The sequence below is a fragment of the Clostridium sp. UBA7503 genome (assembly GCF_002477055.1).
In the GTDB taxonomy this organism is placed as follows: Bacteria; Bacillota; Clostridia; order Clostridiales; family Clostridiaceae; genus Clostridium_J; species Clostridium_J sulfidigenes.
In genome coordinates this window covers 57672-109056 of the sequence record NZ_DLNT01000009.1, presented here as the reverse complement: position 1 = coordinate 109056, position 51385 = coordinate 57672, and the positions used below count along the sequence as shown (strand labels likewise).

The following is a 51385-nucleotide window of genomic DNA, read 5'->3' as shown; positions in this document are numbered from 1 at the left end:
GTAGAAGTTTCCCATCTAGTGGCTCCACCAAGTCTACTTGCTGAATAAGTTTTATTCGTAGGTGGTTTAGGAGTTATGTTTCCTTCATTTTGAAGATACTCTATCCATTTACGGTCATTAGGACCATATGCCTCCGTAGTAGTTTTAAGGCTTCTTTCAACATGAGAATCATTTATAACTCCATAGCTTGAATAAGTAAGAATAGTAAATGTTCTTTCAATTACCATTTTTCCTGCAAATTCTTTAGACTCAACAACTCTCATGGAAAGCAACTTAACAAATGTATCATCTTTCAATCCAGAAGAATCAACTGGACTATCGTAATAATATATTTCATCCATTAGGTTCATATTATCATAGTTAGGTGATGTCCCTATGATAATATCAGCTGTAGGTTTTTTAGCCTTTTTCTTCATTTCTTCTAAAGATAAATTGTCTGGAATATTATCTACACATTTAATTTTACTTGTAATCCAGCCTGTACTAGTTTTTAGACCAACTCCCTGTGAATTAAAGCTAGAAGTAGCTGCATATGCTACGGTAGGATTCCCAATAAAATTATTTAATGTTTCTGCTATCCCAGTACCACCAATCCCTCCAATTAAAGTAACAGCTAAAGCTGTAGCAATCACTGTTTTTCCGTATTTTTTTCTTAACATAAAATTATCCCCCTTGTATAAAGTAATCACTAAATACTATATTAATTTTCTTTTATTTACATATCATTCCAAATTATATCATGTATTATTCCATATTTCAACAAAATATACTAATTTAATTGAATTAGTAACTTTTAACATTTTTTATATAGTTACCTTTATTTATATAGAAGTAAAATCTCTCCTTAATTCAAACTCATATAATAATTAAAAAATTATAAAAAACTACCTACTAGTAAAAATCTCTTCTACTAGCAGGTAGTTACTTTAATTATTATGCTGATTTTTTCTTTTTACTTATATATATGCCTAATGCAATTGCCATAATTCCCATAGTTCCAAATGCATCTGGAGTTAATGGAGCACCGGTTTGAGGTAATTTGCTTTGATTACTTGAATTGCTTGGTTTACTTGGATTATTAGTATTTGGAGTTGATGGCTTATTTTCTTCTGGAACATTAGGTTCTGCTGGTTTTTCTTCTTCTGTAGGCTTATCTACAGTTGTATCTTCTCCCGCTACTAATGCATTAAAGTCTACTTTAGGGACACTATTTTTGTTCCAGTCTTTAGCCATTGCATCTCTCATAACTATATTTGTGTTGACGGCATTTATAGCATTAGAGAAGTCATATTTATCTCCACCTGTTAACATAAAGTCATTTATTGATATCGAATAGTATTTATCCATATCAATTTTAGTTCCATCATTTAATCTTATAGATAAAACTTTGCCATCTTCTGGATTATACCAAACTTTTATACCTGCATATTGACCCCATGCAAATCCCTCTGTATTAATTCCATGTTCTATAATGCCATATAGGTCTGAACCCTTAACATCAAGAGTTACTATAGTATTATCAAAAGGAAGAATTTCGTACATATCACCAATAGTGACATCTCCTTGTTCTAGACTTCTTCTAATTCCACCACCATTAGTTATAGCTATCTCAGTTCCTACTATTTTTCTCATAGTTTCTGCTACAGTTACACCAAGTGGAGTTACTGTAGTGTTTTTATCATCATGACTTAAACGCTCTTTAAGTGAAGTTACCTTTTGTCCTAATATTTCACTTAAACCTGAATTCATATCATTTACTCCCTTTAATACATTTTCATCTACTGGAAGGGTAGCCTCTTTACCTAAAAACACATCAACACTAGGCTCTACATCTATAAGCTTGTTACTATCATCAAAAGTAAATGTAAGCTTAGCTAAGGCTCTACCATTATATCCACCTTCTACTACTGGTACTGCATTTACCTCTCCTGAAACTACAGCATGGTTATGACCTGCAATTACAGCATCTACACCTGCAACTTTTGCTATATCAGCAGCTTCCCCAGTTATTTCTTTTGTATTACTATCTTGATACGCTCCGGCATGCGCTATAACTACTACAGCGTCAACATTTTTTGTTTCCCTAAGTACTTTGTTCCACTTAGCAACAGTATCTACTGGAGCTAAAAATTCTACATCTTTTACATTTTCAGCTAAAGTAGAAGTTGCTGTTTCTGGAGTAGAAATTCCTATTAACCCTATTTTTACTCCATTTCTCTCAACTACTTTATATGGCTGTGCATAGTTTACTTTTTCTTCAGTGCCTTTTTTAACTATATTTGCAGCTAAAAATGGGAATCCACCTTCCTTTGACCAAGCATTAATATTATCAACACCCCAGTCAAATTCATGATTACCTATAGCAGATGCTTCAAGTCCCATAGCTTTTAGCATAGCTGTTACTGGTTTACCAGTGGTAAGATTAGAAATTGCAGTCCCTTGATATAAATCTCCTGATGATACTGGTATAACACCATATTCAGTATTAGCTTTATCTTTATATTCATTTACAACTCCTACTAATTTTGCAGCTCCAATATTTTTACTAGACTCTAATACATTGCCATGGAAATCATTAAAACTTATAATGTCAACTACCTTGTTAACCTTACTTAAATTAGTATCCTCTAGTAATTGTGTCTCTATACTGTTTTCGTCACTATCTACAGCTTGGCTATTATTTGTTTTATCATTATCTTCTGCATATACCTCAGTAATATTTATTGGCATTACTAAGGTTGCAAATAAAAATAATGACATTATAAACGCCGTAAGTCTTTTTTTCTCTTTCATACCCTTTCCCCCTAAATATAATTTAATAGGAATATAGTTAACTATATTCCTTATACCTTATATTGTATTACCCATTATTTTACTTTTCAATAGTTTTATTCCTTAATTGTAATTTATTCCACGGAAAAATAATTTAATTATAAATTTAAAATAAAATTCAATAGGATTTTAACTATAAACTATTTAAATATGAAGCTATAAAACTATGTTCCTATTTAAATATATACCTATAAACCTATTTAAATATTTACCTAGTTAACTAGTTGTTGTGCTCATGCGGGTTTCATGATATTAGGTTACTTAAACTATAAAATTAAATTTATATTTAAATTAATGTATATTTAAAGTTATATCGTGCTATATATGTTACAAAAATATAAAAACGTCTCTTAAAAAGAGACGTTTTTTAATAATATTTAACTACTTATTTCTTCATTATTTCTAAATTGACTATTATAAAGTTTCTCATAGAAACCACCATTTGCCATTAGTTCTTCATGATTTCCTTGCTCTATAATATTACCTTCATCTATAACTAAAATTAAATCCGCACTACGGATAGTGGAAAGTCTGTGGGCAATAACAAAGCTTGTTCTTCCCTTCATTATATTCTTCATAGCTTTTTGAAGTAATAGCTCTAGTCTAGTATCTACAGAGCTTGTTGCCTCATCTAATATCAATATGGCAGGATCTGATATTATAGCTCTAGCAATAGTTAACAACTGCTTTTCACCTTGAGATATATTAGATGCTTCTTCATTAAGAAACATGTTATACCCATCAGGTAGAGTCTTTATAAAGTGGTGTACATTAGCTATCTTAGCAGCTTCTATTATTTCCTCTTTTGTAGCATCAAATCTCCCATACTTTATATTATCGTAAATTGTACCATTATACAGCCATGTATCTTGAAGAACCATTCCAAATATTGACCGTAGCTCTTCCCTCTTCATGTCTCTAATGTCTACTCCATCTACCTTTATAGCTCCCTCTTTGACTTCATAAAATCTCATAAGTAAGTTTATAAGAGTAGTTTTACCTGCTCCTGTAGGACCTACAATGGCTACCATTTGCCCACTCTTTACCTCTGCGCTTAAGTCTTTTATTAATGGCTTGTCGTCACTATACCCAAACTTAACATGTTCAAAGGTAACATTACCACATGGATTTTCTAATTTTATTGAATCTTCTTTATCTGAAATTTCTTCCTCCTCATTTAATATTTCAAATGCACGATCAATTGCTGCAAAAGCTGATTGTATAGCTGAGGATAATTGAGTTACCTGAGAAAGAGGTTGATTTATCTGCCATATATAACGGATAAATGCTTGTAGATTTCCAACAGTAATGACTCCTGCTATGGCATTAATTGCACCTAATACTCCAATAGCTGCAATTCCTAAATAACTTACTAGAGAAACTAGGGGTGACATTATACTTGATATAAATTGTGCTTTAAATCCAGTACTACAAAGTTCTTGATTTATATTTCCAAATTCTCTTATAACATCATCTTGCTTTCCATATAGTTTTATCTCATTAAAGCCAGTATACATCTCCTGAACCTTACCATTTAAGTTTCCTAAAGCATTTTGTTGATTATAAAACAGTTTCTGTGATTTTCCAACTATAACTCTAGATATTATATAACTTATAGGTATTATAAGTATAGCTACTAATGCCATCTTCACATTTATTGTAAACATCATTATCAAGGCAAAAGTTAATGAAAGAACTGCATTAACTACTTGAACAAAACTTTGCTGTAATGCATTAGATATAGTATCTATATCATTGGTAATACGACTTAATACATCTCCATAGCTATTTTTATCAAAGTAACTCACTGGTAATTTTCTAATTTTATCTTGAACGGCATTTCTTAAATCCCTCATGGTATTTTGAATTGCATTAGTTAACATGAAGCTAGCTGCATATGTTGATGCTGTACCTCCTACATATACAAAGGCTAAAACTATTAAAATTTTTATTATATAATTAAAGTTTACTGAAGCTCCTGCTACTCCTTTCGCCATATCAAAGGCATCCTTGGTAAGCTGAGTTATAATTAATCCTTCTGTCATGGGAGCTAGAGCAGTAAATACCGCTGCTATAATTACAAATATTATGGCCCCTATAAAAGGCCATTTATAGGGTTTTACAAAGGGAGAAATTTTACTTACTGTATTTTTAATCTTCTTCATTATGCCAACTCCTCCTTTGTTAATTGTGATGATGCAATCTCTTTATATATATGGCAATTTTTCAGTAACTCTCTATGAGTTCCTATTCCAACTACTTCACCTTCATTTAATACTATAATTTTATCAGCATCCATAATAGAGCTTATTCTTTGAGCAACTATCAATACTACAGCCTCTTTAGTTTCATTTTTAAGCTTAGCTCTAAGGGTAGCATCTGTTTTAAAATCTAAGGCAGAAAAGCTATCATCAAAAATATATATTGCAGGCCTTCTTATTATAGCTCTAGCAATAGATATTCTTTGCTTTTGACCTCCAGATACATTACCTCCCCCTTCACTTATTAACTCCTCAAACTTCTTAGGTTTTTTAATTATAAAGTCATAGGCTTGGGCCACCTTTGAAGAATATTCAACCTCTTGTACAGTAGCTTTCTTTTTACCAAATCTAATATTTGTATCTATACTTCCTGTAAATAACCTAGTCTTTTGAGGTATAAATCCAATTTTTTTACGTAAAGTCTTTAAATCATATTCTCTAATATCTATCCCATCTATCTTTATACATCCTTCAGTAACATCATAAAATCTAGGAATCAGGTTTATTAGTGTACTCTTTCCACTACCAGTACTTCCTATAAACGCAATAGTTTCTCCCTTTTTAGCTGTAAAGGAAATATCTTTAAGCACAGGTACTTCTCCATCTGGATAAGTAAAGGTAACTTTATTAAATTCTACAGTTCCTTCATTATTACTCTTCTTGATTCCATTCTCAGGATTCTTGATAATAGGTTCAGCATCTAATAGCTCTTGTATTCTATTAGATGAAACTTGTGCTTTAGGATACATAACAAATACAGTTGAAAATAACATAAGCGAAAACATAGCATGGAATAAGTACTCTATAAAAGCAACTAATTGTCCTACTTGAAGAGTTCCCACATTTATCATGCTACTAGAAATCCAAAATATGGATATAATTGCTAAATTAAGCACTAAGAAAAAGCTTGGCTGAGATATAGACATAAGCTTAAAAATTTTCTTTGAAATCTCAGTATAGTCCTTATTAGTTTCAGCAAATCTTTCTCTTTCATGATCATCATTACCGAAAGCTCTTATTACCCTTATTCCTGTCAAGTTTTCTCTAGATATTCTGTTTAACTTATCTAAATTTTTCTGTTGAATCTCTGACCATGGATGGGAAATTTTAGCTATTATAAATACACCAACAATTATAAACGGTAATGTAACAGCTAATATACTTGATAATGATGAACTTGTTTTAAGTATCATCACTAGGCTTACTATAAACATTACTGGTGTAATCAACGCTAATCTTAGTAATATATTTATAAATTGCATTACTTGAAATGCATCGTTGGTAGTTCTAGTAATCATTGATGATATACCAAATCTATCATATTCACTATGAGAAAACTCCTGTGATTTTTTAAATATATCATTCCTTATATCTCTAGTTACATTTGTAGATATTTTAGATGAACAATATCCTAACAATATTGTCCCTAAAACCCCTATTATAGATATAACTACAATTATAAGTCCCATTGTTTTTATATATTCTATATCACCATTAGCTATTCCCTTGTCAATAACTTTAGCTATAATAGTTGGTATTCCAAGTTCAACTAAAGCAAAGCCAAATACTGATATCATATTAATCATAAGAAGCATTTTATACTTTTTTAAGTATTTTAAAATTAATTTCATTTTATAATTCCTCCTTTGTAAATATTTTTTATTAATACTAATAATATAAATTAATAATTTAATCATTTGTTCTATAATTAACTTTAATTATTTACCACTATTAGAATATAATACCCACAGCTTAACTATGAAGTCAATGGAATTTATAACCGTGAATACAATTACATAAAGAATTATTAATATTTATTATTTTATTTCCTCTATGTGTGTTGCAACTTTCCCTTTTTTAATATCTTCTAAAATTTTTCACCATTTAATACCACATCAAAACACATCTTCCTCATTCTCAATTTTAATTATTTCTGCATCTGTATTTTCTTCTATAAAATTTATTATATTTTCCATGGTAGAATCGACGAGAGCTGACGTTCCACAAACTCCTGCAATACCTATAACTAATGTTTGATGTATATCTTGTTCATCAACTTCGCCAACAGAAATATTAAACTTATTTCTTAGTCTTTGAATTAAACTTTTTATCACCATTCTCTTTTCTTTTAAAGAATGTACCCATGAGGCTCTTAGTGTAACACGCATTATTAATATTTTCATTGTATTATCACTCCATTAATTTAATATTTTATATTAACTTCTCTAGTTTCAATATTGTTATTTTCTTACATTGTAAACCATTGATATTACTATAATCAAGGCTCCTAGAGTAAATCTAATGAATTACCTCCAATGTGCCCTATTATTCTAATTTTATCACAACATTACTATATATATCCTTCATTGCTCTTCTTTTACATACATCCTATAATGATAATGGGATTTTTCATCTTAAGGTATATATAAACTTATTATTAAATTATAAATTTTAAATTAAAATCTATAATTATATCATTTGAGGAGGTAAACTATTATGAACTCTGAAACTATCACTAAAAGGGATAATAAGATTAAAGATAGTTCTATCACTGATATGACCATTGGAAACCCTTTTAAAATTTTATGGACTTTTTCTGTTCCCATGTTACTTAGTTCACTTTTTCAACAGCTTTATAATATTGTGGATAGTATTGTAGCGGGAAAATTTATAGGAGTAAATGCTTTAGCTGCTGTAGGCGCTTCTTATCCTATAACTGCACTATTCATAGCTGTGGCTGTAGGCTCTAGTATGGGATGTTCTGTAGTAGTTGCACAAATCTTTGGTTCAAAAAAATATACTACTATGAAATCTGCAATTTCAACAGCTATAATATCTCTAACTAGTCTTAGCATTATTTTAACTATCTTGGGTAGTGTTTTTTGTAAGCCTCTTATGAGACTTCTTCATACTCCAGAAAATATATTTTTTGATTCTTCCCTTTATTTACAAATATACATAAGCGGAATTATATTTTTATTTTTATATAATACTGCCACCGCCATATTTAATGGTTTGGGAGATTCCAAAACACCTTTATATCTTTTAATTTTCTCTTCTATATTTAATATTATTTTAGACCTAGTATTTGTTATAGTTTTTAAAATGGGTGTATCGGGAGTTGCCTGGGCTACTTTTATTGCTCAAGGTATTTCTTCTATCTTAGCTATAGTATGTCTTATTATGAGATTACGTAAGATTGAAGTCACTGAAAGATATCCGTACTTTAGTAGTTATATTTTGAAACGTATAAGTAGAATTGCTATACCAAGTATAATGCAACAATCCTTTATATCTGTAGGTCAAATTTGTGTACAAGGTCTAGTTAATAGTTACGGAGCCATAGTCGTAGCAGGATATTCTGCTGCCTTTAGAGTTCATACCATCGCTCTTACTTCTATGAGCACTATGTCTAGTGCACTTTCTAGCTTCACTGCACAAAACATTGGTGCAAAAAAAATTTCCCGGGTGAAAGAAGGATATAAAGCTGCAGTAGCTATAACCTTAAGTATATGTGGTGGAATTCTTATTTTATTTTTAATCTTTGCTCCAAAGTTAATTGGATTGTTTGTAGATTCTAGGGAGAGTATAAATGTAATTAATGTGGGTACTGAGTTTCTAAGAACCCTAGCACCTTTTTATTTAGTAGTAGGTCTTAAGATGGTATGTGATGGTGTTCTCCGTGGAGCTGGAGCTATGAAAGACTTTATGTTTGCCACCTTTTCTGATTTAATACTAAGAGTAGCCCTTTCCTTCATTTTGGCTTCAATAATAGGATATTCTGGTATCTGGTGGTCCTTCCCTCTTGGTTGGATAATAGGAACTGCTTTATCTGTATACTTTTATTATAAGGGTACTTGGAAACCTTCAATTAATTAAATATTAATTAAATAATAATATTTATTCCTACTATTAAATTGTTTTAGTTGTTATAATTTGAATAACTATGGTAAATCATGTAGAATAGTACTAAATATCTAAAATTCTATAATAAACTAAGGATTACAAGGAGGTATACTAATGTTAAGTGATAATTTATTAAAAAATCTTAATGACCAAGTAAACTTTGAATTTTATTCATCTTACACTTATTTAGCTATGTCAGCCTATGCTGAATCTGTTGATTTAAGTGGAATAGCTAATTTCTTTAGAGTTCAAGCTCAAGAGGAATTATTTCATGCAATGAAACTTTATGACTATATTTTTCAAAAAAATGGTGTTGTTGAATTAGATAAAATTGATAAACCAGAGGGCAAATATGAAAGTATAATAGACGTGTTTGAAACTGGTTATAAACATGAACAACTAGTTACAAGTAGAATTTATAAGTTAGCAGATATTGCTTCTGAAGAAAAAGAACATGCAACTATGAGCTTACTTAGATGGTTCATAGATGAACAGGTTGAAGAGGAAAATACCTTTAATACTCTTCTTAAAAAGATTAAAAGAGCTGAAGATAATCCAGCAGCCTTATACATGTTAGATGAAGAACTTGCTACAAGAGTTTTCACTCCACCAACTACTGCGTAATGTGAAACTCAATTACTCATTATAATATTTAGTGAGTATAATGACAATGCAAAAGACTTACTTAGTGATACAACATTAAGTAAGTCTTTTATAATATATATAAATTTTTTATAGGGTTGCAATTATACATTACTAGGAATTTAAAATATAAATTATTACTTTAATTTTACTAGTAATTGTCCTGTCTTTACTTGTTGTCCTTCTGATACAAGAATGGAGTCAATAATACCGTCCATAGAAGCTACTATATTAGTTTCCATTTTCATTGCTTCTATTGTCAGTAAGCTCTCTCCCTCTTTAACTTGTTGTCCTTTTTCTACTAAGACTTTAATTATAGTTCCAGGAATACTTGCTCCAATCTCTAGCTTATCCTCAGCATTAGCCATCTTTATAGAGTTATCACTACCACTACTCTTTAAAGCACTTGCTGTTTTATCTTTAATTTTAATTTCTCTTCTATTTCCATTAATTTCAAAGGCTAGAGTTCTATATCCTTCTGAATCTAATTTACCTATTTCTATAAATTGAACTATAAGAGTCTTTCCTTCTGCAACTTCAACTTCACAAGTTTCACCCTCTGCAAGTCCATGGAAGAATACATCACTACCCATACGACTTACATCACCATACTCTGAAACAAATTTTAAGAAATCTTCAAATACTTCAGGATATAAGGCATAACTTATAGCATCTTTTTTAGATGGATTATATTTATACTTATCCTTTAAGTATTCTTCAATTTTATTAAAGTCTTCAGATGGTAATAATTCTCCTGGTCTATCCGTTATAGCCTTTTCACCCTTTAAAACTATCTTTTGTAGTTCCTCTGGGAATCCACCTTCTGGTTGACCCATCATCCCTTTGAAATAAGATACTGCCGAATCTGGAAAAGCCATATTTCTTCCCTTTTCACAGATATTTTCAGAAGTTAATCCATTTTGAACCATGAAAATAGCCATGTCCCCTACCATTTTTGAAGAAGGTGTAACTTTTATTATATCCCCTACCATATTATTTACCTCTTTGTACATAGACTTAACTTCTTCAAATCTATGACCAAGTCCAAAACTTTCTACTTGAGGTTTTAAGTTTGAATATTGTCCCCCTGGAATCTCATATTTATAAATTTCTGCTCTACCTGACTTAAGTCCTGATTCAAACTGTTCATATACCGGTCTCACAGCATCCCAATAATTTGATAATTTTTGAATTTCACTTACATTTATACCAGTATCTCTGTCTGTATTTTCAAGAGCTGCTACTACAGAGTTTAGAGCTGGTTGGCTAGTTAAACCAGACATACTATTAAAAGTTGTATCTACAATATCTACTCCAGCATCTGCTGCCATAAGTACAGTTGCTACACCATTTCCAGTAGTGTCATGGGTATGTAAATGAATAGGTATTGAAATCTCATTTTTTAATGCTTTAATAAGTTTTTTAGCTGCATAAGGTTTAAGCAATGCAGACATATCCTTTATAGCAAGTATATGAGCTCCCATTTTTTCTATTTCTTTAGCCTTATTTATATAGTATTCAAGACTATATTTATCTCTAGTTACATCTAAAATATCTCCAGTATAGCATAGAGCAACTTCTGCTAACTTCCCACAGTTTAAAACTTCCTCAAGAGAAGTCTCTATACCCTTTAACCAGTTAAGTGAGTCAAAAATCCTAAATATGTCTATACCACTGTTCGAAGATTCTCTTATAAATTCTTTTATTACGTTATCTGGATAATTTTTGTATCCTACTCCATTAGCTCCTCTTATTAGCATCTGGAACATAACATTAGGAATTCTTTTTCTTAATTCTTCAAGTCTTTCCCATGGAGATTCTTTTAAGAATCTGTAAGCCGTATCAAAGGTAGCTCCACCCCACATCTCAAGAGAAAATAAATCTCTTCCATAGGCTGAAGTCGCCTTTGCAATGTTGAACATATCTCTACTTCTCACTCTTGTAGCCATTAAGGATTGCTGTGCATCCCTCATAGTAGTATCGGTAATTAATAGTTTTTTCTGATTCTTAATCCAATTTACAACACCCTCTGGACCTTGTTCATCTAATATTTTCTTTGTACCTTGTATGCCTTCTAAAGAGTCTACAACTGGAATAACTGGTACATCAAATTCTCTCTTATTTCCCTTAGTTTCATTTACTATTTTTTCTCCAATGATTTTTAAAACCTTATATTCTTCATCAGTTCTAGGTTTTATATCAAATAATTGAGGATTATCTGCTATGAAATTAGTATCACATTCTCCTCTTCTAAAGGTTTCATTATTTAATACGTTTATTAGAAAATCTATATTGGTCTTAACCCCAGTAATATTTAATTCTTTAATGGAACGTATGGATTTTCTAATTGTATCTTCAAAGGTTCTAGAATAAGCTGTTGTTTTTACAAGTAAACTATCGTAATAAGGACTAATTACAGCACCACTAAATCCATTTCCTCCATCTAGTCTTATCCCAAATCCTGAACCTGTTCTATAAACATCTATTTTTCCTGTATCTGGGGCAAAACTATTAGAAGGATCTTCTGTAGTTACCCTACATTGGATTGCAAAACCTCTTGGTTTTACATCCTCCTGTGAAAAAATTCCTATTTCCTTAGAATCTAAACTATATCCCTGCGCTATTAAAATTTGACTTTGGACGATATCTATTCCTGTAGTCATTTCGCTAACAGTATGTTCTACTTGTATTCTTGGATTCATCTCAATAAAATAGTGATTGCCATGTATATCTACTAAGAACTCTAAAGTTCCAGCACTTATGTATCCTACGGATTTTGCAATCTTTAAAGCATCCTCACAGATAACTTGTCTTTTTTCTTTACTTAGAGATACAGCTGGGCTAAATTCAATAACCTTTTGATGTCTTCTTTGTATTGAACAATCTCTTTCATAAAGATGAACTATATTACCATGCTTATCTCCAAGAACTTGAATCTCAATATGTTTAGGTCCTTCTAGATATTTTTCTATAAATATATCATCTATTCCGAAAGCCTTTTTTGCCTCATTTTTAGCACTTTTAAAAGACTCCAGAAGTTCTTCTTCTTTTCTTACTATCCTCATACCTCTTCCACCACCGCCGGCAGCAGCCTTTAGCATGATTGGATATCCACATTCTTTTGCAAACTTAATTGCTTCTGTCTCTGAAGTAATTGGCTTTTCAACTCCTGGTATTACAGGTACACCAACTTCTTTTGCTACAATTTTTGATTTTATTTTATCCCCTAATCTATCCATCATTTCTGCTCTAGGTCCTATAAATTCTATTCCTGCCTCTTTACACTTTCTAGCGAACTCAGGATTTTCAGATAGAAATCCATAACCTGGATGGATGGCATCTACACGCTTTTTTAATGCAAGATTAATTATTTCATCAATATTTAAATAAGCGTCAACAGGGCTTTTATTCTTTCCAATCTTATAGGCTTCATGGGCCTTTGTTCTGAAAAGAGAAAGCTTATCCTCCTCAGAATATATAGCAACAGTTCTTATTCCAAGCTCATGACAAGCTCTAAATATTCTTATTGCAATTTCTCCTCTATTTGCTACTAATACTCTTTTGAATTTTTTCTTAGTCATATAAAAAACACCACCATCTTTTATTATTTTCAACTAAAAACTTTATAAATTTATGCAATATATAATCTTTAGTTTATGCAAAATATATTTTTTTAACAAAAATAATTGGACTTCAATAACATGTTTTTAATTATATCACACACTTCCTATAAAGTATAGCATTTTTATAAAATTATTATGTACAACTGAAATTTATTATTTATGTACTTGCAAATATAATAATTTGAATAAAAAAACGATTTAAAATAATTCTATTTGAATTATTCTAAATCATCTTCAACTTCTTGTATTTAGCTATTTTGTTTAAAATTCATTGTATGTTATTATGTATTTTCAACTTTACAAGATAATATTTTATGAATTTATATTCTTTAAATATTTTATTTGTGTTAAATCAATTTATTGTATTTTCATTTAATATTAACTAATTTATTTTATAAATTACCTATAATATATTAATTAATTCCACTTTTGGTAATAAAACATATAAATATTTATGATACTAATTAACATTCATCATTTTATATAATTCATTTTCTTCCTTGGCAATTCTTGTCTCTATAGCTTTTAATATACACTGAGTTTCTTCAATGAATCCCATTAAATTAGCTTCAATTTTATTCTTAGTATTAAATTTTTTTTTATAACTAGTGAATACTTCTGAAATTTCACCCATTTCATTCATATATAAATTAGCCATTTTCTTAAGTGATAAATCTTTACCATTAATTAAGGTTGGATATAAAAACTTATCCTCTGATGTTAAGTGAATTTGTAATTTCCCTGCGAGTTTATTTATATGACTTGCTGCTTCCATTGCATTTAATACCATAACATTTTTATTTATCATTTCTTTTATTAACCTTATTTCATCTGATATATCTCTGTGTTGTCTCATTAAATTATTTAAATTCATGGTGATACCCCCTACTGATTTACTACCTTTATTATAAACAAAATATAGCATAAGTTATGTACCATTTGTTACAGCTTTTAGTATATATTCTATATTTTAATTAATATTAAAATAGGTCATATCAAAATAATCTATTAATCTTAAATTAATATATTTTGATATAACCTCTTATTTTCAATTTATAACTGTTTTTATATAATTTTTACAATGTTCTGCTACTCCATTTGCAGCTATCATTGCACTTTTTATTGCGCCTTGTATCCAACCATGTTCCTGCGAAATATGTTCACCAGCAAAATATACTCTATTGCCATATTCAGGTTGGCTAGAAACATAGGAAAATAGCCTTTTTTGGCCAGGCATATAATAGCAAACAGCTCCAAAAAATCCTTGTTCATTATTCCATTGTATGGTTTTATTATCCAATACTATATCATCAAGATATCCTTTTTTGAGTCCTTGGACATGCTCTACTTGGGTTTTTATCCATTCTAACCTAGTTATTGGTTCCAAATTACCAAGACGTACTGCATCTCTAGCTAAATTATAGGATGCCATAAGAACTCCAGCCCCTTCATAACTTTTATACTCTCTTCTCACAGAAGGTATTACCTGACTTTCCAGATCAGCAATATTGTACTCAATATTATAAGATGGGAACCATATACTTCCTACTGGCAGGTCTGTATAAGAGGCGCCACCTATTATTGCTTTACTAGGCCCCCCTTCTTCCCAAAATTTCTCATTACACATAAAAATAGTTTTTTGTCCTGCTATATAATTAACCTCTTTAATTGCTTGCATTTTACCTGTACTAAACATAGGGTATACAATTACATTTCGAAGACTAGAAAAAGGAATAGTACATACTACAAAATCAAAACTTTTACGACTAGTAGTCATTTCACCTTCACTACTATATTCTAAAATAACAGTATTGTCTTCATTATTTTTATATATCCCTTTTACTCTAGTTCCATTATTCCAAGTTATCTTACCTAACTGATTCTCTGAAATATTTTTGTATTCTTTTGGATTTAGTGACTTCAACGAGCGATACATAGCAAGGGGTAAATTAACCATTCCTCCATCTATTTGGTACCTAAAAGCATCATCTACAGCATACTGTTCTTGGAGACTTTCAATATAACTATTGTCATATAACCATCCCGAGAAAGTTGCAATGCATGATATTAATTCTATAGCACCTTCACTTAATCCCCGTTCTTCAAGCTCTCTTCTTATGCTTATACTATCAAAATAATCAATTTCTGGAGAGTAATTTTTTTTATTTTGCAACAACTCTCTTCTTATATCTGGACTGATTTGAAGTAAGCTAGCTCCTAAGCCATAACTTACAAGCTTTTGCCATGGCTCTTGTCTTTCCCATGGTGCTAAATTAAATTCAGGATATATTTTTTCCATAACACTTCTTCCATCCGGATCATTGATAGCTCTTTTATTTCTCACATAAATAAAGGCATTATCATTATTTTGAACAAAAGGTGTTGTTCTTAATTTAAATTGATTTATATACTTCCATGTAGCTTCATGACTTACTGGTATTCTCATAGCACCAAGCTCGCCATAATACCTTTTATTTTTATCAAAATAGTAAGTATAAATTCTTCCTCCTATACGTTCCTTTTGCTGCTCAAATATAGTTATGTCAAAACCCAATTTCCTAAGCTCAAAAGCAGCAGATAAACCTGCAATTCCTCCTCCTATTATACCTACATTAAGCCCCTTGCATTGACCTGGCGATAATATAGTTGTAATGTCCTTTGGTGGACTGAGTAGTTCAATTAAATTATAGTAATCTTCTATTCGACCTACTTCTTCTAAAGCAAGCTTTAGCATACTATGCCTTTCCTCATCTGTAGGATTACTTGGCTGTATAACTTTAATTTCCCTAGCCAAATAGTTTCAACTCCTTTTAGTTCTATAGTACTTATAATATTCTACTTTACTAAAAAGAGTTCTATTATTTAAATATATAATCAAACTAGAAATAACATATTACTGGTGTACCCTGAGTTATATATTCAAATATCTTACTAGCTACACTATATGGAGTATTTATACATCCATGTGATCCATCTTTTATATATATTTCTCCTCCAAATTTTGAACGCCAAGTAGCATCATGAATACCGATATCCCCATTGAAAGGCATCCAATAATTAACAGGCGCTGCATAATTTTCTCCTCTTAAGGTTGCATTTTTTTCTTTGTAAGTTAAACTGTAAATACCTGATGGTGTAGCATGTTTACTATCAGCATTGCCACTAACCATAGGACCTTCTGTAATTAAAACTCCATCATTGTAAAACCATATATGCTGGGTTGTTAAATTAATTTCTACATAGGTATTTCCGAAATCATTTGTACCATAAGCTACAGCTGTTTGAGCATATATAGGTTGTCTTTCTTCCTTTTTTCCATCTTTAATAGCATTAATTAAAGATTCAGTTTCTTCACTATAATTAATTAACCATCCATAGTCACCTCCGCTTACATTTACAGTAGTTCCAAGGGAGGTTTTAAAATTCCTTGTAGCCCCATAGGTATCATATTTAATGGACAGTGAATTTACATATTCTCTTGCCTTTTCTTCATCAATAGATACCTTAAAGTTTTTATCAATATGAAGCCAATTATGAATAGAATCTTCATTTAACACTTCTTTATTATCTCCAAAATTATGAGTAATTACTGAACTTATATACTTATCAAGAGTATTTTTAGCCTTTACTACTTCCTTTGAATTAACAGTATACTTTGGATCTTCATAGCACTTAGTTTCATCTAAATTTATTTCGTCTACTTTATTATTAAGTGCTTCCTTAACTTTTTTGTATAGTATATCTTTATTTACCATATTTCCTTGAATCTCTTCTTTAATTACGTATTCATTATTTTCATATTGAATTTTAGCATTCTCAGGTTTAATTATATTGTCATCCTTAAAACAATTTAAACTATGGAACTTCTTTTTTAACAATTCATCATTATAAGATACTTCTTTTTCTAACTTATAATCACTAGTATTAAAAATTCCATAAATCCATCCAAAAGCACTTTGATATTCCTTCAAATCTTCGATTTTATTTTCTAAACTATACCTATATTCAATATCTCTTCCATTTATATTTTCTTCAACATTATCTCTCTGCTCTAATTTTAATATATAAGCTTCACTTTCTGCTAATATATCAGCTTCTATATCTTCCGTGGTTTTTCCAGTAACACTAACTCCATTAATCTTAGTTCCAAAATAAAATCTCTTCACAAAATATAAAGATGTGCTTAAATATATAATTAGCAAAATACTAATGGAAATTATAATACCTATAAGTATCCTCTTCTTTATATTCACACTTTTTTCTACTTCTTGATCTTTAATCTCCATAGTAACCCCCTATATAACTAGTAATTGCAAATAAATTTACCCCGACTATTTACAATTAAATAATATTAAAAATACATTCTCATACTATATATACTAATCATACCACATTAAAAGTACAAAAATATAGGTTATACCCATTATTATTAAAGTACAACCTATAAGTTTTAATTTATATCTTTTTCAATCATTAATTTGTAGTTTCTGAAGCAAGAGTAGCTTTATTGAAAGTTTTATCCATATTATCATTACATAATGACTCTGCTTCCTCTCTTGAAATAACATTATTTCTTATCATAGACATTAATACAACTTCACTTCTTTTCTTTGCTCTTTCATAATTTTTAGATAATGCATAGTTTTCTGGTGATTGTGGTAGTCCTGCTAACAACAACGATTGAGATAAAGTTATTTTATTGGGTGATGTATTAAAATATCCTTTAGAGGCTTGTTTAATTCCAGAATAACCATCACCATAATATATTACATTTACATATAACTCTAATATTTCTTCCTTTGAGTAATTATTTTCTAGTTCTCTAACCACAAAAATTTCTGCAATTTTTCTTTCCAATCTTTGCTCATGGGTAAAAAATAAGTTTTTTGCTAATTGCTGTGTTATTGTACTTCCCCCCATAATTATTTTTCCAGCATCGATATTGCTAATAGCTGACCTTCCTATGGCTATTAAATCTATTCCATTATGATTATAAAATCTATGATCTTCTACGGATACAATGGCATCTAGAAAATCTTTAGAGATTCCATCTATAGTTATATAATCCTTATCACTTCTTATATCATTAATTTTTTCTTTTACCCCTATATCAGAGGTAGCAGCTCTATATAAAGAATATCCATCTTGCAAAACAAAAACTCCAAGTGCTGTCATGAAAACAATAATCCCTAAAGTAAGTTTAACTAATAACTTCTTCATTGCAACCCCTCCTTATAACTTTATTATACATCCTTTAGTTCCCATGTGTTATCGAAGTAACTTACACTTATCTTACATTTTTGTAATTTACAATTTTATAAGTTAATATAATAATTATTAATCACTAATATTAATTAATATTATAGTCAACTACTAGTGATTTAAAGAATACTTTAAAATAAAAATACTATCATCAAAGAATTCATAAGTATTCCTTAATGATAGTATTTTCCTATTTAATAAAGAGTCTATGGATTTTAAAACTTGATATTGCTCTATTATTTTTACAATTTAAATATTGTATTTCTTTTTAACTATTATATCTATACTTACTAACCTAGAATATAATTCCCCACATTATTGTAGAAACTAAAGTCATTGATAATCCTACTAAAGATTCATATGGTATTAATTTCAAACGCTGTCCTATGCTCATCCCTGTTGCTCCTGCTGTTGCATGGAAGAAAGAACCATGTGGTAGATGATCAAGAACTGTAGCTCCAGCATGAACCATCGCCGCTCCTCCTATAGGTGATATACCTACGCCCACTATGGCTTGTGAGAATGTAGCTGATGCTATAGTTGACCCTGAGGTTGTTGAAGCTGTAGCAGCACACATTAATATTCCAGAAATAGGTGCCAATACAAAGGCTGGCATATTTAGAGCATTAAGCACTCCTATAGTTGTAGCCTGTAATCCTGATGCCTTTATTATTCCTGCTACAGTACCTGTCCCTATTAAAAGTATTGCTACAGGCATCATTTTAGATAATCCAAAGGTTAGATATTCGTTAATATTTTTACCTTTGCCCATAACTAAAACTCCTATAATACCTCCAACTGGCAGTGCTATAAGTGGATCTATTGATATTCCTACTAATGGTCTAAGTGATAATAAAATTATAGTTACAATTGGACCAATTATTGCTGCAAAGAAAGATGGTAGTTCCACCTCTTCAACTTCTTCTATTTTTGTTTCATTTGCACTTTTATACTTTTTATTAAGTAAGGAAGCCAATATTACTGTAACTATAAGTCCTACTATGGCAGGAATTATATTAGCTACCATTAAAGATGATAATTCTACCCCAAAATTTTCTGCTGCTGCTATGGTATTAGGGTTTGGCGATATTATATTTCCTGCCTTACCTCCACCAATCATAGCTAAAAGTATAACCATAGGTGAATATCCTAATTTCTTCGCTATTGCAAGGGCTATAGGTGCTACTGTTATTACTGCTACATCTATAAATACTCCAACAGCTGTTAGTATCATGGTTGATAACGCTATGGCAAATAGCGCTCTTTTCTCACCTAAGCTTTTTACAATTTGGTCTGCAATTTTTGCTGATGCTCCTGTCTTAATAAGTACTCCTGCTAAAACTCCAGAGGTCACTATACGAAGAATTGCTGGCATAATATCTTTTGCTCCGCTTATCATTACACTTACAGTTCCTTCAATTCCTGCTCCTCCCACTAACCCTCCAACTACTGCACCTAATATTAAACTATATACAGGTTGTACTTTTTTAATGATTAATACTATGGCTACTACAAGTCCAAGTAAAGCTCCTAATGTTGTAATCTGCACTTCCATTATCGTCACCCCTATTTAAGATTTTATTCTTTCATTGTCTTTATAAGTCTAAAAATTTGTGTCATTGTTGATGTCATATTCTTTATAGCTGTATCTTTATTAACTGCTTCTTCTATAGTCATAGCTGAATTTATTATAGAAAAATAGGCATCTATTCCTTCTTCATTACACTTAACAGCATCTTCTGTAGTGCATCCTGCTACTGCTATTACCTTAACCTTATGTTTTTTAGCAAGCTTAGCAACTCCTATAGGCGCTTTTCCCATGGCAGTTTGATTATCTAATCTACCCTCGCCAGTAATAACTAAATCTGCATCCTTTATAGCTTCTTCTAACTTAATTTCTTCTAATATTATCTTAATTCCAGATTCTAGTTTTGAATTTAAGAATCCTAAAAATGCAAATCCAAGTCCACCTGCTGCTCCCACACCTTCTGTCTCAGCTATATCTTTTCCTAAGTCTTTTTTAACCACCTGCGCAAAATTTCTAAGGCCTCTATCTAATTCTTTCACCATCTCAAGAGTTGCACCCTTTTGTGGTCCATAAACATAGGCTGCTCCATTTTCTCCGTACAAAGGATTAGTTACATCACACGCTATTTTGAAGGTGCACTCATCTAGTTCCTTCAATTTATTATGTGTTTTTATAGTTTTTATCTTATTTAATACCTGTCCACCAAAACCAATAGGTTCATTATTTTCATCATAAAACTCATATCCTAAGGCCTGTAGCATTCCTACTCCTGCATCATTAGTAGCACTTCCACCTATTCCAACTATAAAGTTTCTACATCCCTCTTTTATGGCAGCTTTTATTATTTCTCCAACTCCATAGGTAGTAGTTTTTAAAGGATTTCTTAGTTCTGGTGGAACTAGTGAATAACCTGCCCCTTGAGCCATTTCTATTATTGCTGTATTGTTATTTTTTAATATCCCATACTTAGCCTCCACCTTTTCTTCCACTGGACCTGTAACAGATATAATTTTGCCTTCACCATTCATGCCTTCTACTAAGGCATCTACAGTTCCCTCTCCCCCATCTGCTAATGGCATTATTTTTATATCTGAATCACTATCTACATTCAATATTGCTGTTTTTATTGCATTAGCTGCTTCAATTGAAGTTAAACTTCCCTTTAAAGAATCTATAGAAATTACAATTTTCATTGCTACCTCCTCCTTTTATCAAATTATATCAAAGGATTTTTGTCACTTCTATGTTACATACAACAAAATAATACGTTTTCACACCTTAATTTTTGTCATATCTAATATTGAATTTTCAAATTTAAAATCCTTCATAAAAATATTTTTACTTATAAATAAAAATATCTCAAAATTGGTTATAATCAATCCTCATTTTATTTCATTGATACCTATTATTCTATATAGATACAATTTCAATAAAAACTTTAGATTTAATCAATTTTGAGATAATTCATTATTAAAAATTTCTTTTCATTTTGCCTTTTATGATAGTTTTATAGCTAAATAAAGTATTACAGATTCATTAAATTTTCTTGGATTAAATCCTGATTTTTCATATATTCTTTCTAACCTGTACTGAAGGGTATTTTTATGTATATATAGCTCTTCTGCAGTTTGTTTTAGAGACATATCATTTTTATAATAAACCTCCAATAAATTTATATCCTCTTCATCAAGAGATTTTAATACCTTATCCTTATACTGATTTTTCGTTTCATTATCTACGCTCTCTAAAATAAGCTCTAAATTCAAGCTATCAAGATAAGTTAAAATATCATGGTTTTCAGCAGAGTACTTAAGGGCAATTCTAGCTTCTTCATAAGATTTATACGCTTCATATAAACCCTTTAACCTCCCTACTCCCCCAGTTAAAATTCCATGATACTTACTTAATGTTTCCAAATGAGTATTTCTTAATTTATTATATCTTTCCTGGTTTACTAAAGCTATGAATTCATTAGGATAAATATATAGTTTGAATATATTACCAATATCATCTAATACACCCTTTATGTGATTCTCTATAGTCTCTAGCTCTCTTAGATTATGATACTTATTTATTTTTAAAATAACTATAGCAAACTGCTGATCTAACTCTATTCCAAATTCCTGAAGAATATTTTCAATTTCATTTTTATCTTCAACATTATTATATATCAACGACTTTACAACATAATTTATTCTCTGTTTATCTGCTTCATATTTATAATTTAGCTGCTGTTCTTTTATAAATATTTCTGTGATTTTAGTAACTAAAAATCCAAATTTACTAACTTCACTAGGCTCTCCAGTTATACCTATAGCACCTACTGCAATATTGTTTATTTTTATGGGATAGTTTATACCTTTTCTACTTCCTTTATATTCCTCATTATCTTCAACAGTTACATTACTCAAAGTTTTTATAGCATTATGTCCTGCTTGATGAAAGGTGTTAAGTCTAGATTTATCCGTACTACCTATAATTATCCCATCTATATCTATAAAATTTATATCTTTATCTACAACCTCTTTAACTGCATTTACTATTTCTTGAGCTAAGTTAAAATTGATTTTATTAATAATCATGATTTAAATCATCTCCTTGTGAAGCGCTATAGACAAACTTAAAGGAGGTTACATTGTAACAAATATTATAAACCACTAAATTAATTCATCCTGCTTTAGTAAATTAAACAATGTAGGATTCAAATTAAATTCATTCATTAAAGCATTAACCTCTGAAAGTGCCTTTTCCTTTTTTTCCTTAGTTATACTAGTCTTCGATGCCCTTATTAATATGTTTTTAGGAGAATGAGCTATATCTATAAATTCTAAAAGCTGAGTTTTATATCCTAAAGATTCTAAAAGATTTCCTCTTACTGCATCAGTCATAAGAGCTGCTACTCGTTCTTGAACTATGCCATACCTAGTAAGTATAGATAAGGATTCCGTGTTCATTTGCTTATTAAACTCATGCTGACAACAAGGTACAGAAAAAATCATTTTACTGTTCCATTTAATAGCATTATATAGTGCATAATCTGTAGCAGTATCACAGGCATGTAAGGTAATTACCATATCAACCTTATCATTATATTTAAAGCCATTTATATCACCTAACTCAAAGTGTAAGTTTTCATAATTATATCTTTTAGCGATATCATTACATTTCTCAATTACATCCTTTTTAAGATCTAGACCTATCATCTTAACATTAATTTTCTTAATCTCTACAAAATAGTAATATAGTACAAAGGTTAAATAAGATTTCCCACATCCAAAATCTAAAATTGTAAGCTCTTTATAATCATTCTTCTTAATTTCATCATCAATGACTTCAACAAATCTATTTATTTGTTTATACTTATCATACTTAGAATTTACCACCTTACCTTCTTTAGTGAAAATTCCTAAATCTATAAGAGGTTCAATTATCATTCCTTCTTTAAGGATATAATTCTTTTCTTTATTATGTTCTTTATTAATAAGACTTTCATTATTGCTTGTTTTCTTTCCTAAATGAACTTTACCTTTTTTAGATATTCTTAAATCAAAGGTAATATTACTTGCCCAAGCAGAAACTTGTTTATAATTATCCACTATATACTCTAAGACTTTTTCCTTTAATAAATCTAAATGAATATTTTCATGAAATACCTGCTTATCAGTATACTTTTCTATTTGATAATACTCCTTCGAGTTGTTTTCTTTTAATATAAATATTATTTTGTTATATTCTATATCTTTATTCATCTTATTACTAATAACTAATTTTATAATCTGTTCTTTTGTAATTTCATCAATTGCTTTTCTTAATTCTTCCATCTTTACACACCTTACTATTTATATTTGTATCTATTGTATCATATATTAAATTATTGTGTTCTAAAAGAAAAAGCGCATTCAAAATATTATATTATCCACATAGGGTATAGATAAATCTTTAATCTTCTATGAAATGATAATAGAAATATTGAATATATAGATTTAACTGTCAGTTATAAAAATAAATATTAAAAAGAGAGTCTATGACTCCCTTAAACTTTACAAATAAACTTAATATATACCTTACAATCTATCTAAATTGCCAATTATATATTTTCAGTTTTAAGTGCCTTCCACAATGAAACGCAACATAAAAGCATTACTATAATGAACGGAAATGCAGCAACTACCGATGCTGTCTGTAGTGATGCTAATCCACCTGATAACAATAATGTTGTTGCTAACAATGCTTGAAGTATACCCCATATTATTTTCTTTTTGTTAGATGGATTTAAATCTCCATTTGATGTTAACATACCTAACACAAAAGTTGCTGAATTAGCCGAAGTAATAAAGAAAGTACATAATAATATGATAGTAGCTACCGAAATTATACCGCCTAATGGATATTGGGTTATAACTTGAAAGAATGCAGTTTCTGGTGATGCAGCTAAGTTCTTTAACATATCCATTGCGAACTCACCAGTAATACCAAGATTTACTCCTAGAGTTCCAAAAACTGAGAACCAAATTATAGATACAATACCTGGTGCTACAATAACCCCAATGATAAATTCTCTAATAGTTCTTCCTTTTGATATTCTAGCAATAAACACGCCTACAAAAGGAGCCCAAGCAATCCACCATGCCCAGTAAAATATCCTCCAACTATTTACCCATTTATTACTTGCAAAGGGTTCAATATGCAAGCTACTCTCTATAAACTCCGTTAAGTAACCACCTGTACCATTTAAAAAAGTATTTATTATCTTTATGGTTGGCCCTATAAATAAAGATAAAATTAAGATTCCAAAGGCAATAACTAAGTTCATATTTGATATTGCACTAATACCTTTTTCAATTCCACTAACTGCAGTCCAGATAACTATTACTGTTATAACAAATATTATAATTAACTGAACTATTGGTGTTTCTGGAATCCCAAACATATAACTTAATCCACTATTAATTTGCAATGTTCCAAGTCCTAGGGATGTAGCAACTCCAGCTACTGTGGCGAATACTGCAAGTATGTCAATAGTTTTACCAATTGGACCCTTTACTCTTTCTTCTCCTAACAACGGAATAAATATACTACTAATTAGTCCGGGTTTATTTTTTCTAAATTGGAAATATGCTAAGGCAAGTCCTATAATGCTATAATTTGCCCAAGGGTGAAATCCCCAATGCATAAAGGAAGATTTAAAAGCAAAATTTGCAGCCTCAACAGACCCTGGAGCTATACCTTCCATTGGAGCTACAAAATGAGATATAGGCTCAGCAATTCCCCAAAATACTAGTCCTATCCCCATACCAGCTCCAAAAAGCATTGCAAACCAAGCAACTGTGCTATATTCTGGTTTTGAATCATCTGCACCAAGCTTTATTTTTCCAAATTTACTAAATGCTAATACCAGTGCGAATACTACAAATAGAAACATAGAAATCAGATATGCCCAACCAAATTTTTCAGTTAAAAAATTAAGAGCACTAGTTGACATTTTTTCAAAACCACTTTTATCTAAAATTCCCCAAAATACAATAATAAAAGTTATAGCTAATGAAATAATAAAAACTGAATTGTTCCCTTGCTTTTTTTTAGTCTTTACATTCAATACTATATTTGTATTAGTGTTATTATTCCCCATAACAATATCCTCCTTAAAATTAGAGTAGATAATTGTGCCTTAAGTTTTCTTTAAGGGGCTGTAAATTTACTTTCACAGCCCCTTAAAGATTAAAACTTAACTTTAAAAACAGTTTGTTCTTTTACATCTGTTGCTAAAGCATCTAATGCAACTCCAACTCTATGATAACGAAGTTTCCATTGTTCTTCTTTTGATGTTCCAGGATCTCCTAAAGGATATGGAATAGATATAGTAGGAATAATTTTATTTGCTCCTGCCGTTTTTGAAACTGGAATTAAGTTTGCCATCTGTACAATTGGCATACCTGATTTTTCAATTTCCTTAACCATAGTTGCACCGCAACGTGTACAAGTTCCTCACGTAGAAACCATTATAACTCCATCTACACCTTCATTTTTAAGATAAACTAAAATCTCCTGTGCCATTCTCTTCGCCTCAGCTTGAGTAGTTCCAGTACCAACTGTTGAATAAAAATACTCATGAAGCTTTTTAAATTTCCCTTCTTTTTCATATGCTCTTAATGCATCTATTGGAGCTATTACATTAGGATCTTCATCTGCTGCTGCAGGGTCAAAGCCGGCATGGATTGTTTTATAAACTCCACCTTTTAGAGCATCTACTCCAGAAATATTATATCTTCCCCACCTTGTTGCAGACGCTGATTGAATTCTATCTGGATTATCTACAGGTACTATACCTCCTGTATTTAAAAGTGCTATAGTTGCATCTTTAAGATCTTTAATTGGTTCTGCTATAGGTACTATATCCGTTTTAGGAATTGGAAGTTCAGTAATAAAGGGTTTTCCATTTAATTTCTCTATAAGCATTTCTACTGCCCTATCAGCACCCCACTTACCATCTTTTCGCCAGATTTGATGCCTTATTCCTCTTGGATAATATCCTTCTGCTTCAGCACCAAGGGTTTCTTCACCTTTTAAAAGCTTATTTCCGAAGGTTGCCATCGCTTTTATATCACTTCTCATTTTAGCTGCACTATGTCCTCCTACAAAAACATACATATCCCTTTTAAACATTTCTACTCCAGGGTTTTCTATGTGCATAGAAGTAATTACTGGAACATTAAATTCTTCTTTAACAGCATTACAGATTTCACCACATGCAACTCCATATCTTCCCGCTTGAAAAGCTGGTCCTGCAAAGAAAATATCAAATTCTATATTTTTAAGTTCAGCTATAATTCTTTTTATAGCTTCTTCTGTATTAGACCCCATAAAGTTATCCCCACAAATTATTGTATGAGTAACTTCTGCATCTAAGTTTTTATTTAACTCTATAGCTGGTCCTACTGTACCTTCCTTAACTATAGGCTCAAAATCTGCCTTATCTTCTCCACCTATTTGACCAAAGAATTGGTTTATATACATTACTACTTTTTTCATTTTATCCCCTCCTACTTACTAAAACTCTATCATTGTTTTTGGCGACCAACCGCAAACTCGATCTCCACAGAACATAGCATTATTCTCCATTATTACTGATCCATCTTCTCTTACTGAAGGTCCAAGTATCTCATCATTCTCCCATCCACCTGATACACCATCTCTACCTAGGGAATCCAATTCTCCTATAACAGTTTCCATTGGTGGAAGAGTTATTAATTCTGACACATTACCACAAGACACAATAGCATTAGCCTTTTCATCCATAGAAACTAGTGGCTGTGACTGTCCATCTCTTCCAGTACATTCATTGGTAAGTCCTACAACTTTTACTCCCGCATCTTCAAGTGCAACTATACATGCTGTGAAATCTGCATCTGGGTTACCATACCCCTCCTCTGCAACTATCGCACCATCAGCTCCAAGTGACTTTGCAATTTGAGCTACAAACAACGCAGCACGACTTTTTTGATCTAATGCTACATTAAGATTTGACATTACTATTCCTAAGAAGTTTATTGTCTTTCCATGTTCTTTATAAAGTCTTTTTATTGTTGGATTATTTTGAAATTCATAGGTTGACCATTTAGATGAGCAAGGCATGAAACTTCCTGATATCAAAGCTCCATCCAATACCTCATTAGGATGCATAAAGGTTGGTAGCATACGATTCATATCCCATCCATATAAAAATGTGTTATACCCCAACTCTTCCATTTGAGATTGAGGTTGCATAACAAATACCATGCTTGGAAGTTCATTTACATCTTTTTCACGTTTTATTACTGGTTTTAATTCATATTTTTCTATTTCTTCTGGTTCTAAGTCTTTAACAACACTACCTATAAATTCTGCAAGTTTATGTCCTGCTTCTCTTAACGCTTTATTTTTTTTCTGTTGTTCTCTTTTTTCAAATTCTTCATCCGTATCAGCAACTAGAACTATATTTTTAAGTTGAGAATAGTAGGTATATTTAGCACCTTCTCCACTCATATCAATAAGTCCATCTTGAAATCCACCCCAATGTTTTCCCACTACTAGTAAACTGCAATTCTTCAGTGCATGAGTTCTACCATCACCTGATTTAACTAAATCTCCTGTATAACCTGGAAATAATGGATCTCCATTTAATTTTACTCTTGGCTCTATAGCTTCTTTTACTGGCATAAGTCTTACATTATCGCCTGGCTTAACAATAAATAAATCTGCTTCAATTATGTGCTTGTCCTCTAAAACAAAATTTAATGCTTCTTTTTTATTAATAGTTAGTATCCCTTGAACAAATTCTGTTTTTTCCCCAAAAACTATGTCTTCGACATAAAAATTTCCAATTTCTAGTTTCATACTCCCACTCCCTTATTATTTTTGTAATTTTCTTAATATTTACAATATTATTTTATTCCTCTAATTACATTCTGTAAACATGTTTACGTTTTTTTGTTATTTAATTAACAAATTCTATGTATTTGAAAATCAAATAATTAACTTTTTATCATTATAAAATTTAAATCTTAATGTTATAATATTGATATATATTAATATTTAGTAAATTAAAGGGGTAATCTTATGACTAAGTCAGCCATAGAAAGAAAAGAAATGATAGTTTCTTTCATAAGTTCAGCTAATAAACTTATAGATGAAGAAGGTATAGAAAATGTTACAGCAAGAAAAATTGCTCATGCTACAGGATATAACGTTGCTACTGCGTATAAGTACTTTAAAAATTTAAATCACATTTTATTTTTTGCTTGTATGAAATATTATAATTTATATATTCAAGATCTTCCTAATTATATTAGTGAAGATAATTCATCTTTAGAGAATTATTTAGGTATCTGGAAGTGTTTCTCTATACACGCTTTTAACAACCCTAAAATTTTTAAATCAATATTTCTAGATCAAGGTCATCTTAGTGTTAAAGATACTATGAAGGAATATTATGAAATTTTTCCTAATGAATTAAAAAGTCTCCCAATATCTTTATCAACTATGCTAGATAAAGATTATATTAATGAACGTGATCTTGCTTTACTTGAAGTATGTATTAAAGATGGGTATATAAATCAAGAAGATGTTAAAGAATTAAGTGAAAATATTATTATATTTTTTGAGGGTTTATTGATGAAAGTTACAAACCATGTTGATGGCTATAGTAAAAAAAGAGCATTAGAAATTATTCTAAAATTTATTTATAACACCTTGAATTATTATAACTTAAAGTCTTCCAATGTTTTATCGCCTTTTTTAACTCTATAAAATGTCATTCATAAAGATGTATTTAAAATGAAGATTAATTTAAGATTCGCTTATTATTGTGTAATCACACTTCTAAATAATTTATAATTCTAAAATCTAAAAAACCCCTTAAATAGCATAACTATTTAAGGGGTAAATATTTACTAATTAAAAACTAGATAATAGTAATATTTTCTGCTTGTGGTCCTTTTGGTCCTTTAGCTACATCAAAAGAAACTTTTTGACCTTCTTCAAGTGATTTATAACCATCAGAATTTATTTGAGAAAAGTGTGCGAAAACATCTGTTCCATCTTCTCCTGTAATAAATCCAAAACCTTTTTCTCCATTAAACCATTTTACTGTACCATTCATAAATGTATACCTCCGAAATTTTATTTTTCTTAAATTCATTGTAATAATTCACTAACAAAATTTCGATATTAACATACTCTATTTATTAAGTACTAATTGAAACATATTGGTTTATATTATTTACTATTAATTTAAGTTCTTATTAAGCATACTACAATTTATTATATAAAGCAAGTTATTTTATAATAATTTACTTGTTTTATTAAAAATAGTTTTATTTTCCTTAACTTTTCCTTCATTACCTACTATGCAACAATAATTTTTATTCATTCCTACCTTAATCATTGAAGCATAATTTCTTATATCTTCATTAGTAGTGCTCAAAAGTTCATCTCTCCATCTTTGAATATCTTCTTGAGTTATATTACATATATAATCCTTAACTGCTTTTTCACCTTTTCTATCAGGAGTTAATGGTTTATATAACTGTCCAACAGATCCTATTATAAACTTTTCCATATCCTCCTTGGTAAATTCTACTTCTTCTAAGAACTTATAAGCTTCATTATATATATCTATTGTTCTTACAAGGTTTGGATCATGATAGGAATAAATCGCTAAATTCCCATCCTCATTTATATCGCTATAACATCCATAAGCTCCACCTTGAAGACGAACTCTAGGATATAAATATTCATTATCTAATATATTTAAAAATGCTCTCATCTTTCCCGAATACTCATACCCAAGGTCTGCAAAGTTAAATCCTTTAACTACATATTGCACATTGCTAGAAGTTATTATAGCTTCTATATCCTTTTTACTCTTATATGCAATATTATATAATTTAGTAGGTTCAGTTTTAATATTACAAGTAACCTTATTAATATTAGTTACTACTGTTTCAACTTCTTTTTCTTCTCCCACCACTGAGATAATTAAATTATTTTTATTAAATATAGTCTCATAAACTTTAATAAGATTACTTCTAACTTCTTCACCAGATTTATCAAAGCTCTTTTCTAGATTACAAATGAATTCATAATAAGTTGCACCACTAATTCTTTCCCAATATTCTCCACCACATGAAGTCTGTGCAAATATTCTATTCATCCCAACTTTATGTCCTTCATTTATAATTTTCATTTGAAGCTTAGATTTTGTTTCTTGAATAATCTGTTTAAGCCTACTTAAATCATCAAATTTAGTAGTAGTAATTATTTCATTTACTAATTCTAATAAACCTTGAATGTTCTCTCCAATTACCTTTGATTTAACTATAAATTTAGGATGATATACCTGACTATTATTTTTCTCAGTATATACTTGATTTTCAAAAGTTATTCCACCTGTAGTTTTATATATTTCAGTAATTAATTCAGAATAACCCCTTTTCTCAGTATCAAGCTCCCCTAAAACATCCTTTAAAAGTCCTAAATAAGGAATATATGTTTCTTCGATTACTTTTCCATCAAATAAAAGATTAATATACACTATTTTATTTGTAGGAATGTGATGTTTTAAAATAGTTATTCCTTGTTCTTTCACAGCCTCTTGAGGAATTTTTTCTGATTTTCTATCTATCTCCTCTATAGGTAGCTTTGGAAGAGTATCCTTTTCTTCTTGGGTATCAACTCTAACTTGAGCTTCTTTTAACTTCCTATTTCTCTCCATAAGGTCTATTATTTCTTTTTCAGATAAAGAACTTCTGTAATTTTCCAGTTTTTCTTCTAATGCTTTATTTCTAGCATCTTCTAATCCCTTTTTAGGTGTCAAAATTACTAAGGAACAATGAGAATTTTTAACCATATTCTTTTCAATAAACTTCTCAAAATATCCATTGTCTAAAGTCACTTTTATCTTATTAAGGATATCTTCATACTTTAAGTGGACAAGAGGATCTCCATCATATATCCAGCTATTTAAAACCCAATCATTATATTCGATTCCCTTATTAGCAGTTCTCCATGGATCAGCTTCACGCAAATCAAATTCAACGGTGTTTATAGCTGCCTTCAATTGATCTTTATCTAATCCCTTATCTACAAGATCTTTAAGCGTATTCATAATAACATTTATAAATTCACTCTTCTTTGTAGCATCTGCATTCTTAGCTACTATTGGGAATAATATTTCCTTAGTTGAGTCCATATTCATATCATCCATTGTAATAATGCACTCACCTATGCCAGCTTTAATTAAGGCAGTTTTTATTGGAGATGCTGAAGATTCAATTAACATGTTATAAAGTATTTTTGTAGCTAAATATTCCTCTCCATTACAGGTTTCCCCAAAGGCGAAATTTAGTGCTAAAAATGCCTTATTTTCTTCATCTTCATCCTCACCTATAGAATAATTAGCAGTTCTTTCTATCATACCTTCAAAATTTTTCACGTCATCTATATAAGAAGGTATCTCGATTCTGTCAAATTCATAAAGATATTCATCATTTATAAACTTAAGACATGCCTCTAAATCCTGATTACCGTATAGGTATATATAACTATTAGATGGATGATAGAACTTACTATGGAACTTTTCAAAATCCTCTTGAGTTAGGTTAGGTATAACCTCTGGATCCCCACCTGAAACAAAAGCATAAGTAGTATTTGGAAACAATGATCTATATATATCACTACAAATTACTTCCTCTGGAGATGACATTGCTCCTTGCATTTCACTATAAACTACTCCGTTATAAGCTAGTTTATTAGTATTTTCATCTAATTCATATCTCCAACCTTCTTGACGTAATATTTCGTGATTTTCATATATTCTGGGATGTAAAACTGCATCTAAATACACATCCATCAAATTCATAAAATCTTTACTATTTCTACTTCCTACAGGATACATAGTTTTATCTGTAAATGTCATAGCATTTAAAAAAGTGTGTAATGAACTCTTGGCCATATCTCCAAAAGGGTCCTTAGCCTTAAATTTTCTTGAACCACAAAGTACAGAATGCTCTAATATATGAGCAACTCCAGTACTATCTGTAGGAGTTGTCCTAAAACTTATAGAAAATAACTTATTATCATCTTCATTTTCTAAATGTAAAAGTTTTGCTCCACTTTTCACATGCTCAAATATTCTAGCCATGGATTGTGCCTCTTCTACCTTCTCCTCTTTTAATAATTTAAATCCATAGTAATTCTCGTTAGTTTTAAATTGCATATAAATTCCCCCCATAATCACTCCTAATAGTGGTTTAAAATCATTTTAAACCATTACTATTCATAACTTATATTAAATAAAAAAGTCATAGATATACCTTAGTTAAACCAAGATATCTACAACTTCTCATTTTACTAAAAAAATAAAAAGTCATAGAGTCGAAACAACCCCATGACTTAAAATATCAAAATAAATATGTTAAAATCTATTCTTAAGGTCGTTATAGGTATTATAAAATTCACTTTTATTTAAATTTTTTATACTTTTCATTTAAAAACGACCTCCTTTCAATATTTTAACAATCTCATTATAACATTTTTTAACATACCTGTAAATAGAATTAGTAACTTATACTACATACATAAACAAGCTCTTCTAATTTTATATACTATAAAAATTTTATTAAAGCTTGTACATATTATAAATCAGAAGTACAATGAGGACACTTTATTGCTTCAATTGCAATTTCTGAAGTACAGTAAGGACATTTCTTTGTTGTAATAGGCGCTGCCTCTTCTTTTTTCTTTAGCCTATTAATTTGTCTAACTACAATAAATACTACAAATGCCATAATTAAGAAATCTATAACACCGGTTAAAAATGAACCGTAAGCAACTACTGAAGCTCCTGCTTCCTGTGCTGCTGCAAGAGTTGCATATTCCTTACCATCTAAAGCAAGAAATAAATTAGAAAAATCCATTTTTCCTGTAAAAATTGTAATTATAGGCATAATTACTGACTCAACAAGGGAAGTAACAAGTTTAGTAAAGGCAGAACCAATAATCATACCAATAGCTAAATCAATCATATTTCCCTTAAGCGCAAACTTTTTAAATTCTTTTAACATACTTTTCCTCCTTAAAATAGTAAAAAACTCTACTTGTTATACCTAATAGCCTAAAAGATCTTTAATCATAATTAACATAGGATATAACTTGTCTATTATAACATAAATCAATATGTCCAACAGCCCCTATTCCATCTAATGTACATGTATAAATACTTCCATGTCAACATCTTTATTACTACTATTTTTTCATCTATGACAACATCTTTTAAAAGAAGTTCCAGCATAATATAAATTCTATTATACCGAAACTTCTTTTATATTCTACTATTAATTTCTACTATTAATTTCTACTATTAATTTCTTCTATGATTTTACTTATGAGCTCTTCAACCTCAAATCCGCCTCTTTCACTAATCATATCTAATGTAGCTATAGATGCCATAGTTTTAAATAATACTGGATTTTTTAGTTTACTAAACTTAGGGGAAAGGTTTAATAAGAATTCTCTTAGAAATGGATATTTCTTTACTAAGTCACCTATAACAGTTTCCTTTGTTAATTCATATTGATTTTTTATAATTTCACCACTTAACTCATCTTTTTTACTTTCTTGTTTTTCATTAGTCCAAGATAATAATCTTTTACTTCCCTGTAATCCTCTAATCTTAGTTACATCCTGCATCATTTCAAGTACTCCTCTGAAATTTCCTTCTTCATCTCTTACTGCATTATAGATTATATAAATAAACTTACCACCGATTTCTAACCAAAATTCTGCCTGTTCTTGTTCACCAGCTCTAAACGCTCTAATAATTTCTTCTACCATATGAACACTTTCTCTTGGATGGCAATTTTGCACCTTTCTTCCTATAACTCCTGCACTTCTTGGAAATACTCGATGTTTTGTATCACTATAAAACTTTACAATCTCATTTTCATCTACATAGGATAAATCTACTTGAAGATGTTTAAAAATTAAGTTAATCTGCTTAAGTGTTAACTTTCCTTGGCTTACATCTAACACTTCATTATCTTCTTTATTGAATATTCCATGTTTTTGTAAAACCTTTGCCAAATCCTTTAAAAGTTCATTATTAGACGCATTTTCATCTTTCTTAACTTCATTTTCTTTGTAATAAGGTGGTTTCTCAATTAGACAATATCCAATTTCATCATCACCTTTTCTCATCTTAATAAAATCTTCATGGTCAAGAAGATCCATTGAAGTTGGATAAAGTATTTCTTCTTCTTTTATCATCATATACTCAATCATTTCAATTACTTCATTTTGAATATCTAAAAACTTTTCATCTTCATCCTGATCTAAATACTCTTTAGCTTTTTTAATAATATCTTTTATATTATTTTCTAAGGTCCACATTACTTTAGAAGGTTTATCGAATCCCTTACCCTCGAGAGCAGGATATAGCTGATTTTGCTTTCTTGAAAAATGTATATTAATTTCTTCTAATTTATCATATATCTCAGCCCATTGATTTTTAATAAATTTTTTATTTAACATATTCTTAGCTTCAATAAAAACATTTCTTATAGCCTTTACTTCCTCTAAATAGGTTCTAATTGGATGACCTAATTTAACGTCTATTTTATTACTTGTAAGTATTCCATCAAAAATTTGCAGAATTTCATCCATTCTCTCTGCTAATTCATCATCAGTTATACCATATTGCTGAAGATATTGCTCACATATAGCAAATTCTTGAGCTGTTACACTTTTAACTGATGTTATCATTTCTTCTTTTGCTAGTTCTAGAGATATCTCTCCTCCTAAATACTTAAGTTTTATTTCCATGATCTTTTTAATTTTATTATGGTCGATTTCTAAATTATCCTCCATTTGAATTTTTTCTATTTTCTCTTTAGGAGTGAAGTAAACATGAAATTCTTCATCACTTAACTTCTCTACATGTTTATCAAAACCTTTACCATCCATCATTTTATACATAGGAAAAGGTTCAAAATCTTTAATTACATGTATACCTTCATTTGATTTTAACTCCTTAATTGCTTTAGTAATACAATCTTTAAAAGTCTCATGGTCTCCACGTCCATCAATGGTAATGTAGTTAATTTGCTTTTTCATATATTTTCATCCTCCTCATATTTTATATAAAATTTAAATCTATTATTTAAACTTAAAGTTTCTATTTAACATCACATTATTTCTAATTGATAATATCTTTCATTTATAATGTATCATTATTTTATTTATGATTCTGTGATTACTATCACAATATTTCTTAATATTATTTAGTTATCTTCAGTATAATAACTTAATATTTTCAATATCTAAAACTGAATAAAAAAAGATGATTATATCAATTGCACTATTGATATAATCATCTTCTTAAAATCTATTTAATTCATGTACTTTTAATCATGTCCAGCAAAGCCTTTATTTCTCCACTTACCTCTCTTAAAGAAAACTGTAGTTACAATTGCCCCAAGAGTCCAAGAGACAAGTAGTGATATAAATGTAGATTCTGGCCTTCCAGTAGGATAAGCTGCACTACGAGTTAAATATGCAATACCATAAGCAACAGGTACACGTAAAATCACCGTAGTAATTAGAGAAATCCACATAGGTGTCATAGTATCCCCTGCACCTCTCATTACACCTGATAAACTTTGAGTTACTGCCATAGCAATATAACCCACTGCAAGAATACGCATCATATGCATACTTAAGTCAACTAATTCTGCTGTATCAGTGAAAACACCCATAAGATATTTACCAAAAATTAAAATTAAAATTGTTATAACAGTAGAAACTCCAACAGCAATCATAGTACCATCTTTAGTACCCTTATCAACTCTATCCATCTTTTTAGCACCAATATTTTGACCAGCATAGGTTGTCATTGCATTACCAAAGGTGAAGTTAGGCATCATAGCAAATCCATCTACACGCATAACAATTACATTACATGCTATAACCATTTCGCCAAAACTATTAGTTAGAGATTGTACAACAATCATTGCAATAGAAAATATGGCTTGAGTAAATCCAGATGGCAATCCAAGTTTTATAAGCTTCATAGAATATTCCTTAGCCGGTACAAGCATCTTAAGATTAAAATCAAAGGTACTATTCATTCTTGCTAACTTAATAATACAAAGAACTGCTGATATACCTTGAGCAATAATAGTTGCCAAAGCAACTCCTGGTACACCCATACCAAGACCTGCAACAAACCAAAGATCAAGGAATATATTTAAAATTGTAGCAATAAGTAAAAATCCAAGAGCAGATATAGAGTCTCCAAGTCCTCTAAGCACTCCTGCTAAAATATTGTAATAAGCAAAGCCTGCTATACCTACATAATAAATAACAAGATAATCTGCACACCAATCTATTATAGATTCTGGAGTGTTAAGAAAAGATAACAATGGACGAGTAACTAGAGGCCCTATAACCATTATTATTAGAGATGCTATAGCAGTAAGAGATATGCATACTCCAATGGTATGAGAAAGCTTTTCCCTATCCTTTGCGCCAAAATATTGAGCAACCATGATTCCTGCTCCTGTTGCAATTCCAACAAAAAGTACAAGTAAAAGATTTAATATTGGAGATGCACTACCTACAGCAGCCAGTGCATTATCACCTACATACTTACCTACAATAATAGAATCCGCGGTGTTATAAAACTGTTGAGCTATGTTACCAATAAGCATTGGTAATGAAAATTCTACAATTCGTTTCCACGGTGTTCCCTCAGTCATGTCTTTGGGAGAAAAAAGTTCCGAAAGTTTTACCATACATCTACCTCCTGATTAAATTTAATAAATAAAACCTCAATTTTTCCTTAATTTAGAGCTAACCATTTATGGTTAGCTCTAAATTTCATTCTTTTATAATTTGCTTTTATTTTTAAAATTTATATAATAAACAGGGTTCTTAGCTTATTTAAATCTTACCAACTGAATTCTTAGTATCAGTATTTTTGATACTTAGAAGTCGTTGTCCTTTAGGATAAATTTTTTAAATATACTGGTCTTTTGAAAATTACTTCGATACTCGAATTAATATTAGTTTATAACAATTCTGAATCCTTGTCAATTTTTGTTTTAAATTTAATATTCTTTTAAATGATAAAATTTCATTAGTGAAAATTTTATCTGCTATAACAATAATTTAATTCTGAACAAAAAACAACCCTCTCAGTTTATTACCTAAGATGGTTGTCTAAAATTTTTTCTTTATTATTTTATTTACTCTAATATAAAATATTATTATGCTGCTTTCTTCCAGAATATTTCCTTTGTAATATGATATTCTACTTCTTTTTCAAGTTTTTTTATTTCTCTAAATCCAATTCCCTTTACAAGGTTTTGAGACCTTTTATTATCTTTCTTAATTTTTGCAACAACTTTTTCTGTTCTCATTTCAAAAAATGCAGTTTTTAACGCTTCCATAACTGCATTATGACCTATACCTTTTCCCCACAGTTCCTTTTCTCCCACAGCTATAACAATTTCAATTGTTTCACCTTTTGGGATAAGTCTTAAAAAACCTATAGTTCCATAGGGATTTTTTATAGTAAAAAATCTACAGTTATTATTAAATAAATGAGTTAAAATTGGCATATTTATTCTATCTATAACATTAATTAAGTTCTCTCTAGCCTTATTATCTTCATTTAAATACCTTATAATTTCTTCATCACTAAGCCAATCAGCTATCTTTTCTGCATCAGATCTATATACTTCTGGGCTTAGGACTATACTGTTTATTTCCACAAAGTACAACTCCTTAAACCTATTTAATGCTCGCAAACATATGTTAATTTACTAGTAACTATGATTTATAATACTATTAATATTAATATAAGTAAAAATCTTAATTACTGATTAACTAAGTTTAACTTGTTTTTATTTTACTTTCCTCAGTTTTCTACAACTTTTCTAATTAGTTTATATTTTCCATTTTTAGCTTTTTAATCCCAGTTAAAGTTATTAAAAGTCTTTTTATTACATCTAATTTCCCCTACTCTAAAGATTTTTGTCTGGATAAAACAATAGATGCTCCAATTATAAGAATTCCTCCTAATATAGAGTATATAGATAAAGATTCTCCAAATAATATCAATCCCCAAGTTGCATTAAATAATATTCCTATATATCTTACTACTTCTACAATTACAGCATTAGTATTTCCAAATGCACCAGTTAAAAATATTTGTGCTAATAAGGAAACAACTCCTAAAATAAACAATAAAACAAATTCTCTAACTGTTGGTACTACAAAATTATTTCTCATTAATATAGCCGCTACTATTGTAGATGCAGCTAAAAAATAAAATACAATTTCATATGAATGATGGTTTTTAGATCTTGCTAATTTTCTAATAGTTATAGAAGCACTTGCTGATAGGATCGCACTTAATAATCCAAATATAGCATAAAAAGAGTAGGTGGAATATCTAAATGGATTTATTATAAGGCTTGCCCCAAATAAAATAATTATAATAAATATCCAAGCATTCTTTGGTAGTCTTTCTTTCAAAAACATTGCGGAAAATATCATTACAAAAACACCTGATAAATGTGCTAATATAGACGCATCTCCTAACTTCATTGTAGAAATTGCAAAGAAGTATGTTACCATGTAAAGTCCCCCTAGAAGCCCTCTCATTAATAAAAGTGGTTTTCCTTCTTTAGAAAACTTTACATTAGTTCCCTTCATTAATATTAATATTAAAACCACACCAATTATCCCTCTAAAAAAAGCTATTTCATTAGAGGGTATTCTATTACTAACTAACTTTACTAAAACATTCATTATACTAAACGTAAATGAAGATAGTATTGCCAATATTACACCTTTATCTACTCTCATTTAATCTCTCCTTAATTATAATTTTTGCATTGTTTATGCTATAATCTTCAAATATACTATTATTTATATTATTCTCACCCTTATCTTCAATAAATTTATTTAAGTAAATATCAAATAAGTCTAATAAATATTTTGCATTTTCCATGTCTATATTTAATTTTTTTCCTATAGCATATAAAAGCTTGATCTTTTTATAATCTTCAAATGGCATTCTTGGTATATTCCATTTTCCCCTATTATCTTTGTAAATTTTTGGATAAGGAATTCTTGAAAACTCAAAGTATCTTCCATTTTTATCTGGTATAGAAAACGGATCAATTAGTATTGAAGAATATCTAACATAAAGTAAATATTCTTGTTTTATGCTATCATATTCCATATATTTATCTATATTTTCTCTTGATATAGATTCTTCTAAAACTGGATAATTATCATCGTTTAAAAACTTAAGTAGATTAATAGGTTTAATCCTGAGTTTCATATACACTTGACATATTTCTTTCCATAAAGAATGCATAGTAGATATAGTATTCATTGTTATAGGTCCTTCTGGATATAGCTTGTATACATATTTATTTGTTTTATCATAATCAAATACTTGATTTAAACTAACATCATTAATTAAAAAAGCTGGATGTACAAACATAGTTATGTTTCTGCTTTCAACTTCTAATGGATCATTTAATATTTCTGAAATAACTCCAATATCTTTTAGAAAACTTTTTAGAACTTGTACTTTATAGCTATATTCTAATGATGAACCTATATATATCTTTTTTTTCAAAGCTTTTGTTGTTATTTCTATTAGTGATTTTGATGATGAATACTTAGTTGCACCGAAATAATTAGACAAAGAAATTATCTCTAATTTCCTTATCTCTCTATTTAAGTAATTAGAAACTACTATACTAGACCCAAACTCTGGTGATACTAAAATAATCGTTTTTACTCTAGTAAGCCTTAGTAAATCTACTTTTTTTAATATGTCCATATAGCAATCACATGGAACACACAATACCATAGTCTCCCAAATATCATCTATATTAGCATGTCCTATATATAATTTTTTTAATTTATAGCTTCCTTCTACTTTAAATAATTCTCTTTTTGATGCGTTCCCCATTATTGTAAAATCATTGTTTTTTAATTGTTGTAAAAAAGATATAGTTTTATCACTTTCTCTTGCAACCATACCTATTTCACCTAAAAACCCTTTAGATAAATTAATTGTCATATTCATTGCTACAGGTCCTGAACCTACTATTAATATGTTTCCCAAATTATTATATATATCTTTAATCATCATACATATTTCTCCAAAACTATACTTTCATAAATATATTTACTGTCTTTTATTATTGTTTTTTGACAATGTTTCAATATCTTTGTATCCAAAGGGTAATTAAATATACTTTTTAACTCATTTCCATACCTTAAAATAACCTTTGTATCTCCATTGATATTTTCTAATAAAAATTTTGCAATATCTAATTTTTCTTCAACTAAAGAAGCTATAATAATATGAGTAAAGTTGTTTAAATCAAATTTACTTACATCTTGGGATGAAAAAAATATATTTTTGATCCCATACTTATCTGATAATCTTTCAGACAAATCAAGTGCTTCTTTATCAATATCTAAACAGGTTACTTCACAATCAACTTCATTTTTTATAGTAAAAGCTGTTATAGGCATAGCTCCAGAGCCAATAAATAGAATCCTTGATTTCGTATTTATTTCAAACTCCAATATTTCATTTTGCACAGCAAGATTTAATTCATCAGAATACTTGAACGAATCCACACTACCGCTTAATATGCTATGAGCTTGAAACTTTTCAACCGATCCTAGGGCATTTGAAGTAGCGTTTCTAAGTTCTCTAACTAGAGAATCATACGTTTCTTCTGATAAATATTTCTTCCATTTTAAATTATTTGAACTATCTAGTATGAAATCACATACGTAATCAAGTTTATCTTTTAAGACTGAAAAACATTCATTATGCTCTTTGCATAAGTTCATAATTTCTTTAATATCCATGTTTAACAACTTTAAATCTAATAAAAATTTATGTTTATTCATGCGCTCTCACCTCAAAATTTTATTTTTACTATTATTTAACTACATGTAATAGGGGTAACTGTAAAATAACCTTTCTTCGTGCAGCAAACTTCTACATCTACCTTATAAACCTCTTTCAATAATGATGGTTGTAATACTTCCTCTGGTTTTCCTTCCTTCATCACATATCCTTTGTTAAATAATACTATTTTGTCACTATATCTAGTTGACAAAGCCAAGTCATGAATTACAACTATAGTAATAGCATTATTTTCTGTAGTATACTCTCTTGCTAGATCTAAAACTTGCAGCTGATGTCTTATATCTAATGCACTAGTTGGCTCATCCAATAGTAGTATTTTAGGCTTTGAAACTAAGGTTTGCGCCATAATCACTAATTGTTTTTCTCCTCCACTTAAACTAGAAAATTTATTATAACTTAGATGGCTTAAATTTATTTTTCTCAATATTTTATTTGTTTCTTCTAGTTTATCCTTAGAAATTTTCCACTTTAAATCCTTCATATGTCCAAGCAATACCATTTCAAATACAGTTAAACTAGAACTACTATTACTCATCTGAGGTACATAACCCACTTTTTCCATGGATATTTTCTCCTTATTATTTTCATTCATATATATATGACCTTCATAGTTAACCATATTAGATATAGCCTTTATAAAGGTTGTCTTTCCTGTACCATTAGGACCAATAATTGAAGTTATTTCACCTTGGTTAAAAGTAGAAGTAATATCTCTTAATACCTCTTTATTTTTATATTTAACTGAAACCTTATCTGCTGTAATAAAACTCATTACTCTGCCCCCTTAGATAGTAATAAAAAAAGTAAAAAAGGTACTCCAACGATAGATGTAACAATGCCTATAGGTATTAATGCACCTGGTTTTATTACTTTAGATATTATAGAAGCTACAATCATGATTAATGCTCCAAATATAGCTGAAACAGGAGATAAATATCTTTGATCTTCTCCAACGGATAACCTTGCAAAATGCGGAGAAATTAATCCTATAAATCCAATAGGACCTATAAAGGAAACAGCTCCTGTAGTTAATAAAGTTGATATTAAAAATACCCTTAACTTTAATTTGTCTACATTTATTCCAAGACTTCTTGCTCTTTCTTCTCCGGCAGATAGGGCTGTTATTTTCCATACTATAGTTGTAGTTAGTAAGAAACATAAAAGAAAAATACTTGCAGTAATAAATACCCCAATCCAGGTAGATTTTAATAAACTTCCAAACATCCAAAATACAATTTGTTGTGATACCTCTGGTGCTGCCATATACTGAACTAAAGATTGTAGTGCCTGAAATAGAAAATGAATAACAATACCTGTTAACACCATTGTTATAGACTTCATACCCTTACTTTTACCTATAAAATATATACATAAACTAGATATAAATGAAAAAGCAAATGCCATTAAAGGTATAGAAATCCATCCTATGTTTCCAATAGTAATTCCTGTGACAATAGCAAGAGAAGCTCCAAAGCCAGCTGCTGATGAAATACCTAAAGTATATGGACTAGCTAATGGATTACTAAGTATAGTCTGCATATGAGATCCTGCTAATCCCAATGAAGCTCCCACAAATATACATGTTAATGTCATCGGAAGTCTTATAGACCACATAACAGCTGAATTTATATTTTCTTTAGTAGGTCCTTGTATTAAAGTCCGTATTGCCTCTGATAAAGACATCCCAGAGGGTCCAACAATTAAATCTAAAATAGAAAATACAAGTAATGCTATGACCGTAATAGAAAATAAACTAAATCTTTTTTTATTTATGTTCTTATATACATCCTCTCCCTCATTTAAACCCTCCAATACTTTTATTTTATTAGTCATTGACTATTCCCCCTTTATCATAAAAGTACCTGCTGGTTTTACCGGTAAATATTTTTCGTAAAATTCATTTAGATTTTTCATTGGATCTACATCTTTAAACTTTTCCGGATGAATTGCCTTTGCAGCATATTGAAGATATACATAATCATAAAGAGTTCTAAGTCCACTATGATCAAAACCATATACTTCTTTATTTTTTACCGCATTTAGATTGTTCCAACCTGGTCTTTTTAAATACATATTCAGTGTTTCTACAGCTCTATCCTCATTTACATTGAATCCCATCTCAAATCTTTGTTTTCCCTTATCTTGAGAATTAGTTTGTCCTGAGAACATTATAATATCAGGATTGCTAGAGATAACGTATTCAGGATTTAGTGGACCATATTCTTCAACTTTCTCTTCAGCAATATTTTTACATTTTGCACTTTTAAGTATATTTCCCCATAAAGAGTTTCCATAAGAATTTCCATATGTATCTGGACCTTGACTTGCAAGTTCAAAATAAACAGATTTAAGCTCATCTTCTGGTATATCTTTTACTCTATCTTCAACATTTTTTATATGACTTTTATAATTTTCAACAAGTTCCTTTGCTCTTTCTTCTTTTCCTAATAATTTTCCAAGTATTTCTGTACTTTTTACATGCTTATCTAAAGTAAAAGAATTGTAGTCAACTACCGCTACAGGAATCCCTAGACTTTTTATAGTATTAATCCCATCCCCTAGTTTTTTTGCCTGATAAGGTGCAAGAATTACTAAATCTGGTTTTGCCTCAATTAGTTTCTCCATACTGAAACTATCTAAGTAAATAGATCCTGTATCAATACACCCTTCTAAATTAGGAATTATTTCTGCATACTTACTCCACATTGCATTCATTAAATCCTTTGTTTCTCCTTTTGATATAGCAACTATTCTATCCAGTTTAAAATCCCCAGACACGGCAAGATAATTTTCTATATAAAATCCTAAAAATATTTTTTCTGCTGGACTATTTAAAGTAACTACATCACCATTTATATCTTCTACTTCTATAACCGTACTATCTTCTGTATTTTTTCCCTTTTCCTGTGAGCATCCTGTTAACCCTACTATCATTATCAAAGATACTATTATACTAACTAGTTTCTTCACAAAAATCACTCCTCTTACTTTCTATAATATAATTGATTTTCATATAAGAATACTTAGCCACCTCCTTCTTTACTGCTATTATGATTTATTACCCTGTTAATGATAATGAATATCAATTTCACAAAGACATAATATCATACTTGAAATTCATTATCAATACAAAATTGGTAAAAAAATATAAAAATACAAATATATATTTATAAATAGTCAAAATAAAAAAGCCCTATTTCTAGGACTTTAAGCACACATATACACAGAATAAAAAATGTATACTAAAATATACATTTGATACCTATTAATAATCTTTGCCGCTTTAATTTCCCACCGAAATTGCAAACTTTATTTTATGGTAGGTCTCCTGACTTATAGCTTCAAACCTAATTCTCCTTGCCTTCCCATGAATTATTTTCATAGTGACTTTTAAAGAGTTTCGTAGCTATTACAGTAGCGGGGGCTGTTGAGGATTCTAACCTCATTCCCTGTTATTGCGTATGCAACCATAAAACACAATATGTAATTTTATATCTATATAATACATATAATTATATATTTTGTCAAATGATTCTAACCTATTATTTCAGGTGCTACTCTTTTTTCTCCCCTTTCTATATTTACTATTCCAACAACTTTAAATATCAGCTATTAATAATACTATTTTTAGGTAATTCAATTGTGAAAGTCGTACCATAATTAAGCTTACTTTTAACCTTTATTTCACCATGACATAGTTCAATTATTCGTTTTACAAGTGATAATCCTAATCCATTTCCCTTGCTTAAATGAGATTTATCACCTTGATAAAACTTTTCAAAAATATGTCTTTGAGTTTCTTCATTCATTCCAACACCATTATCTGAAACCTTAACAACTATTTTATACTTTAAATCCATTAGCTTGATACCAATAGTTCCGCCCTTCTCTGTGAACTTAATAGCATTTCCTATTATATTTAGCCATACCTGCTGCAATAAATCCTCATTTCCTATAATACTGACTTTATCTAGATCTATATCTAAGTTAATTCCCTTTTCACTCCACTCTGATTCCATTATAAGAATTGCACACCTAATCTGTTCATCTAAAGAAAACTCTACTTTTTCAGTGATAATATCTTGATTTTCAAGCTTTGAAAGCTTTAATATATTTGAAGTTAGCTTAGAAAGTCTTGACGATTCACTAATAATAATATCTGTAAATTCACTTCTCTCATTATCATTTAAATTTTTATCTTGAATTAACTTTGCGAAACCTTGTATAGATGCAATGGGTGTTTTTATCTCATGAGAAACATTACTAACAAAATCATTTCTTAAGGTCTCTATACTACTAAGCTCGTGAACCATCTTGTTAAAATTTTTTGCTAATAATGCAAATTCATAATCCTTAGGAATACCTATTTTAACACTAAAGTTTCCCTTCGCTACCTCTTCAGTAGCTTTACTTAAAGTTCTTATTGGCCTTAAGATTCGCTTTGATGCTATACCAGATATTATGGTAGCTATTATAGTAGATATAATCAAAGATATGGTAGTTAGAAAAAATGTACGTATATGCACACTTTTTTCATTAAATGAATTAGATATTTTTATATACCTATCATCTATCTTTAATATAGTATTAATAATAGGAAGTCTTTTTGTTTTAATCTGCAGAAATTCTCTCTCATGAAGCTTATCAGCAGTTCCAGCATACTCATGCAAATCATTGATAAGTATTACTTCATATCTATCATTATTACTTAGCTCTATAATTTTATTTAAAGTAAAATCTGTATTATCATATAGTTCTAATATAGTATATACTACTTTCCTTTGGGCATTTTTTGATTCTTTCTCTATATTTCCACTAAACATTATTGCAGATATTATAAGGGAACATATTCCCGATACGATCATCATCAATAGAAGAATTACTACAAACTTAACTCTTAGATTTTTTCTCATATCTCCTTAACCGCCTTATATCCAAGCCCACGTACTGTAACAATCTCAAATTCTGTACAACTATCATATCTTTCTCTCAATCTTTTTATATGAACATCCACAGTACGTTCATCCACTTCGTTGTCCATACCCCATATTTCATCTAATAATTGTCTTCGTGTAAATATAACATTAGGATAAGATAATAATTTAAATAACAAATAAAATTCTTTTTTAGGAAGGGTAACACTGTCGCCATTTCGACTTACAGATATTGAATCATAATCTAAAATAATATCACCTATAGATAGTCTATGTTCATTAGATATCTTAGCTCTTCTAAGAAGTGCTCCAACTCTTAATATCATTTCATTTATATCAATGGGTTTTACCATATAATCGTCTACGCCAACATTAAATCCTTTTCTCTTATCTTCAAACATTTCCTTAGCTGTAACCATAAGTATTGGCACATTATATCCCGAGTCTCTCAAAGCTTTTACTAAATTGTAACCATCTAACTTAGGCATCATTATATCAGATATTACTAAATCAATATGCTCTTTATCCATAATATCAAGAGCTACTTCTCCATCTTCTGCCATTAATGAGTTATATCCATTTTGTTTTAGGGTTGCAGATATAAGTTTTCTTAAATTTTTATCATCTTCCACAACAAGTATATTAAACAATATTATCACCTCAATTTATTATGTTAATTTATATAATAATTATTTTATATTAATTAAATATGAACTTTACAAATAAAAAAGAAATAAAAATATACTTTTAGACCATAATTCATATTAGGTTCATATTACGATTCTACAATTAGAAAAGTTAATCGTAAAGGAGGAGCATAATGTTACAATTAAAAAACATATTTAAAAGTTATACTACAGGTGAATTTACTCAAGTTGCATTAGATGGAATAAGCCTAAAATTTAGAAAATCTGAATTTGTTGCAATTCTTGGACCAAGTGGCTCTGGAAAAACAACATGTTTAAATGTTATCGGAGGTCTTGACCAATATGATGAAGGTGATTTAATTATCAATGGTAAATCTACAAAAAATTTTAAAGACTCAGATTGGGATGCCTATAGAAATAATAGTGTTGGATTTATTTTTCAAAGTTATAACCTAATTTCTCACTTAAGTATAGTAGATAATGTAGAAATGGGAATGACCCTTAGTGGAGTTTCAAATACAGAAAAGCACAAGAAAGCTCTTGAGGTATTAGAAAAGGTTGGCCTAAAGGATCATGTTCACAAAAAACCAAACCAACTATCAGGAGGACAAATGCAAAGAGTTGCTATAGCTCGCGCTCTAGCTAATGACCCTGATATAATTTTAGCAGATGAACCTACTGGAGCTTTGGACACTCATACAAGTATTCAGATTATGGAGCTTATTAAAGAAATTTCAAATGATAAACTTGTTGTTATGGTAACTCATAATCCAGAGTTAGCTAATGAATATGCTGATAGAATTGTTGAGTTTAGAGATGGTGAGATAAAATCTGATAGCAATCCATTTTATGATGACTTAGATACTTCTAATTATAAACTTAAGAAAACAAGTATGAGTTTCTTTACGGCTTTAAAACTATCAGGTAAAAACATATCTACAAAAAAATGGAGAACAGCCCTTACTGCTTTTGCCTCAAGCATAGGTATAATTGGTATTGCCTTAATACTTTCATTATCGAATGGATTTGATAAGCAAATTGGAGAATTTGAAAATAGTACATTATCAGGCTTTCCAATAATGATTAATCAAAAAACTGCTGAAGTTGATATGGATGCAATGAGAGAGCAACATAAAGAAGCAGTGAGTAATTCTCTAAATAAAAATCAATTTCCAGATGTAGATTACATTTACCCTTATGACCCTAGCGAAAATAGTATTGAACACACAAATGTATTTACCGATGAATACATAGAGTATATTGAAAATATCGATTCTTCTCTGCTCTCTGGAATGTCCTATACAAGACTTGTTAATATGAATCTTTTAAAATCTGATGGAAAAACTGCAACTCCAGTAAATACATCTCTAATTAACTTTTCATCATATCCCAATGGTTTAAATTTAGATACTAAAGGATACCTTGAAAGCAATTATGATTTATTAGCTGGGTCATATCCTAAAGAAAAAACAGATCTTGTTCTCATTGTCGATAGCTATAACAGATTTGATAACTCTATGCTAAAAGCTTTGGATATAGATTCTGAATCAGAGACTGTAAGTTTTGATGATATTATAAACAAGGAATTTAAATTAGCTTTAAATGATGATTACTATAAACAGATGGACAATATATTTACAATAAACGGTACTCCAGACAATCTTATAGATATTTATAATAACGATAATGCTATTACTGTTAAAATTGCTGGTATAGTTCGTTCTAGCAAAGATTCAAAGCTAGAAATTCTTTCACCTGGACTTTCATATTCAGATGAATTATCACAATATTTTATTGATAATGCTAGAAGTTCTAAAATTGTTAAAGCACAGCAAGATGCTAATTATAATGTATTAACTGGAAAGCCTTTTGGAGATACCACAGCTGGAACTAGTATGCCTACTAATCCAATGGCTGCAATGTCACCAATGGGAGGAGCTAATAATAGTACTCCTAACGTTACTAAAGATGACATACTATCTCAATTAGGTGCTACTTCTACCCCATTTGCTATCACCCTTTACCCTAAAGATTTTACTACTAAGGATAGCGTGCTTAATTACTTAAATTCATGGAATGATGGAAATGCTGTTGAAGACTCTATAATATATACAGATTTAGCAGCTACATTCACAAAATTATCTGGTGGTATTATGGATTCAATAACCCTTGTTTTAATTGCCTTCGCTGCAATATCACTTGTTGTATCCCTTATTATGATTGGGATAATAACATACATTTCTGTATTAGAAAGAACAAAGGAAATTGGTGTGTTGAGAGCATTAGGTGCAAGGAAGAAAGATATAACCCGTGTATTCAATGCTGAAACATTCATAATAGGTTCTTGTTCAGGATTACTTGGAATATTAATATCATACTTATTAACATTTCCAATAAATAGCGTTCTTAAGAATTTAACAGACCTTGAAGGTGTAGCAAAACTTAATCCAGTTCATGCTATAATACTTATAATTATAAGTGTTTCTTTAACATTGCTGGGTGGTGCCATTCCAGCAAAAATGGCTGCAAGAAAAAATCCTGTAGAATCATTACGTACAGAATAATATATAAATTTAATGTTACATACTCCTTAATTTAAAGAGTATGTAACATTTTTATTTCGTATAATTATCTTGAATTTAATAATTAAATTATCCTTTATAACAAATGTATAAATGATAGCTTATTGTATAAAATTATTTTTACTATTAAAAACAATTTTAGATGAAATAGCTCCCTTTGAACAAATATCCTTACATTCTCCACAACGAATACATTCAATGGAATTAATTTCTTCTCTTATTGACACATTCATTTTACATTGTTTTTCACATCTTTTGCAACTATTGCATTTATACTTATCCACTTCCATTTGATAGAAGCTATATCTGTTAAATAAAGAATAGAATGCGCCAAGAGGACATATATACTTACAAAAAGGTCTATATATGAGAATAGATAAAATTATTGTTATAATCATTAAAAGCATTTTCCAACCAAACAAAAAACCAATCATATTACGAAGTACTGGATTTGTTAAAAGTAATGGAATTCCTCCTTCTAATGTACCAACAGGACAAATCCATTGACAAAAATAAGGTTGTGCCATACCAAATTTATTGGTTAAAAAAATTGGCAATAGGATAACTGGGAATAACAAGATAATGTATTTTAAATATCTCAAGGGTTTATCAATCTTAGTGGATACTCTTATCTTAGGTGACTTTATTTTATAGAGTAAATCTTGAATTAAACCAAAAGGACATAAAAATCCACAAATAAATCGACCGCTTAATATTCCAAACAATAGCATAATTCCTATTATATAAAATGAAAAACTGTGTTTTCTTCCTCCTAAAACTGCTTGCAATGAACCAATTGGACAAGATGACACTGCTCCTGGACAAGAATAACAGTTTAGTCCAGGAACACACACCATCTTAGAGTTTCCAGTATAAATTTTCCCTTTAAAGAAACCTATAATATATCCATTTGTAAAAGCCGTTGCTATTAGTTGAATAATTGTTCGCTTATTTTTACTTTTCATTACCCTACACCAATACATTCAAGGCAAATATTAACTGCTTTATTCAAAACTACAAGTTGTTCTTCTCTCAAAATTCCAATTCCTATAAAAAGTATAGATATCATGAAAATAATATATTTAAAATTTTTTTCAAGAAAAGTTAATTTCATAGTTCACCTCATTAATTACTTTGTTTCACTTACTAATTTTACTCTATCAAGAATAGCTTTCCTATAATCTGCTGCTGAACGCCCACCAAAGTGTGGTGTTCCAACTGTTTTACCATCACGATCAACGAAAATTGTAGTAGGGAAAATCTGTACATTATCTGTTAATTTTTCTCTTAACACACCATCAGGAATAAGTGTTATAAACTCAGCTTTTGAATCTTTCATAACCTTATTAGCAAATTTAAGTTCTTTTTTGTTATCTGCAAGATCAACACAAATAGAAATAATATTTGTATTGTCTGGTTTTGTTTTGTATAACTCAGCAATATCGGGCATTTCTTCAATACAAGGTCCACAACTAGTTGTCCATAAGTTAATCATTGTAATGTCATAATCTTTGAAGTAATCTGAAGTCACTGATTGTCCTGTAATTGTTTCTGCTTTAAATCCACTTAAATCAATATTAGAATATTTTTCACTCTCCTCTTCTTGCTGTTGAACTTCCTCCTCAGGTGTCAAAACAATTGGATCAGCAGGTCCTTT

The 51385-nt window shown here is 29.7% G+C and carries 38 protein-coding genes and 1 riboswitch (1 of these 39 running past the window's edge); of the genes, 4 read left to right on the top strand and 34 right to left on the bottom strand.

Annotated features, from left to right (window positions below; genetic code table 11):
- The 5 genes from B3630_RS02255 to B3630_RS02235 all read right to left on the bottom strand — a co-directional run.
- On the bottom strand, window positions 1-659 hold a 659-nt coding region (locus B3630_RS02255; protein WP_346895163.1), incomplete at its 3' end, for a hypothetical protein.
- 274 nt (window positions 660-933) lie between these two features.
- Complete coding sequence (locus B3630_RS02250) at window positions 934-2793, bottom strand: 5'-nucleotidase C-terminal domain-containing protein (RefSeq protein WP_346895161.1); 1860 nt, start codon at window positions 2791-2793, stop codon at window positions 934-936.
- 416 nt (window positions 2794-3209) lie between these two features.
- Window positions 3210-4997 carry an ABC transporter ATP-binding protein gene (locus B3630_RS02245; protein WP_346895159.1) on the bottom strand — a complete coding sequence of 596 codons (1788 nt, stop codon included), beginning with the start codon at window positions 4995-4997 and terminating at the stop codon, window positions 3210-3212.
- Window positions 4997-6724 carry an ABC transporter ATP-binding protein gene (locus tag B3630_RS02240; protein WP_346895157.1) on the bottom strand — a complete coding sequence of 576 codons (1728 nt, stop codon included), beginning with the start codon at window positions 6722-6724 and terminating at the stop codon, window positions 4997-4999. Before B3630_RS02240 ends, B3630_RS02245 begins: the two co-directional genes overlap by 1 nt.
- A gap of 264 nt (window positions 6725-6988) precedes the next feature.
- Window positions 6989-7276: a DUF503 domain-containing protein gene (locus B3630_RS02235; RefSeq protein WP_346895155.1), complete on the bottom strand. Its 288-nt coding sequence runs from the start codon at window positions 7274-7276 to the stop codon at window positions 6989-6991.
- Window positions 7277-7589: 313 nt separating this feature from the next.
- On the opposite strand from B3630_RS02235, the gene B3630_RS02230 reads away from it, so the two are divergent.
- Window positions 7590-8972 (top strand): MATE family efflux transporter, encoded by a 1383-nt coding sequence (locus tag B3630_RS02230; RefSeq protein ID WP_346895153.1) that lies wholly within the window; start codon window positions 7590-7592, stop codon window positions 8970-8972.
- A gap of 141 nt (window positions 8973-9113) precedes the next feature.
- Window positions 9114-9623: a ferritin gene (locus B3630_RS02225; protein WP_346868587.1), complete on the top strand. Its 510-nt coding sequence runs from the start codon at window positions 9114-9116 to the stop codon at window positions 9621-9623.
- 155 nt (window positions 9624-9778) lie between these two features.
- Here B3630_RS02225 and B3630_RS02220 read toward each other — a convergent pair whose 3' ends face one another.
- The 12 genes from B3630_RS02220 to B3630_RS02165 form a co-directional block, all read right to left on the bottom strand.
- Entirely contained in the window at window positions 9779-13222 is a 3444-nt protein-coding gene (locus tag B3630_RS02220; protein ID WP_346895151.1) for a pyruvate carboxylase, read from the bottom strand.
- Between the two features lie 502 nt (window positions 13223-13724).
- Window positions 13725-14138, bottom strand: a complete 414-nt coding sequence (locus B3630_RS02215; RefSeq protein ID WP_346895149.1) for a hemerythrin domain-containing protein — start codon at window positions 14136-14138, stop codon at window positions 13725-13727.
- A gap of 174 nt (window positions 14139-14312) precedes the next feature.
- Complete coding sequence (locus B3630_RS02210) at window positions 14313-16058, bottom strand: flavin monoamine oxidase family protein (RefSeq protein WP_414632990.1); 1746 nt, start codon at window positions 16056-16058, stop codon at window positions 14313-14315.
- Between the two features lie 85 nt (window positions 16059-16143).
- A complete protein-coding gene (locus tag B3630_RS02205; protein ID WP_346895147.1) occupies window positions 16144-17550 on the bottom strand; it encodes a L,D-transpeptidase family protein in 1407 nt (468 codons plus the stop codon).
- Between the two features lie 187 nt (window positions 17551-17737).
- Complete coding sequence (locus B3630_RS02200) at window positions 17738-18484, bottom strand: biosynthetic peptidoglycan transglycosylase (RefSeq protein ID WP_346895145.1); 747 nt, start codon at window positions 18482-18484, stop codon at window positions 17738-17740.
- A 337-nt stretch (window positions 18485-18821) separates the two neighbouring features.
- Window positions 18822-20081 carry a GntP family permease gene (locus B3630_RS02195; protein ID WP_346895143.1) on the bottom strand — a complete coding sequence of 420 codons (1260 nt, stop codon included), beginning with the start codon at window positions 20079-20081 and terminating at the stop codon, window positions 18822-18824.
- Between the two features lie 23 nt (window positions 20082-20104).
- Window positions 20105-21247 carry a glycerate kinase gene (locus tag B3630_RS02190; RefSeq protein ID WP_346895141.1) on the bottom strand — a complete coding sequence of 381 codons (1143 nt, stop codon included), beginning with the start codon at window positions 21245-21247 and terminating at the stop codon, window positions 20105-20107.
- A 303-nt stretch (window positions 21248-21550) separates the two neighbouring features.
- Window positions 21551-22636: a CdaR family transcriptional regulator gene (locus B3630_RS02185; RefSeq protein WP_346869114.1), complete on the bottom strand. Its 1086-nt coding sequence runs from the start codon at window positions 22634-22636 to the stop codon at window positions 21551-21553.
- Between the two features lie 75 nt (window positions 22637-22711).
- Entirely contained in the window at window positions 22712-23875 is a 1164-nt protein-coding gene (locus B3630_RS02180; RefSeq protein ID WP_346895139.1) for an SAM-dependent methyltransferase, read from the bottom strand.
- Window positions 23876-24141: 266 nt separating this feature from the next.
- On the bottom strand, window positions 24142-25683 hold the full coding sequence (locus tag B3630_RS02175; protein WP_346895137.1) for a glycine betaine uptake BCCT transporter: 1542 nt from the start codon (window positions 25681-25683) through the stop codon (window positions 24142-24144).
- Window positions 25684-25772: 89 nt separating this feature from the next.
- Window positions 25773-27083: a betaine reductase selenoprotein B gene (grdH, locus tag B3630_RS02170; RefSeq protein ID WP_346895135.1), complete on the bottom strand. Its 1311-nt coding sequence runs from the start codon at window positions 27081-27083 to the stop codon at window positions 25773-25775.
- Between the two features lie 18 nt (window positions 27084-27101).
- A complete protein-coding gene (locus tag B3630_RS02165) occupies window positions 27102-28427 on the bottom strand; it encodes a glycine/sarcosine/betaine reductase component B subunit (protein ID WP_346895133.1) in 1326 nt (441 codons plus the stop codon).
- A 222-nt stretch (window positions 28428-28649) separates the two neighbouring features.
- On the opposite strand from B3630_RS02165, the gene B3630_RS02160 reads away from it, so the two are divergent.
- On the top strand, window positions 28650-29339 hold the full coding sequence (locus tag B3630_RS02160) for a TetR/AcrR family transcriptional regulator (protein ID WP_346895131.1): 690 nt from the start codon (window positions 28650-28652) through the stop codon (window positions 29337-29339).
- Between the two features lie 154 nt (window positions 29340-29493).
- Here the strand turns inward: B3630_RS02160 and B3630_RS02155 are convergent, their stop codons facing one another.
- From B3630_RS02155 to B3630_RS02090, 14 genes are all read right to left on the bottom strand, one after another.
- Entirely contained in the window at window positions 29494-29691 is a 198-nt protein-coding gene (locus tag B3630_RS02155; protein WP_035131204.1) for a cold-shock protein, read from the bottom strand.
- A 180-nt stretch (window positions 29692-29871) separates the two neighbouring features.
- Complete coding sequence (locus B3630_RS02150) at window positions 29872-32808, bottom strand: insulinase family protein (protein ID WP_346895129.1); 2937 nt, start codon at window positions 32806-32808, stop codon at window positions 29872-29874.
- A 418-nt stretch (window positions 32809-33226) separates the two neighbouring features.
- Complete coding sequence (gene mscL / locus B3630_RS02145; RefSeq protein WP_346895127.1) at window positions 33227-33655, bottom strand: large conductance mechanosensitive channel protein MscL; 429 nt, start codon at window positions 33653-33655, stop codon at window positions 33227-33229.
- Between the two features lie 283 nt (window positions 33656-33938).
- Window positions 33939-35702, bottom strand: coding sequence for a PAS domain-containing protein (locus B3630_RS02140; protein ID WP_346895125.1), 1764 nt, complete (start codon window positions 35700-35702; stop codon window positions 33939-33941).
- Between the two features lie 290 nt (window positions 35703-35992).
- Window positions 35993-37381 carry an MATE family efflux transporter gene (locus tag B3630_RS02135; RefSeq protein ID WP_346895123.1) on the bottom strand — a complete coding sequence of 463 codons (1389 nt, stop codon included), beginning with the start codon at window positions 37379-37381 and terminating at the stop codon, window positions 35993-35995.
- Window positions 37382-37855: 474 nt separating this feature from the next.
- Window positions 37856-38362, bottom strand: a complete 507-nt coding sequence (locus B3630_RS02130; protein WP_346895121.1) for a GNAT family N-acetyltransferase — start codon at window positions 38360-38362, stop codon at window positions 37856-37858.
- A gap of 247 nt (window positions 38363-38609) precedes the next feature.
- Window positions 38610-39461: a DMT family transporter gene (locus B3630_RS02125; RefSeq protein WP_346895119.1), complete on the bottom strand. Its 852-nt coding sequence runs from the start codon at window positions 39459-39461 to the stop codon at window positions 38610-38612.
- Window positions 39448-40767 (bottom strand): opine metallophore biosynthesis dehydrogenase, encoded by a 1320-nt coding sequence (locus B3630_RS02120; protein WP_346895117.1) that lies wholly within the window; start codon window positions 40765-40767, stop codon window positions 39448-39450. The genes B3630_RS02125 and B3630_RS02120 overlap by 14 nt, the downstream gene beginning before the upstream one ends.
- The gene (locus tag B3630_RS02115; protein ID WP_346895115.1) at window positions 40764-41543 is read right to left on the bottom strand and encodes a nicotianamine synthase family protein; all 780 of its coding nucleotides are present in this window, start codon (window positions 41541-41543) and stop codon (window positions 40764-40766) included. Before B3630_RS02115 ends, B3630_RS02120 begins: the two co-directional genes overlap by 4 nt.
- Window positions 41544-41578: 35 nt before the next feature.
- Entirely contained in the window at window positions 41579-42337 is a 759-nt protein-coding gene (locus B3630_RS02110; protein WP_346895113.1) for an ABC transporter ATP-binding protein, read from the bottom strand.
- Complete coding sequence (locus B3630_RS02105; RefSeq protein ID WP_346895111.1) at window positions 42337-43398, bottom strand: iron ABC transporter permease; 1062 nt, start codon at window positions 43396-43398, stop codon at window positions 42337-42339. Before B3630_RS02105 ends, B3630_RS02110 begins: the two co-directional genes overlap by 1 nt.
- Window positions 43399-43401: 3 nt before the next feature.
- A complete protein-coding gene (locus tag B3630_RS02100) occupies window positions 43402-44535 on the bottom strand; it encodes an ABC transporter substrate-binding protein (RefSeq protein ID WP_346895109.1) in 1134 nt (377 codons plus the stop codon).
- Between the two features lie 331 nt (window positions 44536-44866).
- Window positions 44867-45052: riboswitch (cobalamin riboswitch) on the bottom strand.
- Window positions 45053-45170: 118 nt separating this feature from the next.
- The gene (locus tag B3630_RS02095) at window positions 45171-46478 is read right to left on the bottom strand and encodes a HAMP domain-containing sensor histidine kinase (protein ID WP_346895107.1); all 1308 of its coding nucleotides are present in this window, start codon (window positions 46476-46478) and stop codon (window positions 45171-45173) included.
- The gene (locus B3630_RS02090; protein WP_346895105.1) at window positions 46475-47149 is read right to left on the bottom strand and encodes a response regulator transcription factor; all 675 of its coding nucleotides are present in this window, start codon (window positions 47147-47149) and stop codon (window positions 46475-46477) included. The genes B3630_RS02095 and B3630_RS02090 overlap by 4 nt, the downstream gene beginning before the upstream one ends.
- Before the next feature lie 170 nt (window positions 47150-47319).
- Here B3630_RS02090 and B3630_RS02085 point away from each other — a divergent pair, with 170 nt between their 5' ends.
- Complete coding sequence (locus tag B3630_RS02085; RefSeq protein ID WP_346895103.1) at window positions 47320-49710, top strand: ABC transporter ATP-binding protein/permease; 2391 nt, start codon at window positions 47320-47322, stop codon at window positions 49708-49710.
- 119 nt (window positions 49711-49829) lie between these two features.
- Here B3630_RS02085 and B3630_RS02080 read toward each other — a convergent pair whose 3' ends face one another.
- The 3 genes in view from B3630_RS02080 to B3630_RS02070 are tightly spaced (at most 15 nt apart) and all read right to left on the bottom strand, a layout consistent with a single transcriptional unit that may run on beyond the window.
- The gene (locus B3630_RS02080) at window positions 49830-50693 is read right to left on the bottom strand and encodes a 4Fe-4S binding protein (protein WP_346895101.1); all 864 of its coding nucleotides are present in this window, start codon (window positions 50691-50693) and stop codon (window positions 49830-49832) included.
- Window positions 50693-50842 carry a CD1871A family CXXC motif-containing protein gene (locus tag B3630_RS02075; RefSeq protein ID WP_346895099.1) on the bottom strand — a complete coding sequence of 50 codons (150 nt, stop codon included), beginning with the start codon at window positions 50840-50842 and terminating at the stop codon, window positions 50693-50695. Before B3630_RS02075 ends, B3630_RS02080 begins: the two co-directional genes overlap by 1 nt.
- A 15-nt stretch (window positions 50843-50857) precedes the next feature.
- A protein-coding gene (locus B3630_RS02070) for a TlpA disulfide reductase family protein (protein WP_346895097.1) crosses the window boundary here: on the bottom strand, window positions 50858-51385 show its 3' portion. The gene runs 81 nt beyond the window's last position; 528 of the gene's 609 nt are visible here — the last part of the coding sequence; its start codon lies off the right edge, out of view; it ends in the stop codon at window positions 50858-50860.

Excerpts from the sequence above, each read along its gene's own strand:
- B3630_RS02215 (WP_346895149.1), bottom strand. The coding sequence starts at position 14,138 with ATGAATTTAAATAATTTAATGAGACAACACAGAGATATATCAGATGAA.
- B3630_RS02175 (WP_346895137.1), bottom strand. The coding sequence starts at position 25,683 with ATGGGGAATAATAACACTAATACAAATATAGTATTGAATGTAAAGACT.
- B3630_RS02160 (WP_346895131.1), top strand. The coding sequence starts at position 28,650 with ATGACTAAGTCAGCCATAGAAAGAAAAGAAATGATAGTTTCTTTCATA.
- B3630_RS02140 (WP_346895125.1), bottom strand. The coding sequence starts at position 35,702 with ATGAAAAAGCAAATTAACTACATTACCATTGATGGACGTGGAGACCAT.
- B3630_RS02095 (WP_346895107.1), bottom strand. The coding sequence starts at position 46,478 with ATGAGAAAAAATCTAAGAGTTAAGTTTGTAGTAATTCTTCTATTGATG.
- mscL (WP_346895127.1), bottom strand. The coding sequence starts at position 33,655 with ATGTTAAAAGAATTTAAAAAGTTTGCGCTTAAGGGAAATATGATTGAT.
- B3630_RS02135 (WP_346895123.1), bottom strand. The coding sequence starts at position 37,381 with ATGGTAAAACTTTCGGAACTTTTTTCTCCCAAAGACATGACTGAGGGA.
- B3630_RS02165 (WP_346895133.1), bottom strand. The coding sequence starts at position 28,427 with ATGAAACTAGAAATTGGAAATTTTTATGTCGAAGACATAGTTTTTGGG.
- B3630_RS02150 (WP_346895129.1), bottom strand. The coding sequence starts at position 32,808 with ATGCAATTTAAAACTAACGAGAATTACTATGGATTTAAATTATTAAAA.
- B3630_RS02115 (WP_346895115.1), bottom strand. The coding sequence starts at position 41,543 with ATGAATAAACATAAATTTTTATTAGATTTAAAGTTGTTAAACATGGAT.
- B3630_RS02245 (WP_346895159.1), bottom strand. The coding sequence starts at position 4,997 with ATGAAGAAGATTAAAAATACAGTAAGTAAAATTTCTCCCTTTGTAAAA.
- B3630_RS02225 (WP_346868587.1), top strand. The coding sequence starts at position 9,114 with ATGTTAAGTGATAATTTATTAAAAAATCTTAATGACCAAGTAAACTTT.
- B3630_RS02085 (WP_346895103.1), top strand. The coding sequence starts at position 47,320 with ATGTTACAATTAAAAAACATATTTAAAAGTTATACTACAGGTGAATTT.
- B3630_RS02195 (WP_346895143.1), bottom strand. The coding sequence starts at position 20,081 with ATGGAAGTGCAGATTACAACATTAGGAGCTTTACTTGGACTTGTAGTA.
- B3630_RS02110 (WP_346895113.1), bottom strand. The coding sequence starts at position 42,337 with ATGAGTTTTATTACAGCAGATAAGGTTTCAGTTAAATATAAAAATAAA.
- B3630_RS02220 (WP_346895151.1), bottom strand. The coding sequence starts at position 13,222 with ATGACTAAGAAAAAATTCAAAAGAGTATTAGTAGCAAATAGAGGAGAA.
- B3630_RS02180 (WP_346895139.1), bottom strand. The coding sequence starts at position 23,875 with ATGGAAGAATTAAGAAAAGCAATTGATGAAATTACAAAAGAACAGATT.
- B3630_RS02250 (WP_346895161.1), bottom strand. The coding sequence starts at position 2,793 with ATGAAAGAGAAAAAAAGACTTACGGCGTTTATAATGTCATTATTTTTA.
- B3630_RS02075 (WP_346895099.1), bottom strand. The coding sequence starts at position 50,842 with ATGAAATTAACTTTTCTTGAAAAAAATTTTAAATATATTATTTTCATG.
- B3630_RS02105 (WP_346895111.1), bottom strand. The coding sequence starts at position 43,398 with ATGACTAATAAAATAAAAGTATTGGAGGGTTTAAATGAGGGAGAGGAT.
- B3630_RS02205 (WP_346895147.1), bottom strand. The coding sequence starts at position 17,550 with ATGGAGATTAAAGATCAAGAAGTAGAAAAAAGTGTGAATATAAAGAAG.
- B3630_RS02185 (WP_346869114.1), bottom strand. The coding sequence starts at position 22,636 with ATGATTATTAATAAAATCAATTTTAACTTAGCTCAAGAAATAGTAAAT.
- B3630_RS02200 (WP_346895145.1), bottom strand. The coding sequence starts at position 18,484 with ATGAAGAAGTTATTAGTTAAACTTACTTTAGGGATTATTGTTTTCATG.
- B3630_RS02240 (WP_346895157.1), bottom strand. The coding sequence starts at position 6,724 with ATGAAATTAATTTTAAAATACTTAAAAAAGTATAAAATGCTTCTTATG.
- B3630_RS02235 (WP_346895155.1), bottom strand. The coding sequence starts at position 7,276 with ATGAAAATATTAATAATGCGTGTTACACTAAGAGCCTCATGGGTACAT.
- B3630_RS02190 (WP_346895141.1), bottom strand. The coding sequence starts at position 21,247 with ATGAAAATTGTAATTTCTATAGATTCTTTAAAGGGAAGTTTAACTTCA.
- B3630_RS02155 (WP_035131204.1), bottom strand. The coding sequence starts at position 29,691 with ATGAATGGTACAGTAAAATGGTTTAATGGAGAAAAAGGTTTTGGATTT.
- B3630_RS02125 (WP_346895119.1), bottom strand. The coding sequence starts at position 39,461 with ATGAGAGTAGATAAAGGTGTAATATTGGCAATACTATCTTCATTTACG.
- B3630_RS02120 (WP_346895117.1), bottom strand. The coding sequence starts at position 40,767 with ATGATGATTAAAGATATATATAATAATTTGGGAAACATATTAATAGTA.
- B3630_RS02080 (WP_346895101.1), bottom strand. The coding sequence starts at position 50,693 with ATGAAAAGTAAAAATAAGCGAACAATTATTCAACTAATAGCAACGGCT.
- B3630_RS02230 (WP_346895153.1), top strand. The coding sequence starts at position 7,590 with ATGAACTCTGAAACTATCACTAAAAGGGATAATAAGATTAAAGATAGT.